Here is a 56,173-nt window from a genome sequence, read left to right as displayed (position 1 = left end):
TCGCCGAAGCCGGCGAGCCCTTCGAGGTCGACGCCCTGCAGGAGGGAGCCGCCCACGCTGCTGAGCACGGCGCCGCCGGCGACCGCGGCCAGCAGTCCGCCCGCGGCTCCGAGGCCCACGCCCGCCGCGGCTCCGACACCGGCGCCCGCGAGGGCCCCGCGCGTGCCGGGCTTCGAGAACATCCTCTTCAGGAATCCGGGGTTCTGCGCTTCGCCGCGGGTGGCGGCCCGGGCGAGGTCGTCCGGAGCGGAGGAGCGCGGCTGCTCGTTCGCGGGCAGCTCGTCGCGCAGGCGCGCCTCGACCTGAGCGCGCTGCTCGGGCGTCAGCTTCGCGAACGCGTCGCGGTGCACCTGCTCGAGCTGCTCGGGGTCGGCCGTGCGGAGGAGGTAGTCGTAGCGGGCGATGGCGGCGCGGTCCTCCGCCGTGACCGCAGGCCGACCGGGGCGCGCGTCCTGCGGGCGCGCGGAGGGACGGTGCTCGGGAGCGCCGTACTGCGGCGCCGGACGGGAATCGCCGGTCACCTTGTCGGCGGCGGTGCGGACCAGATCGCGCCAGTCCGTCCCTCCGCTCGAGGCTGCGGGGCGCGCGGTGGAGCTCGAGGAGCTCGTCGAGTCGAGCGCCTTCGACGCCATGCTGAGGATGCGCTTGAGAGTGCTCACAGAAGACCTTCCGTCGGGTGTCAGCCTCGATCATCCCGGGGCCGCCTGGACGAAGGCCCATGGAACGCTCTCGACGAGCCCGGAATCGCACGCCCCGGCCGATCGGTCGGATCCCCCGGTGGTCCGGTCGGGCGCGGTCCACGCCAGCCCGCCATGCTTCCCTCATGACCTCGACCGCCTCCGTCCCCGTCGTCCGCGCCGAGCCGACGGCCCAGCGGCTCCCCGTCGTCCCCCTCGTCGTGCTGATGCTCCTCAGCTTCCTGCTCGTCACCGCCGAGTTCCTGCCGAACGGAGTGCTCACCGAGATGGCGGCCGGTCTCGGCGTCACCCCGGGTCAGGCCGGGCAGACGGTCACCGTGACGGCGTTCGTGGGCCTCCTGGTCGCTCCGACCATCGGCCTGATCGTCCCGGGGCTCGATCGCCGCACCCTCCTGGTCTGGACCGCCGTCGCCGCAGGAGCGTCGAGCGTGCTCGCCGCCCTCGCGCCGACCCTCCCCCTGGTCCTCCTCTCGCGGATCCTGCTCGGAGCCGCCATCAGCGCGTTCTGGTCGATGTCGATCACGGTCGTCGCCCGCGTCGCGGGACCGGAGCGGGTGGGCCGGGCGACCATGTTCACGAGCGCGGGGCTGTCGCTCGCGACCGTCGCCGGAGTGCCGTTGGGCGTGATCCTGAGCGAGCTGATCGACTGGCGCGCGGCGTTCGTCGTGATCGGCGTGCTCACCGCGCTGCTCGCTCTGCCGCTGCGACTCCTCCTGCCCCGCGTGCCCGCCGCCGCGTCCGCCGGGCTGGGCGTGCTGCTCGACACCGTGCGCCGCCCGGGGGTGCGCCAGGGCTTCGCGGGCCACGTCCTCGTCGTCCTCGGCCACTTCCTCGCGTACACCTACATCCGCCTCGCTCTCGAGCGCACCGACGCCGACGCGGCGACCGTCGTCGGCCTGCTGGCGCTCTTCGGGGTCGGCGGGCTGCTCGGGAACATCGTGATCGGCTCCGTCATCGACCGCACCTTCGCGGTCTTCGGGATCGTGGCGCCCGTGGCCATCGCGATCGCCGTCGGAGGCGTGCTGCTGCTCCCCGGATCCGTCGTCGCGATCGCGGTGGCGGTCGGCGTCTGGGGCTTCTTCTTCGCCTCGTGGCTGATCATCGTCAACGCGTGGGTCGGCCACCGGATGACCGACCGGCTCGAGGCCGGCGGGAGCCTGGTGGTCGTCGGGTTCCAGGCCGCGATCGTCGTCGCGGCGGGACTCGGCGGGGTCCTCGTGGACTCGGTCGGGATCGAGGCCGACTACGCGATCGGCGCGGTGCTGCTCCTCGTGGGAGCGGCGCTCTTCGGCTCGGCGGCCCGGCGCCGCGTCAGAGCGCCTCAGGCCTCCTGACGGGTCGCCCGCCACAGCGACGGCACGACGCCGGCGTGACGGCGGAAGGCCCGGCTGAACCCGTCGTCCGAGGAGTAGCCCAGCGCGCGGGCGGCCTCGGACACGGTCCGTCCCTGCTCCAGCAGCTCCTTCGCCCGCCGCATGCGCACGTCGGCGACGTAGTCGGCCGGAGTCCGCCCGAACGCCGCTCGGAACCGCTCGGTCAGCACGGTGCGCGACATCGCTCCGGCGCTCGCCAGCCGATCGACGGTCCACTCCCGCCCGGGGTCGTCGGCAACGGCCGCAGCCACCCGGTCCAGGTGGACGTCGCCGGTGAGCGGACGCGGTCCGCCGTCCTCGCCGGACGCCCAGGCCCGCACCACCGAGAGCAGCACCGTGCGCACCATCAGCCGGCAGATCACCGGGTCGCCCGAGCGCGCCGATCCGCCCCGGGGCGGGCCCAGTTGCGCCGCCAGGGCGGCCGCGGCGGGCTCGAGCCGGGCGAATCCGGGGGCGAGCACCAGCCCGGGCAGCGGCCGGAGGCACGCCGCGGGCTCGAGCCGCAGCTCGACGACCATCAGTCCGGCGCCCGAGGTCGATGCGAGCGCTGCCGCCCGCCGCCCGAAGCTCAGCAGTGCGTCGCCCGCCAGCAGAGTGCGCGGCAGCGGGGCCGCCACCGCGTCGCCCGCCGCGAGGTCGAGCTCGCAGGCGGCTCCGGCCGGGGCGAGGGCCGTCAGCTCGCCGTCGACGACGTAGACGAGCACGACGACGCCCTCGGCGAGCACGAGCCTCTCCCCTGGCGCGAGCGTCCGCCGCCGGAGCTCGCCGAGCGTCACGTCCAGTGAGGAGAGGACGTCCTCGAGCACTGCGGGTTCGATCGTCATTCCCGGAGCAACGCGCGGAGCTGCGGCGCCATTCCTGCGGCGCCGGGCATCGGTTCGCACGCGCGCCGCGACCGCCTTCTGGCGCCGCAGGTTAGGTAAGGCTAAGCTGTGCTGCGCTCCTGCTCCCCGTCCTCCGGAGGCTCCGTGTCCTGTGACCGCGCTCGGGCGCTCGCGGACGTCCGACCCGCCCTGATCAGCACCCGCGGGCTCTCCATCACGCACGAGGGTGCCGAGCGCCCGTCCCCCTGCGCCGTCGATCTCGACGTCCGCCCCGGCGAGGTGCTGCTCACCCTCGGCCCGTCCGGTTCGGGCAAGTCGACCCTGACGCTCGCGCTGAACGGGCTCGTGCCGCACTCGATCCCGGCAGAACTCCGAGGCACCGTCTCCATCGGAGGCCGCTCGAGCGTCGATCTCCCGGTCGCCGAGGCCGGCCGCACCGTGGCGATGGTGTTCCAGGATCCCGACGCGCAGATCGTCACCGGCTCCGTCCTCGACGAGGTCGCGTTCGGACCCGAGAACCTGCTCGTGCCCGCCGCCGAGGTCCTCGAGCGGGCCGAGCGGGCGCTGCGACGGGTCGGGCTGTGGGAGCGGCGCTCGGAGGACCCGGACCGCCTCTCCGGCGGCGGACGGCAGCGGCTCGCGATCGCGTGCGCCCTGGCGCTCGGCTCCCCCGTCCTGGTGCTCGACGAGCCGACCGCCAACCTCGATCCGGTGGGCACGGAGGAGGTCTACGCGATCCTCGCGGAGCTGGTGCGGGAGGGGGCGGTGGCGGTCGTGCTGGTGGAGCACGATCTCGATGCGGCGGTGGGCCTCGTCGACCGGGTGCTCGTCCTCGACCGCGACGGGCGACCGGCTCTGGAGGGCACGGTCGACGAGGTCCTCCGCGACGGCGCCGACACGCTCGCCGCCCTCGGGGTCTGGCTCCCGACGGCCGCGCTCGCCGCGCTCCGGCTGCGGTCGGCCGGAGTGCGCCTCGCCCCGCTGCCGCTGACCGTTCGCGAGCTCGCCGCGGCGCTCGACGCGGTGGAGTCGCTGCCCGCGCCGCCCCCCGCCGCGCCGCCCCGCGCGGCCGCCGAGCCGCTCCTCCGGGTCCGCGGCCTGTCCGTGGTGAAGCGCGGAGCGACGCTGGTGCGCGAGGTCGACCTCGACGTGGCCGCCGGTGATCTGCTGGCGATCGTCGGAACGAACGGCGCCGGCAAGACCACGCTCCTGCAGGCGATCGCGGGCGTCGTCCCGCCGCCCCGCCGGACGGTCGAGATCGCCGGGCTCGACCCGTCCCGCGCCGACCCGCGCACGCTGGCCGCGACCGTCGGCTTCGTCTTCCAGAACCCCGAGCACCAGTTCGTCCGGCCCACCGTCGCCCTGGAGCTCGCGCACGGCCTGCGGATCAGGGGCGTCGATGTCGACGAGACCCGCGAGCGCGTCGACGGGATGCTCCGCCGCTTCGGGCTCCTCGCCCTGCGCGACCAGCACCCCTTCCTGCTGTCGGGCGGCCAGAAGCGCCGGCTCTCGGTCGGCACGGCGCTCATCACCGGAGCCCCCGTCCTCGCGCTCGACGAGCCGACGTTCGGCCAGGACAGGGCGCACGCCGGCGAGCTGCTGGACGTGCTCGAGCAGCTGCGCGACGAGGGCACCACCGTGCTGGTCGTGACCCACGACCTCCAGCTCGTCGCCGACCGCGCGGATCGCCTCGCTGTCATGGGCGGCGGGCGGCTCCTCGGCGAGGGTCCCGCGGCGGACGTCCTCGCGAGCGGCCTGCTCGAGTCGGCCGGCCTCCTCCGCCCGCCCCTCGCCCGCGCGATGCGGAGTCTCGAGCGGCACCCGGCGTGGCGCGGGATCACCCGCTTCCGCGACCTGCCCGGGGTCCCCGGATGAGCGCCGCAGCGCTCGGCCCCTCCCTCGCGCTCCCGAGCCGGGCGCGCTTCCTGCACGGGCTGAACCCGCTGAGCAAGGCCGTGGCCCCGCTGCCCGCGATGGTGGCGCTCCTCATCGTGCGCGACGCCGCGACTCCGCTGGCGTTCCTCCTCGTCGCGATCGCGCTCCTGCTCGTCGGCGCCCGCATGAGCCGACGGACCGTCACCGCCGTGCTCCTCGGCTTCCCGATCGCCGTCGCCGTCCTCACCGTCAGCTTCACCGCCTGGGTCGATCCCGCACGCGTCGACGACTCCGCCGTGCTGCTCGAGGTGGGTGGACTGCAGGTGCGCGCGGGGGCACTGCAGATCGGGCTCGCCACGGCGCTGCGCCTCGCGAGCCTGTCCGGCCTCGCGCTCCTCGGCGGGCTGACGACCACCGGTCCGGACCTCGTGCGCGCACTCGTGCAGCAGCTGCACGTCCCGTACCGGATCGGCTGGACCGCGCTGGCCGCCTACCGCTTCGTGCCGCGCTTCGCCCACGAGCTCGCCGTCATCCGGGCCGCCCACCGCGTGCGAGGGACGGTCGCCGGACGCGGACCCGTCGCTCTGCTGCGCCGGTGGCTCGGGTACGTCGTCCCCCTGCTCGCGAGCGCGATCCGCCACGCCGAGCGGGTCGCCCTCTCGATGGACTCGCGCGCCTTCGGGGCGCATCCGACCAGGACCCAGCGGTACCCGGTGCCGTTCCGGGCTCGGGACATCGTCTTCGTCGTCGTCTTCTGGGCCGGCACCGCCGCGCTCCTGCTCACCCTCCCCTCCTCGGGGATCCTCACGATCGGAGTTCCATGACCGTCCGTCGCCGCGCGAGCACGCGCTACCTCCTCACCTGCGCCGTCCTCGGCGTCGCCGGCGGTCTGCTGACCGTCGGGATGAACTACGCGAGCCTGGCGCTGTCCGTCCTCGCCCCCGCGTTCGTCGCCGTCACGATCGGCGCGTGGATCCTGCCGTCGATGACCGGCCTCGCACTGCTGCAGCGCCCGGGGGCGGGGTTCCTGATCGCGCTGCTGGCGGGCCTCGTGAACGCTCCCTTGACTCCGTTCGGCTTCGCCCAGCTGCCGACGGTGGTCATGGCGGGCGTGCTGTCGGAGCTGCCGTTCCTCATCACCCTCTACCGGAACTGGAGCGCATCGGTGTTCTTCGTCGGCTACGGCGTGCTGATCACCGCGTTCTCGACGCTCTGGTTCGTCTACATCGACGCCGTGATGAGCGTTCCGTGGCTCCTCGTCGTGCTCTACGCGCTCACCGCCGTCGTCTCGCTCGGCTTCGTGCAGCTGGCGCTGGTCCTCGCGCGGAGGCTGCGCGCCGCCGGAGTGGGACGCTCGAGCGCCGCCCTGCAGCGCACGGCGGGAGCCGCCCGTGGCTAGGGGCACCGCGCGCCGCGTCGAGCCGTCCGAGAAGACGATGCTCCTCGCCCACGTCGCCTCGTCCGAGAAGGTCAGTGCCTCCTTCCAGCGGGTGACGATCACCGGGGAGTCGCTCGAGCACTTCACGCCGCTCGGCTTCGACCAGTGGTTCCGCCTCTTCCTCCCGCAGCCCGGCCACGACGACATGCGCCTGCCGAAGAACATCGGGCTGCTGGGCTACGCGAGGTTCCTGACGATCCCCAAGGCCGAGCGCCCGGCGCTGCGCAACTACACCGTCAGCGCGTTCCGGCCCGCCTCCGCCGGGTCCGCGGCCGAGCTCGACATCGACTTCGCGCTCCACGGCGACGACGGATTCGCGTCCCGCTGGGCGGCGCACGCGCGCGTCGGCGACCGGGTCGCGATCCTCGACGAGGGGATCCTCTACGTGCCGCCCGCCGGCGCCCGCCGCCACCTGATCGTCACCGACGAGACGGGTCTTCCCGCGCTCGCGGGCATCGGCCGCTCGCTGCCGCCGGACGCGGTCGGCGACGCGGTACTCGAGGTGGTCGACGCCTCCGATGCGGCAGCGCTGACCCTGCCTCCCGGGCTCGTGCTGCACCTGCTGATCCGCGCCCCCGGAGTCGCGCCGGGAACGCTCGCGCTGGCGCATCTCGAGGCGATGACCCTCGAGACCGACGGCCTGTACGCCTTCGCCATCGGCGAGTCCGCGCTCGCGACGGGCGCGCGCCGCCACCTCGTCGGCGAGCGCCGAGTGCCCAAGGGGCACGTCACGTTCTGCGGGTACTGGAAGTCGGGGCACTGAGGCGGGGCGGACCCGCGGATGCAGAACCTCGGCCGAGGAGGGTCCTCGGCCACGACGGTCGCCGTGGTCGGGATCCGGCCCACGTTCTGCACGATGACGTCACGACCCGACGTCGCCCGGCGACCGATCGGCCCGCGGCTTCGCCGACCTCCGCGTCGACGCGCCCTTGCCGCCGGAGTCGCGCAGCGGGATGATGACCGCGACGAAGGAGTCGGTCTCATGACGCAGCGGATTCGTGCCCGGGTACTCAGCGCAGCGCTGGTCGGTGTCGTGGCGATGGGAGCGGCCCTCGTGCCGAGCGGCGCGGCGGTCGCGCTGACACCGCCTCCCTCGGCCTCCGGCAGCGGGACGACCGGTTCGGTCCAGTTGACTCCCGTGCTGTCCGCGGGCGAGACCGCCACTCCGATCAGCCTCGGCCTGGGACGTCCGACGGTGGTCCTCCAGGGCTTCCCGGCCGGGAACGGCGGTCGTTCGGGCATCACGAGTGGAGACGGGATCGTCGTCGTCCAGGGCCAGGTCGAGATCGCCGGGGACACGCTCCTCCGCGTCGACGTCGAGGCCGGTGACGACTCGGTCCAGCTCCGCACCGAGCTGACCTGGATCGAACCGCGCGATCTCGACCCCTACGACTTCGCGACCGTCCAAGGCCCCGGCACGAGCGACCGCTACGACCTCGCGCGGCCGTTCGACGGCCTGTGGCTGATCGACGTGTACCAGGTGTCCGGCCCCGCCGGCGTGCCCGTCGACGTCCGGACGACGACCGCGAAGCCCGAGGCGCCGCTCACCCTCTCCCCCGCGACCGTGTCCGCGGCGAGCCCGACCGTCACGGCGAGCTGGTCGGGCCTCGCGCCGAACCAGACGTACCTCGCCGGTGTGCTCTGGGCGGGCGCGAGCACCTCGTCCGTTGTCGAGGTGACCACCGGTCCCGGTCGGCCGGTCGCGACCACCACCACGGCCCGGCTCTCCACGCCCCTCCAGCTCCCGACGAACTCGACGACGCTCCTCACGTCCGTCCGAGCGGCCGACGGCAGTGCCGGTCCCGGCGTGCTGTCGCTGAAGATCGACGGAGTCGTCCGCTGGAGCGGCACGGTGGTCACGGGCGCCCCCGCCGTCCGGCTCACGGTGCCGAAGCTCCCCCTCGGCCTCCACTCCGTCCAGACCGAGTTCCGACCGTCCGCACCCTCGCTGACGCCGTCGAAGAGCACCGCACTGCGCCTGGTCTCGCTGGCGAAGTAGGGCGTGCCGGGCGGTCGATCAGCGCCGGATCGAGACGGCTGCGCTGCGCCCCTGGTTGCCCGCCGCGTCCGAGGCGCGGGCGGTGATGCTGTGCGTGCCCGCCGGATACCCGGACGTCGCGACCGTCAGACGCCACGTCCCGTCCGCCGCCTTCGCGGCGTCGCCCAGCTTCGTCGTCCCGCTCCAGAAGCTCACGCGGGTCGTCGCGACGTCGTCCGCGGCCGAGGCGACGAACGTGACGCTCGCTCCGACCGTCGTCCCGCCGGCCGGAGCGGTGATCCGGACCGACGGCGCGGTCGTGTCAGCGGCAGGAGTGGGAGCAGCGGTCGGGGTGGGCGTCGGGGTCGGAGTCGGAGTCGGAGTCGGAGTCGGCGCGGGAGTCGGCGCCGCGGTCGCGGTCGGCGCGGCCGTGGCGGTCGCACTCGGAGCCGGCACTCCCCCCAGCGGCAGCCCCCACGCCGCCCACAGGGCCGCCGCGATCCCGGCCTGTCCCGAGACGTTCGGGTGGAAGTAGTCCACCGTCGAGACATCGCTCAACGGGATCGGCATCCGCGTCACCGCACCGCCGTCCCAGAGGCACCGGTTCGCCGCCGCCGCGCACGCGGACGCCAGAGCGGAGTTGTACGCGGTCGTCCGCGCGGCCGCCGCGGCGACCGAGGCCGTGAACGCGTCCCCGGTCAACGGAGTGCCGTCGACGGCGACGCCCCTGGTCGTCCGGCAGAGCCCGACGCTCGCCCAGCGCGCGGCCCCCGGGCTCGACTGCACGGTGCTCCACTCCGCGGCGACGTCGGGGACGGAGCCCACGAGGATCGTCGCACCCGGCCACGCCGTGGCGATCCTCCGCATGATCCCCTTCGCGGAGGCGGCGAAGGCGCTCGCGGTCGTCATGGTGTAGCCGTCGCTCTGAGCGGTGTTCCGCGGGAAGCACAGGTCGTTCCCGCCGATGAGGAGGGTGACGGTGTCGGGCTTCGCGCCCGCCGCGACCGCCTGGTCGATGCGGGCGCCCACTCCCGAGATGAGGCTGCCCGACTTCGCCCAGTTCGCGACCGTCAGAGGAGTCGCCGGGTCGGCGGCCCGGAGGCGCGAGGCGATCGAGAGGACCCCGGCTGCCTCTCCGGTCGCCCAGTTGTTCTTCGTGCAGTCCGAGCTCGTCCCGCAGGTCGCCGCACCCCGCGAGATCGAGTCGCCGAGGGCGAGCAGCGACGTCGGGCTCGCGGCCTGGGCCGGCCCCGCGGTCAGCAGGCTCCCGAGCAGCGCCAGTGCCCCCAGAAGAGCGCCCGCGGCGCCCCACCGCGACCTGATGCTCGTCTTCGCCGTCATGTGCGCGGGTCTCCAGCATCTCGTTCGCGTCGCACCACTCGGGGCGACGGGAGCGACGCTCCTGACGACAGACAACCGCATCGACCCGCGCCGTGCCGAGGCGAGCCGCGGAGTCGACCCCATTCGGGGGGATCCCAGTGACGGAGGCGCCTCCGCACAGGAAGCGCCTCCGTCACTCGCGACGGCGTGACGTCAGAGTCCCGCGGGCTTCTCCGGAGTGACGAGCCACGCCTCGAAGAAGGCCGACAGATCCTGTCCCGAGACCTCCTCCGCGAGCTCCTGCAGATCGGCGGTGCTGACCGTCGAGTAGCGGTTCTCCGACGCCCAGCGCTTGAGCAGCACGGCGAACGCCTCCGCGCCGATCTCCTCGCGCAGCTCCACGAGCGTCAGCCCTCCGCGGGCGTAGACCGGGCCGTCGAACAGTCCGGTCGCCCCCGGGTCCGCCACCGCGGTCGACCAGAACGGGTCGTCCGCCGGGATCGCGGCGACCTGCGCCGCGGAGTCCGCGACACTCGTGCCGCCGGAGTGCTCCTCCCAGAGCCACTCCGCGTAGGTCGCGAAGCCCTCGTTCAGCCAGATATCCGACCACACGCCCGGAGTGGCGCTGTTCCCGTACCACTGGTGCGCGATCTCGTGCGCCACCGTCGACTCGTCCGCCCCGCCGGAGTAGAACGAGCGCCCCTGGGTCTCGAGCGCGTAGCCGATCTCCTCGTCGTCGACCACCGCGCCGCCCGATCGGAAGGGGTACGGGCCGAACACGGTCGAGAAGTAGTCGATGATGTCGCCCTGCTTCGCCAGCGCGGCCTCGGTCCCCGCCCGGACGTCGCCCGTGATGTCGCGATCGATCGCGTCGACGGTCACGACGCCGCCGCGGGTGGAGCGGACCAGGTCGTAGTCGCCGATGTTCACCATGGCGAGGTAGCTCGCCATGGGGCTCGTCTCGACCCAGCTCGACGTGGTCCAGCCCTTCGAGGTGGTGGGCGACCCCACCGGGACGCCGTTCGCGACCACGGTCCGCCCCTCCGGGACCGTGATGGTGAAGGTGTAGCGGGCCTTGTCGGCCGGGGAGTCGTTGACGGGATACCAGGTGGACGCGCCGTTCGGCTCGCTCGCGACGAGCGCGCCGTCGCTGGTCGACCACCAGCCGAACGGAGCACCCGTGTCGTCCACAGGATTACCGGTCGTCCCCGCGTACTCGATGTTCACCAGAGTCGGCGCGCCCTTCTTCAGCGAGCGGGCCGGAGTGACGATCAGCTCCGCTCCCCGCTGAACGAAGGCCGCCGAGCGCGTGTTCACCGTGACCTTCGACACCGTCAGCCCTGTCAGGTCGAACGACAGCGACCGCAGATCCTGGGTCGGAGCGAGCGTGACGAGCGCGCGCCCGCCGAGGGCGCGGGTGGCCGGGTCGTACTTCAGCACGAGGCTGTAGCTCAGGGCGTCGAACCCCGTGCTACCGAGGCCGGGGAAGTACGGATCCCCCGCGCTGGTGCCGCCGTCGACGGCGCGGGCCGTCGACGAGGGCGCCGCAACGGCTGCGGGAGCGAGGAGGAGCGAGGACACGACCAGCGCGCCGAGCGCGTGGGCTGCACGGAGTCTCATGCGCCGACGATACCCGCCGCAGGTTTCCTGCCTGTTTCTCCGCAGCGCCGACCGGAGTCACCCCGAGAAGGGATCGCGACGAGATGCAGCGACCCGCCACACGTACCCCCCTAGTAGGGCTCCAGCGCGCCGCCGCACTGCTCCGCGCACCGCCGGGCTCCTACCGTGGATCGACCGCGGGTATCGGCTCTCGGCGTCAGCCCGCCGGGAGCATCAGCGAATGCGTCAGTCCATCCTCCGTTCACTCGTCGCCGCCGCGGTCCTCGTCGCGGGCGCCGGGCTCACCGTCGTGACGGCCACTCCCGCCGCGGCCGCACCGGCGTTCTCCACCCCCTGCTTCAGCTCGTCGACGATCGTGCAGCAGTCGGAGTACACGGTGCCGGCGGGAGTCGGCACCGTCCGGGCGGTCCTGAGCGGGCAGAACGGCCAGAGCACCGCCCCCAACCGCATCAACGCGCCGATCGCCGCACCCGGCTCCTCCGGTGGACGCGGCTCCACCCTGACCGTCGAGGTCGCCGTGACCCCCGGCCAGGTGCTGCAGCTCGGTCGCCTCGTCGGCGCCCCCGCCGGAGGTGGTCCGACCGACTTCTTCCTCCCGGGAGGCGCCGGCGGCGACGCTCAGTACCTGTCGACCGTGGGCGCCGACGGCTGCCAGCACGCGCTCGCCGTCGCGGGGGGCGGCGGCGGCGGCGGAGGCACCACCGCCCGCGGCGGCGACGCCGACGCGGGGTCGGGAGCGACGGGCGGCGAGAACGGAGGATCGAACCGTGCGGTCGACGGCGCGGGCGGCGGCGGGGCCTCGGCGAACTCCGGTGGCGGTGCGGGAGCAGCGGGCTACGACCGCTTCGGCTCGTGCGCCGACGGCTCGTCCGGCCGGTCGGGAGCGTTCCTGAACGACGGCGACGGCGGCACGGTGGGCGAACTGCGCCCGAGGACGAACCCCTCCTGCGACACCTTCAACTTCTCCGGTGGCGGCGGCGGCGCCGGCTGGTTCTACGGAGGCGGCGGCGGCTCCTCCTACACCGGCGGCAGCGGGGCCACCCGTCAGGCCGTCAACCACCCGGGCGCCGGCGGCGGCGGTTCCAGCTACGTCGACGGCGCCGCGACCCGGATCTCGCAGACCGCGGGCCCCGCATCCGGCAGCCCGGTGGTCGCTCCGGTGTACGACACCGCCGTGACCGTCAGCAAGACCCCGGACTACTCGACGGCGGGTCAGGAGGTCGTCATCACCGCCCGCGTCACCGTCCCCGCCCTCGGCCGCCCCGCGCCCGCCGGCGGGATCGTCGAGGTCCTGACCGCTCTGGGAACGACGAGGCTCACGATCGACGCGAACGGCGAGGCCGTCCTGCGGACCAGGGACCTCCCCACGGGGTGGAACGACGTGCGCGCGCACTACCCGAGCACCATCACCTCGGTCGAGGCGGGTCGCGAGAGCTGGTCTCCGCTCCCGGCGCTCCGGCACGAGGTCCGGGTCTGCGCGCCGGCACCGGTGATCACTCGGCAGCCCGCGGACATCAGGGGGACGACCAAGTTCCCGTACATGGTCACGCTCGGAGTGAGCGTCTCCCCGGTCTTCGGAGGGATGCCGACGGTCACCTGGCAGTCCTCACGCGACGACGGACGCACCTGGACCGACGTCGCGAGCCGGGCCGGCGTCTTCGACGACGGGACCGCGTTCGTCGAGTCCGGCTCCGACACCCCGGGGTCCGTCAAGTACCGCGCGACCCTCACCACCTGCGGAGGAAGCGTGGTCAGCCAGCCGGCGACCGTCTCCGTCATGGGCGCCCGGTTCGACCTCTCGACGCTCCCGCCGAAGATCTACGGCGACTCGTTCGACATCAGCGGCTACGCCCAGGCGGTCTCCGTGCCGCAGCGCTCGGTCGTCTTCGTCAGCCGGACGGCCGGCACCTGCTCCGTGACCGGCTCGACGGTGACGGTCCTCCATGCCGGTGTCTGCACGATCGCCGCGGACCTCGACCAGATGACGTCCGAGGGCTACGCCCGCGAGGTGCTGCAGAGCTTCACGGCGGGCCGGCGCCCTCTGACGGTGACCGCGAACTCGGTCGACCACCCGCGCGGCTCCCCGGCGCCCGCCTTCACCTGCCGGGCGCCGTTCATCGGCTCGGACACCTGGATCACCCCACCCTCGGTGACCGTGTTCCGGGCGCTCGTCTCGGGCGACGGCGACGTCACCTACCGCGCGGTCGCCAACTGGCAGAGCCTGTCGTTCACCTCCTACGTCCTGCGCTGCAGCGGCGGGACCGTGAGCAGCGACTACACGATCGACGGGTACCGGAGCGGCACGCTCACCATCGTCGCTCCGCTCCCGGTGGTCCCGAAGGTCACCGCGGACTCGCCGACCACGACCTACGGGCAGACACCCCCGACGATCTCCGGAACCGCCTCCGCCGGTCTCTCCGGCTCCCTCTCCTGCGGCGCGTACGCCACCGGCGACACGTCCTTCACCTCGCCCCTCACCCTCACCGCGTCGACGCCGGCGGGGCGCTACACCACCCACTGCAGCGGGCTGAGCAACCCCGGCGGAGCCCTGACCGTCGTCGACGGTGTTCTCACCGTGGCGAAGGCGAGCGTCACGGTCACCGCGAGCAGTCCCGGGATCCAGGCGTACGGCACTCCGACCGCCCCGCGGGTCGACTGCGCCACGTCGGGCCTCGTCGGCTCCGACCGCCTCCTGACCGAGCCCACCGGCGTCGTCCTGTCGGGAGTGCAGAAGATCACCGTCGGGGCCTCCACCCCCGTCGGTTCCTACGTCACGCAGTGCGAGGGAGGCGCCGCGGGCGCCGACTACGTCCTCACGACCGTTCCGGGCTCCTTCTCGATCGGCGACCGCACGGCCCCCGTCCTCACGGTGCCCGGTTCCGTCGTGGCCGACGCGACCGGCGTCTCGGGGGCCGTGGTCACCTTCGCCTCCTCCGCACAGGACGCGACGGACGGCGCGGTCGCCTCGACCTGCGCGCCCGCCTCGGGCAGCACCTTCGCCATCGGGGACACGGCCGTCGACTGCTCCGCCGTCGATGCCGCCGGCAACGTGCAGCGGAGCCGCTTCACCGTCACGGTGACCAGGCTCGCGCAGTCGGTCGCGTTCACGTCCGAACCGCCCGCAGCCGCCGTCGCGCTCGGGACCGTCACGCCGACGGCGACCGGTGGCGCGTCCGGCAACCCCGTGGTGCTCGGCGCATCGGGTTCGTGCGCGGTCGACGGTGCGGTCGTGGTCCTCCTCCGCGGCGGCGACTGCACGATCACGGCCGACCAGGCGGGCGACGGCACCTACGCCCCTGCACAGGCGTCCCAGACGTTCACCGTCGCCAAGGCTCCCCAGGCGCTCGTCGCCGACCTGCCCACGACCGCGGAGCCGGGCAGCACCCTCGCGCTGACCGCGACGGCGACGTCGGGACTGCCGGTCGCGTACTCGGCGTTCGCCGACTGCACCGTCGACTCCCACCCGGGCAGCGCCCCGACCATCACCTTCGCGCCGAACTCCCGGTGCGGACTGCGACTCTCGCAGCCCGGTGACGAGGTCTACGCCGCCGCCGAGGACGTGATCCGGACGATCTCCGTCGGGCGTTCCGCGCAGACGATCACCTTCACCTCCACGCCGCCCGAGCGGGCCTTCGAGGGTCAGACCTACACGGTCTCGGCCACCGGCGGCGGCTCGAGCGCTCCGGTGACGTTCTCGGTCGACGAGAACGGCGACTGCACCCTCGCCGACGACGTCGTGTCGTTCTCGGGCGACGGGTCCTGCACGATCACGGCCGACCAGCAGGGGGACGAGCGCCACAGCGACGCTCCCCCGGTCCGCCAGACCATCATCGTCGGCACCCCCGAGGGCAACCTCGCGTTCGGGAGCGACGCGCCCCGGGGCGCGTCCGCCTTCGAGACCTACCGGCCCGTGATCGTGCCGGGCCCCTCGACGGGCGTCCCGACGCTGACGGCGTCCGGCGCCTGCTCGGTGACGAGCGACGGCTCGGTGCGCAACGACGAGGCCGGACTCTGCCGTCTCCGGCTCGAGCAGCCGGGCGACGGCTACTGGCCGGCCCGGGTGGCGTTCCAGAGCTACTCCGTCGCCCTCCTCCCGCAGACGCTGACCTTCACCTCAGCGGCACCGGCGGCTCCGGTGGTCGGCAGCACCTACACGCCGATCGTGACCGGAGGAACCGGCCCGGCGCCGTTCCTGCGAGCAGCGGACGCGTGCGAGGTCGCCGACGGCGTCGTCACCTTCACGCGGACGGGGCTCTGCACCGTCACCGCGCACCAGGACGGAGACGCGGCGCACGAGAGCGCGCCTGCGCAGATCCAGACCATCGAGGTCCGCAGCCGGACCGCGCAGGAGCTCGCCTTCACCTCCGCCGCGCCGGCGGGCGTCGTGGGCGGCGCGACGTACACGCCGACGATCCGCGCCGGAGGCTCCAGCGCCCCCGTCCGTCTGGACACGACGAGCCCTGCGGTGTGCTCGGTGTCGAGCGGCACAGTGGCCTTCCTCGCAGCGGGCACGTGCGAGCTCACCGCCGACCAGGCGGGCGACGCGACCCACGATCCCGCACCGCAGGTCACGCAGCAGGTGCGCGTGTCCGCCGCGGCGACGCCTCCGAAGAAGGCGCAGACCCTCGCGTTCACGACCACCGTGCCGAGCTCACCCGAGCGCGGCATCGCCTACCCCGTCGCGGCCGCTGCGACCTCCGCGCTCCCGGTCAGGTTCCTCGTGAGCGGCAGCTGCACCCTGACGTCGACCGGTACCGGTACCGCCACGGTGCGACTCACGGGGTCGGCGGCCTGCACCGTCCGCGCGACGCAGGCCGGTGACGCCACCTGGCGCGCGGCGCCCTCCGTCGCGCAGACCCTGCAACTGCGAGCAGGCACGCGCGCGGACCTGACCGTCGCCCTCGCGCCGAGACCGGGCCTGCCCGCGACCGCACCGCTCGCCGGCACGATCACCGTGCGCAACGTCGGCACGCGGGATGCGGCGACCACGACGACGCGGGTCGTCGTCACGGGCACCGTCGCCAGCGCCCCCGGAGCCGTGCGGAGACCGGGCGCGACCAAGGGCACGACCGTCCTGACCTGGACCGCACCCCGCGTGTCCGCCGGGCAGAGCATCACCTACACGGTGACCCTCGCCGACCGCCCGAGCTCGACCACGATCGAGGCGAGGACGTCCACCGCGCTCAGCGACCCGACTCCGGCGAACAACACGGTGAAGCGGACGATCAAGTAGCGGCTCCAGGAGCGAAGGATCCGGTCGACCCGGGCGGACGCTGCGGTGCAGCGTTCGACCCGGGTCGGCGCGCACGAGGCCTGCACCGTCGACACGAACGAGCCGTTCGCCGCGTTCGCCGTTCAGCTCGCCGCACACGAGAGAAGCACCACTCGAAGCAGCGATTCTCGGACCGTCGCCCACCTCTAGGAGGCCAGCGACCACTGAACAGCGCTGACATTCTCTGGCGAGGGTTTCAGCGAAAACTCCCTGGTGCCCCGATCTGCAACTAATCAAAAAAGATGGGAGCGCGCCCTGGTAGCCGCCAGGACGGGAATCAACAGGGGTGAGGAGCCGGATGCACCTACTCCCCCAGTTGGCGTGCAGGCCCTCCGTCAGCGCCAGGTGCGGCTGTCCGACGAGCAGAAGGTCAAGCTGGCCGCTGAGTACGTCGCTGGCGGGAACATCCGGCAGCTCGCAGTGTCGTGGGGCGTGAGCCGAGAAGCAGTGCGGTCAGCACTCAGGCAGCAGCACGTTCCGGTGCGTCAGGTTGTGCTGACCGATCGGCAGCTGGAGGACGCTGTTTCACTGAAGACGCGAGGTTGGTCGCTGAACCAGCTTGATGCGCTCTACGGCGTCGATCTGAAGACGATGAGGGCGAGGCTCCAGTCGCGGGCTCAAGAATCGGAGTAGAGACGACCGACGCCTTTGTGTCGTCCCGTACGTAGTCCGGGTTCTCCATCTGCCACCGCACGAGGGCGAGGATCGCGCGGACGAGCTTCTTCTTGTCAGTGCGCTGCGCGATGGGCACGATGCTGGACGCTCCCCCGCCGCGATTCGAGTCGTGGTGCTTGGCTTCAGAGACAGAGCCGTGAGCCAGCGGTGGACTGCGGTGCCGGCGAACGATCTCCTCGCGCTGCTCGTCCGTGACGTCGTGGCTCGGGAGGCAGTGATGAAGGCGCCCTCGATCAGCTTGAAGCTCTTGCCTACTTCGTTGCGCATCAAGGGGTGCTTCACGTCGAGCTCCTTGCAGTGCTCGACGAACTCCTCCTCTCCGTAGTCACGGTCCGCGGCGTAGTACTCACGGAGATCGAACTGCTTTGTCAGGTTGAGCAGAGCAAAGAAGATCTGCAGACTATGGTCTTGGAAGACCAGCCGAAGGAATTGATGGCAGCGGAAGTGCTCAGCTGAATCGACTCGCGGCACCTACTTGAACTCGGCCAACGCGGTGGCAGCGTCCTTCAACAGTTGAGGCAAGTCTGCCAAATCTGCATCTATAACTGCATTGCGATAGGCGTAGAGATCCTTCTTCGAACGTGAAACGACGTCTCCACCGTTGGCTGTGAGTTCTGTGACAAACGAGGGCCATGCAGCCAATTCGCCCTCCAGGTCATCGTGCCAGAAGATGTATTTGTCTGACACCGTTGTTGGAGCGCCGAACACATGAGGAGTTGCTCCTGCCCGAGAAGTAGCTGCAGGCAGCCACGCGATTATGTCTTCCGTGGATTTCTTGTGGGAACCATGCGCATCAGCTTGCTTCGCAGTATCCGTCGGGTGTTTACGTGCCGCGCCCTCAAAGTCTCCATCGGCTACCACAAATACGGGAATCCCCAGAGCAGTAAGAATCTCTCGGGGAATCCGAATCGCTTCCTTACTTGATACCTCCAGGACCGAGAGGCCTCGAGCATCTAGGTCTAAGTCGAGTCGCGCGCAAATTGCCTCCAGCACTGCGCGGTCCGTCTCGCCCTCAACTAGCGCAACAGCATCAGCAAAGAAGCCTTCTGAGAATTCAGTCGGCACTCGTTTCTCAACAACCTTGCTTATTTTTGTGGAAGCAAGACCTGTTGCGGCCGCAATAGCCGAAGCGCTCGTGCTAGCGATTGCACTGACACCTGCGGAAATAGTGAATCGCCGGAGTGACTCGAAATAGTCTGGGCGCACAAAGTAGGGACTATGGGTCGCAATAACCACCTGGACATTAACCTGTTTGCTGAGCTCAGTCAAAGTGCGCGCGAAGGCACGTGCACGAATCGGGTGCTGATAAATCTCAGGTTCCTCGATACAGACGATCAGTACAGGTAGGTTCGCGAGCTCCTCGACCAAACGTTGCGCAGTATCCGCTTCATCCTCTCCGTCTAGCGGCTCGTGATTCCTCCTCGTGAGTTCGTCGTCCGGAACCAGAGCCTGAAACATCGAGATCATTACTGCTCGCTGCACTCCGTGACCCTGTCGCCCAATATCATTAGTTACACCGTCAATGGTCACATCTGTGCTGACAACAGCTTCAGACTTCGGCGTCCAATCGGGGACCTTCGGAGTGAGATCGATTTTCGCATTTGGTATCAATGCATTGAGGCGCTGGTTTACCCGCTCCGCTTGGGTACGGGTCGAACCTTCAACGCTGGACGTGATCTTTTTCTTCAATTCCTTGATGGCGTCTTCGTTCTCCACGAACCACTCCGCTTGAGCTCGCGCTCCGGCTTCCGCCATTAAGGCTCCGATCAACTCGTTCAATGTTGATCCTTTTCCTGCCGACCCTACGTCCGATGAGATATTAGTTGCGGCCGGAACCAGTACAAGACGAACACATTCGCGCATCACATTTGCGCCATTAATACCGAACATGTGATTGGCGTCATTGTCAGCCACAGCCTCGAGTTGGTCGGAATTGGTGAGATTAGACTCCCATCGCGAAAGCTCCTCGGTAATCTGGACTTTCGTCGGAGAGGAGCCAAGGTCAACGAGATCGGTCAAGGTGTCCCGCGCTTTTGCGTAGGCAGGACGTAGATCCGTGACTTTCGTCATCGCACGAATCTCCGCAAACCCTGGACCTTGCATAGCATTGCCTACGATCTTTTCTTTCTCACCTACTCGCCACGTTCGCCTGAAGGTGGCCGACCTGCCTCGACCGTATTCCTTTAGTCGCTTGCGGTCAGCATCCGTTAGACCAGTGAATGTCACGGCCACTTCTACGAAGCAATCTTCGGGTGCCATCTGCCCTTCGACATAGCCGCTTACATCTGAAGCCGAGATGGTGCCGCCGTTGAAGAACCAGTCGAGGGCGTACAACACCGAAGACTTGCCCGACCCATTTGCGCCAACAAGCGCAATGTAGTCATCGAAGTCGATCGACACATCTTTAAGACTCCGATAATTCTTGATTTGTACTTTGCTGATCTGCATACGACCCGTCCCCCATTGAATGCATTGATTATGACACACTACTAGCAATTTCGATCTGTGGATAAATTTTCAGAGGTAGTGGTTCCGCGAAAAGCGCACAGAACACGTACCGGGAGCCTTGCAGCACCGGCCAATGCAAAATGGTCGACAGAAGTGACGTCGCTTGCAAATGCATTAGGTAATTCTACCTTCGTACCGGTTTCAACAAAAAAGACCGCTCGCTAGTGCGTACGGCCTCTTTTACGGCGCACATGATAATGATAACCATGATAGTTCTGGTGCACCTATCTGCAACAAATCAAAAAAGATGGGAGCGCGCGCTGGGGGCGGACGGCCGCCTGGCCGTTTTGGTCGCCAGTCCGGCTTCACCCAGGAATCGAATTACTCAGTGCCGGGCATTACCGGAAATCCACTCAAATGGAAATTTCTACGGGCTCGTAGATCGGGACATTCCTACAAACTGTGCAGATGACTCGTTCGAAGTCGGGCGAGATCTACCTCTACTTCTACTGCTCAGCGCGTCAGGCGAAGTGGAACGATTGCACACAGAAGGCCGTCCTCATCCACGTCGTGGAGGAGAAGGTCGTCGAGGTATACAAGAAGAGTCTCCGGCTCGACCGCATAGCTCGCGCCGACCTCGAGCGCCTGTTCGACGACGAGCTCGTGGCCACTCGAGGCGACGCCGAGCGCCGACGAGCACAGATCAAGACGGACTTAGAGCGTCTCGAACGCGAGCAGCTGCGGCTCCTTCAGGCTCACTACGCAGACGCGATCTCGCTCGACCTGTTCAAGAAGGAGCAGGACCGCATCCGCGCTGAGCGGACAATCGCCGAGCGAGACGAAGCGAGGCTCACCCAGGACGTGGCCGATGTCGAGCACGCGATCCGGCTCGCCCTCGAGGTGACCGCGGAGTGTGCCAGCGCTTACGGCTGGGCACCCGACCACGTGAAGAGGCTCTTCAATCAAGTCTTCCTCGCGCGTGTTCTCGTTCACGCGGACGAGACCATCACCGTCGAGTTGAACGAGCCGTTCGCCACGATCGCCTCGTCCGCCGTTCAGCTCTCCGCACACGAAAAAAGCACCACTCGAAAGAGTGGTGCTCGGACCCTCACCAGCTTCCTGGAGGCCGAGATCGGCGCCGATCCGGCGTTTTTCTCTAGCAAGGGTTTTAGTAACGACCTGTGGGTGCCCCTGGAGGGACTCGAACCCCCAACCTGCTCCTTAGGACGGAGTCGCTCTTCCATTGAGCTACAGAGGCTGGCCGAGCCAGTGTACCCGTCGGCCGGGCCGAGCTCGCAGCCCGCGGTTGACAGCACCGGACAGACCTGCTTGGTTAGTTACTGCACCAACTAACCACCGAACCACCGCCCAGCAGGAAGGAGCACCCATGGACGACTCCCGGCCGATCTTCCTGCAGATCGCCGAGCAGATCGAGAACGACATCATCGCGGGGGCGCTCCCCGAAGAGACCCAGGTCCCCTCGACCAACGAGTTCGCCGCGTTCCACCGCATCAACCCGGCCACGGCCGGCAAGGGCGTGAACCTGCTCGTCGACGACGGGGTCCTCTACAAGAGGAGAGGCATCGGGATGTTCGTGGCCGAGGGCGCCCGCGACCGGCTGGTCGAGAAGCGCCGCACCCAGTTCCGCGACCAGTTCGTCGCACCGCTGCTCGCCGAGGCCGCCAAGCTCGGCCTCACCCGCGAGGAGCTCGCCACCATGATCAGCGAAGGGGGATCGCGATGAGCGCGGTCATCGAGGTCGCCGGCCTCAGCAAGCACTACGGCAGCATGCACGCCGTCAGCGACGTGAGCTTCACGCTCGAGGAGAACCGGATCCACGGCCTCCTCGGCCGCAATGGAGCCGGCAAGACGACGCTGATGTCGCTCCTCACCGGTCAGGAGTTCGCCAGTTCCGGCGACATCCGCGTCTTCGGCTCGTCTCCTGTCGAGAACGCCGCCGTGCTCTCGCGCACCTGCTTCATCAAGGAGAGCCAGAAGTACCCCGAGGACTTCAAGGTGAAGCACGTCCTGCGCAGCGCCCGCTGGTTCTTCGAGGGCTGGGACGACGACTTCGCGCACCAGCTCGTCGAGGAGTTCCGCCTGCCGCTCGACCGCCGCGTCAAGAAGGTCAGCCGTGGGCAGCTCTCGGCGATCGGCGTGATCGTCGGGCTCGCCTCCCGTGCACCCCTGACCTTCTTCGACGAGCCCTACCTCGGACTCGACGCGGTCGCCCGCCAGCTCTTCTACGACCGCCTGCTCGCCGACTTCGCCGAGCACCCGCGCACCGTCATCCTCTCCACTCACCTGATCGACGAGGTGAGCAACCTGCTCGAGCACGTCCTCGTCATCGACGACGGCCGGCTCGTCGTCGACAGCGATGCGGAGGAGCTGCGCGGCTCGGCCGCGACCGTCGTCGGCACCCGCAGCGCGGTCGACTCCTTCACCGCCGGCCGCGAGGTGCTCTCCCGCAGCGGAGTCGGCGGCCTCGCCTCCGCCACGCTCCCCCGCCTCGACGCCCCCGAGCGCGCACAGGCGGCCGCCCTCGGGCTCGAGCTCGAGCCCGTCTCCCTCCAGCAACTCGTCGTGCAGCTCACGAGCACCACCCCCTCCGGGAAGGACGCATCATGACCACCACCGCCCCTGTGCGGAGCCTCGGCAGCTCCGACCGCCTGCTCCGCATAGTCCGCCTGCACTTCGCCAACCCGGCGACGCTGCTCTACACGCCGCTCGGGATCCTCGCCGCGATCTTCCTCGGCAGCCTCGCGATCTTCTGGGTCGTGCTCCGCACGATCGGCGTCGACCGCGCCGGCGGCGAGTCCGGCGTGCAGGTGTCCGGACCCGGCGCCTTCATCTTCATCTACATGCTCGTCGTCGCGATCCAGGCGGTGAACATCACCTTCGGCCTGGCGCTGGGCTACGGATCCACGCGGCGCGACTTCTACTGGGGCAGCGCTCTCACCTTCCTCCTCCTCTCCGCCGGCTGGACCGCGCTCTACACCGTCATGGCCGCGATCGAGTCGGCGACGAACGGCTGGGGCATGGGCGGGATCCTGTTCCGGGTCGTCGGCTTCGGCGACATCTCGTGGATCGAGCGGGCGTTCGGCGTCTTCGTCCTGTTCCTGTTCTTCTTCTTCGTCGGAGCCGCCGCCGCCTCCGTGTACGTGCGGTGGCGGGCCCTCGGCATGACGGTCCTCTGGATCGGCCTGGGCGCCCTGGCCGTCGCCGCGATCGCCCTGATCAGCCTCACCGGTTCTTGGGACGTCGTCTGGCGCACCGTCGACGCCGTCGGCCCCACCGGCGGATTCGCGCTGCTCCTCGTGCCCACCGCGATCGCCGCGCTCAGCGGCTGGCTGATCCTCCGCCGCGCCACACCCCGCGGCTGAAGCGATCGCATCCGACCGTCCCGAGCGCGAGCGCCGCAAGGCCCTACCGCGCGGGGCGGCCGGATGCGAGCGTGGCGTCATGGCCGCATCCTCGATCACCGCGCTCCCCTCCGCCTCCGAGCACACCTGGGCCGCCCGCGACGCGGACGCCCCGCTGACGCCGGAGACCCTCGAGACCGTCGACGCCTGGTGGCGCGCCGCCAACTACCTTGCCGTCGGCCAGATCTACCTGCTCGCGAACCCGCTGCTCACCGAGCCGCTCACCCGCGATCACATCAAGCCGCGCCTTCTCGGCCACTGGGGCACGACTCCCGGCCTCAACCTGATCTACGCGCACCTCAACCGCGCCATCCGCGAGCGCCACCAGTCGACCCTCTACATCACGGGCCCCGGCCACGGCGGCCCCGGCATGGTCGCGAACGCCTACCTCGACGGCACCTACAGCGAGATCTACTCGCACATCGACGAGTCCGAGGACGGGCTGCGCAAGCTCTTCCGCCAGTTCAGCTTCCCCGGCGGCATCCCCAGCCACGCCGCTCCCGAGACCCCGGGCAGCATCCACGAGGGCGGCGAGCTCGGCTACGCGCTGAGCCACGCCTACGGAGCCGCCTTCGACAACCCCGACCTGCTCGTCGCCGCGGTCGTCGGCGACGGCGAGGCCGAGACCGGCCCGCTCGCCACCAGCTGGCACTCGAACAAGTTCGTGAACCCCGCCACCGACGGAGTGGTCCTGCCGATCCTGCACCTGAACGGCTACAAGATCGCGAACCCCACGATCCTCGCGCGCATCCCGCACGAGGAGCTCGAGAGCCTCCTCCGCGGCTACGGGCACGAGCCCTTCCTCGTCGAGGGCGGCTTCGACGGCGAGGATCCCATGCGCGTGCACGAGCGCTTCGCCGAGGTGCTCGACACGGTGCTCGACCGCATCGCCGCGATCAAGCAGCGCGCCGCCGCCGGCGATCTGACGCGGCCCGCCTGGCCGATGATCGTCCTCAAGACCCCGAAGGGCTGGACCTGCCCCGCCGAGATCGACGGCGTGCAGGTCGAGGGCACCTACCGCGCCCACCAGGTGCCGCTCGCCAACGCCCGCGACACCGAGGAGCACACCCGTCTGCTCGAGGACTGGCTCCGCTCCTACCGCCCCGAGGAGCTCTTCACCGAGAGCGGAGAGATCGCCGAGCGCGTCCGCTCCCTCGCTCCCGAGGGCGAGCTGCGGATGAGCGCCACGCCGCACGCCAACGGCGGCCTCCTGCGGCAGACCCTGAACCTGCCCGATTTCCGCCGCTACGAGGTCGTCGTCGAGTCCCCCGGCGGCACGGTCGCCGAGGCGACGAAGGTGCTCGGCGAGTGGCTCGCCGACGTCATCCGCGCCAACCCCGTCAACTTCCGGATCTTCGGACCCGACGAGGTCGCGAGCAACCGCCTGCAGAGCGTCTACGCCGCCACCGACAAGCAGTGGGAGGGAGAGCTCAGCCCGCTCGACGACCACCTGGCCCGCGCGGGCCGGGTCATGGAGGTGCTCTCCGAGCACCAGTGCCAGGGCTGGCTGGAGGGGTACCTCCTCACCGGCCGCCACGGGCTCTTCACCTGCTACGAGGCCTTCATCCACATCATCGACTCGATGTTCAACCAGCACGCGAAGTGGCTGAACGGCACCCGCGAGATCGAGTGGCGCCGACCGATCGCGAGCCTCAACTACCTGCTCTCGAGCCACGTCTGGCGCCAGGACCACAACGGCTTCAGCCACCAGGACCCCGGCTTCATCGACCACGTCGTCAACAAGAAGCCGGAGGTGGTGCGCGTCTACCTGCCGTTCGACGCCAACACGCTGCTCTCGGTCTACGACCACTGCCTCCGCAGCGTCGACTACGTCAACGTGGTCGTCGCCGGCAAGCAGCCCGCCCCGGCCTGGCTGACGATGGACGAGGCCGTCGCCCACTGCACCCGCGGCCTCGGCATCCTCGAGTGGGCGAGCAACGAGCGGCAGGGCGAGTCCCCGGATGTCGTGCTCGCCTGCGCGGGCGACGTCCCGACCCTCGAGACCCTCGCCGCGGTGAGCATCCTGCGCGAGAAGCTCCCGGACCTCGCGATCCGCACGGTCAACGTCGTCGACCTCATGCGCCTGATGTCCGAGTCCGAGCACCCGCACGGCCTCTCGGACCGCGAGTTCGACGCGGTCTTCACCCCCGACCGCCCCGTCGTCTTCGCGTACCACGGCTACCCGTGGCTGATCCACCGCCTGACCTACAAGCGGACCGGCCACCAGAACCTGCACGTGCGCGGCTACAAGGAGAACGGCACCACCACCACTCCGTTCGACATGGTGATGCTGAACGACCTCGACCGCTACTCGCTGGTGATCGATGTCATCGACCGCACCCCCGGACTCGGCGCCCGCGCCGCCGGCCTCCGCCAGGAGATGCAGGACGCCCGCATCCGCGCCCGCGCCTACACCCGCGAGTTCGGCGAGGACCTCCCCGAGGTCGCGAACTGGACTTGGTCCGGCGAGCGCTCCGGCAACGCCAGCACGGCGACCGGAGGCGACAACGAATGACGCGGCGCGAGGGACGCCCTCCACGGCGTTGTCGTCGGGCGCGATACCGCCGGCATCGCTTCCTCCTCCGCCTTGCGGAGAACGCCCCTCGCACCGCGTCCGGTAGAACACTGCTCGCGTCCCATGGAGCCCCCGCGAGATGCCACTTCAGTACGCGGCACGCCGGCAGACTCGTACCGGAGTGGCATCTCGCAGCTCAGGCGGCCGGAGCTAGGTAGCCGTTCCACTCCGGTTCCATGCGCTCCGCTCCGCGCACGAGCCAGGAGCCGGCACGCGGCACGCGCGGTACCGTGCGCAGGTGCCAGCCCATCTCGGCGGGCGTGCGGTCGCTCTTGGTGTTGTTGCAGCGGTGGCAGCAGGCGACGAGGTTCTCCCAGGTGTCCCGTCCGCCCCGCGACTTCGGCTGGATGTGGTCGATGGTGTTCGCGTGCATCCCGCAGTAGCCGCAGCGGTGGTTGTCGCGCCGCAGCACCCCGCGCCGCGAGACGGGCACCGTCCGCGAGTTCGGGATCCGCACGTAGCGGGTCAGCAGGATCACGGACGGCCGCACGTAGTCGCCGGTCGCCCCGTGCACCGGATTGTCCTCGTCGGCCGCGATGACGGTCGCCTTCTCCGTCATCAGCAGGACGAGTGCCCGCTTGAACGAGACGACCGCGAGCGGCTCGTAGCCCGCGTTGAGAACCAGAGTGCGCATCAGTGACCTCCGAACAGGCGTCGTCCGTCGCACCGCGGCAGCACCCCGGACGCGAAGAAGGGCGCCGTCGCGTGGACGGCGCCCTTCTGGGCCGCGGCTGAGCACCGCGTCGAGTCGTGGTGGCGTATCCGAGTGTCGGAGGAGTGCACCGAGGCGGAGAGGATCCCCGCCCGGATCGAGTCGGTCCGCCGCACGCGCGAACGCAGCCCCACGCAGTGGTGCCCGTTCCGCTCGGTCATCCCGGCACTCCGTCCCTCGACGAACCGCTCCGCTGGTACGGCGGAGTGGGGTTCAGAGTATTCCTTCCGGCGCGAAACACCAGAGGTTCGCCCGAATTCGTCATCCGCATTTCACACCGCGTCCCCCGCGGACGCGAACGAGCCCGCCCCCGGAGAGGGAGCGGGCTCGTCGACGGGCGTCCGGGCTCAGCCCGGGATGCGCACGATGTAGTAGTCGGACGTCCAGATCGGCTGCACGCGGACGCTCGCTCCGGCGTAGGGCGCGTGCAGGATGTTGCCGTTGCCCGCGTAGAAGCCGTCGTGACCGGGCATGATCACCAGGTCGCCGGGCTGCGCCTCCGACACGGGGATCCGGGTGCCCATCGCGGCCTGTCCCGCTGCGGAGTGCGGCATCGAGATGCCGTACTGCGCGAAGACGTACATGACGAGACCGGAGCAGTCGAAGCCGCTCGGGTCCGCTCCGCCGAAGACGTAGGGCACGCCCTGGTACTGCAGGGCGGTGTTGTACACGGCCGAGAGGCTGTAGCCGGTGGTCGGCGCCGACGCGGCGAGCTCGGCGGCCGACGCGCCGTCGTACGAGTTGAACGTCTCGGCGGTCTCCGCGCGGGCGGTCTCGACGTCCGAGGTGTCGGCGACCGGCTCGACGACGGGCTCCGGCTCGGGGGGCGGCGGGGGCGGAGGAGCCGCCTCTGCCGAGAAGCCGTCGCGCGCGATCGCGGCCTGCACGACGCTGCCCGCGACGGCGACGGTCTGCGCCTCGCCCTGACGGAGGAGGTCGGCCTGCGACGCGGCGAACGGGCTGTCGACGTCGGTCCCCGGGGAGAACGCGTAGGCGGGGAGCGCCATGGTCGCGACGAGCGCGCCGGCGAACCCGACGATCGCGACCTTGCCGAGCTTCCGGCCGCGGTGCCGGCGCGGGGTGCCGGCGGGCGACGGGACGAAGTCGGTCACGTCGCGCTGGCGGGCCGGAGCGGTCGGGACCGCACGGCGGGCGACGGGAGCCTCGGAGTGGAACCGCGCGCGCACGACGGGCGGCTGGTTCTCGAAGGAGGCGGTGCTGCGGGGGCTGTTCGGGTGGGTGGAGCGGTACCGGTCGGGGCTGCCGGTGGTGTCGTTCTCGGCCAAAGGGGTGGACCTCCGCGTCCCGTCAGCCCAGGCGGCTGTCCCGTCTCATGCACGAAGCATCGATGTTCACGGTGGTCCGAGACGGGCAGGGGGACGTCGGATTCCGCGCCCTGGAACCGGGGTCCGGATGCAGGGCTCCCCAGAGCGTATGCGACCGTTACCGATTTGTCACCATTCGACGCGGCCCGATCACGACATCGGCGTGCGAGCTGTCCCGGGATGCGCTAGGAGCGCATCCAGCGCTCGCCCAGGCGCCGCTCGGGCACCCGTCGTCAGACGACGAGGAAGATGTGCGCCGCGACCTCGTTGGGGAGCTCGATGCCCGCTTCCGCGCCGTCGATGCGCACGAGGACGTAGCCGTTCAGGGCCGAGAACTCGCCCTCGGCTCCGGGCATGACGCCCGACTGCTTCAACTGGAGCAGCAGCTCGGGATCGACCTGCGCCGGCTCCCCGAGACGACGGACCACTCCGCGCTTGGGCTCGGTCGAACCGGCGACGAAGCGGGGCAGGCTGATGACGCCGTCCGCGAAGCGCGACGCCGGGGTGTCGCCGAGCTCGTCGAGACCCGGGATCGGGTTGCCGTAGGGCGACTCGGTCGGGTGGTCGAGCATCTCGAGGAGTCGGCGCTCGACCTGCTCGCTCATGACGTGCTCCCAGCGGCAGGCCTCCTCGTGCACGAACTCCCAGTCGAGCTTGATGACGTCGTGGAGGAGCCGCTCGGCGAGGCGGTGCTTGCGCATGACGTGGATCGCCTTGCGGCGCCCGTCGGTGGTGAGCTCGAGGTGGCGGTCTCCGGAGACGACCACGAGACCGTCGCGCTCCATGCGTCCGACGGTCTGCGAGACGGTCGGTCCCGAGTGGCTCAGACGCTCCGAGATGCGCGCACGGAGGGGGATGATGTTCTCCTCCTCGAGCTCCAGAATGGTGCGCAGGTACATCTCGGTGGTGTCGATCAGATCCGTCATCTCAGCCTTCCCGTCTCGGCGCGCTCAACCTTACTGGGCACCGTGTCGCAACATCCGCGAAGCCGCACGGCGCCAGGCCTTCGTCACTCGAAGGAGGGGGCGAGCCGGGAACCCTAGTATTAACGCATGCCGGACGTCACCATTCCTCGCGAGCTCCTCCCCCACGACGGACGATTCGGCTGCGGCCCGTCCAAGGTGCGGCACGACCAGCTCGCGCACCTCGCGACCGAGGGCGCGCACCTCCTCGGCACGTCGCACCGGCAGGCGCCGGTCAAGAACCTGGTCGGCCGAGTGCGCGAGCACCTCGCGACGCTGTTCGACGTCCCCGAGGGCTACGAGGTCCTGCTCGGCAACGGCGGCTCGACCGCGTTCTGGGATTCGGCCGCCTTCTCGCTCATCGAGCGCCGCGCCGAGAACCTGACCTTCGGCGAGTTCGGCCAGAAGTTCGCGAAGGCCGCGTCCGCGCCGTTCCTCGAGCCGGCGCACGTGATCTCGGCCCCGGCCGGCTCGCGGAGCGAGGTCGAGGTCCTCGAGGGCGTCGACGTCTACGCCTGGCCGCACAACGAGACCTCGACCGGAGTGATGGCGCCCGTCACGCGCGTCCACGGCGACGAGGGCGCGCTCACCGTGATCGACGCGACGAGCGCCGCCGGCGGCATCGACTTCGACGCCTCGCAGGCCGACGTGTACTACTTCGCGCCGCAGAAGAACTTCGCCAGCGACGGCGGCCTCTGGTTCGGCCTCTTCTCCCCCGCCGCCGTCGAGCGCGTCGAGCGCATCGCGGCGAGCGGGCGGTACATCCCCGAGTTCCTGAGCCTCAAGAACGCCGTCGACAACTCGCGCCTGAACCAGACGCTCAATACGCCCGCGCTCGCGACGCTCCTGCTGATGGAGTCGCAGCTCGACTGGATGAACGGCAACGGCGGCCTCGCCTGGGCGTCGGCGCGGACCGCCGAGTCCTCGTCCGCGATCTACGACTGGGCCGAGGCCTCGTCCGTCGCGACCCCCTTCGTCGAGGTGCCCGAGCACCGCTCGCAGGTCGTCGCCACCGTCGACTTCGACGCGTCGATCGACGCCGCGCTGATCGCGAAGATCCTCCGCGCCAACGGCATCGTCGATACCGAGCCGTACCGCAAGCTCGGGCGCAACCAGCTGCGCATCGCCACCTTCACGGCGATCGAGCCCGACGACGTCCGGTCGCTGCTGAACTGCATCGACCACGTCATCGAGCGCCTGGCCGACTGAGGGGCGGGCGGAGGATGAGGCTGTGGCTCCGCGAGGAGGAGCGTCGACCGAGTCCTCCGCCCTACCCGAGCGACGACGCGCGAGCGCTCCTCGTGGGCTGCCTCGTCTGGGTCGCGGCGCTGATCGGCGTCCTCGTGGCGGCCTCGGTCGGCGTCGACGTGCCTCCGCTCGTGCTGTCGACCGCCGTCATCGGCGTCGTGCTCGGCACCATCGGCCTCTTCTACAGCCGCAACCGCCGCTGAGGGCTCAGGAGGCGTCCGTCTCCATCGTGAGCGTCGCCGCGACCGGATCGACGGACAGCTCCACCGAGACGGCGCCGAGCTGCGCGAGGCTCCCGACGTGCGTTCCTCCGCACGGGATCGACGCTTCGCCGGCTGCGAGCAGGCACCGCCAGGTCCGGCGGGTGCCGAGCAGCTCGTCCTCGCGCTCGATGGCGACGGAGGCGTCCTCCGCCGTCCACTCCGCCAGCAGGGCGTCGATCCGCTCCTCGATCTCCGGCAGAGCCTCCTGCAGCCGGGCGGTGTCGAAACCGCTGCGCCGGAGGCTCTTCCCGAGCCGGTAGACGTCGGTCGACCCCGACGAGCGGATCAGGGAGGACTGGATCGCGGCCTGATCGAAGTCGGGGCTGCCGAGGGAGTCGGTCCGCACGGGCTTGCTCCAGAAGTCGGCGAGCGCCGCATTCAGGGCGAGCGAGGCGAGGTGGCAGGCCGTGTGCCCGCGCGACAGCTCATCGCGGCGGGCCCTGTCGACCTCGACGCGCATCCGCTGCCCCTCGGCGAGCGCGGACGCGTCGGCCACGACGTGCGCGACGACGAAGACCCAGCCCTCGGTGCCGAGGCGGACCGGGAGCCGGTCGCCGAGATGCAGGGTGCGCCCGTCCCACGCCGCGATGCGGCAGTCGAGCAGGCGGTAGCGGACGCCGTCCGCCACGAGGACGCCCTCGTCGGGTCCCTGGTCCGGCCAGGTCGGGTCGACGGGATGAGCGGCCGTCGCGTCGAGGACGACCGCCCAGCGGCCCTCCTCCACCACCTCGAGGTGCACGATCTCCCCCTCGGAGGAGGTGGCGCCGTCGGGGTAGGAGACGAGCGTGTCGATGCCGATCACGCCGCCCCCTCCCCCGCTGTCACCACGGGAGTCGCCGACTCAGCGGTCGTCGTCATCCCGGTCGTCGTCGGAGTCGTCGTCGTCATCGTCGTGGTCATCGTCGTCGTCGTCGTCGGAGTCGTCATCGTCGGACTCGTCATCGTCATCGGAGTCGTCATCGTCGTCCGAGTCGTCGTCGTCCGAGTCGTCGTCGTCGTCGTCATCCGAGTCGTCGTCGTCGTCGAGCACGACCTGGTCGTCGAACTCGTCCTCCGAGTCGGGAGCGTCCTCGTCCGCCTCGTCGTCGTCCTCGTCCGAGTCGTCCTCGTCCGAGTCGTCCGACTCCTCGCCGGCCGCGTCCTGCGCCGCGCGGTAGTCCGCCAGGCGATCCGTCCACGGCACCCAGTCCGGAGCGAGCACCGCTCCCTCGCCGGGCAGCAGCTCGACCTCGAGCACGTTGACGTCCTCGGTCTCGTCGATGCGCGACAGCGTCGCCGTCCAGAGCCATCCCGGGTAGCCCCGCATGAGGTTCGCGAACTGGAGCGAGACCACGTGCTCGCCCTGCGCCAGCGTCGCCACCAGCGGCCCGATGGTTCCGAGCGGAGCGACGTCGGCGAGCGCTTCGCGGGCACGGTCCTCGGAGTCGGCGAGCACGGCGTCGAGCTCGTGGACGGGCTCGACGGGCTCGTCCTCGACGACGTCCTCGTTCCCCGGCTCGGAGCCGTCGACCACGAGGTCGGCCTCCGACTCGGATCCTCCCGTCGCGCTCTCGACGGCCGACTCGTCCACGGCGGCCGGGAGCCCGGACTCCGCATCGGACTCGGCCCGAGGCTCGTAGAGCTCGGCGGAGGCCTCCGGAGTCGTCCCCTCTCCCTCGGTGGAGACGTCGGCGCTCACGATCGACGAAGCCGCCTCGACGGTCGACGCATCGGCGCCCTCGGGCTCGGTCGCGTCATCCGCGGCAGCACCGGCGGTGCCGGTCGGCAGGAGGGACTCCTCCCCCTCGGACGACGCGAGGTCGCCGGTCGTGCCGTCGACGTCAGGCATCCAGCTCGTCCGCCACCCGGCGCAGCAGCGCCGCGATCTTGCGGCCGTGCGCCTTGTCGGGGTACCGACCGCGCTTGAGGCCCGTGCCGATGCCGTCGAGCAGCTTGACGGTGTCCTCGACGATCACCGACATGTCGTCGGCCGACTTGCGGTTCATCTTCACCATGCTGGGGGGCGCCTCGATGACCCGGGCGGTCAGGGCCTGAGCCCCGCGCTTGCCGTCGGCGATGCCGAACTCGAGGCGTGTGCCGGGCTTCACCGCGGTCCCCGAGGGCAGCGCGGAAGCGTGCAGGAAGACCTCCTGGCCGTCATCAGTGCTGATGAAGCCGAAGCCCTTCTCCTCGTCGTAGAACTTGACCTTGCCGGTAGGCATGCAGAACCCCTCCTGGAATCGAAGCAACCACCAGTTTAGAGGCTCTCCGGTGCGGCCTATCCTTGGGGGGTGAAGCCACAGCAGCCGGCGGGCATCGGACGCGCCGAGCGCACCCTCGCCTACATGTTCATCGCGATCATCGCCGTCACGGTGCTCGCGTTCCTCGCGATCCTCCTCGCGCCCCTCCTCGGAGTCGAGCGGTACGAGGGTCCGCTGTGGCAGTTCGTCTTCGCCGTCCCCCTCGTGGGCCTGCCCATCGCCTTCCTGATGATGATCGCGATGCTGGTCGTCGGAGTGCGTCGACGCCGCGCGTCCTGATCGCACCGACGGCACCGGGGCGGTGTCGAGCCGCCCACCACTCGGCTCCCAGATTCCGTTCAGGCAACGCGCAGAAGATGTCCTCATGGACGGACCCCGCATTCTCATCGTCGACGACGAGCCCAACATCAGAGACCTGCTCACCACGAGCCTCCGCTTCGCCGGCTTCGCCGTGCGTGCGGTGGGCAACGGCGCGCAGGCCATCTCGGCCGTCCTCGAGGAGGAGCCCGACCTGATCATCCTCGACGTCATGCTGCCCGACATGAACGGGTTCGGCGTCACGAAGCGCCTGCGGTCGGCGGGCTACACCTCCCCCATCCTCTTCCTCACGGCGAAGGACGACACGGAGGACAAGATCACCGGTCTCACCGTGGGCGGTGACGACTACGTCACCAAGCCGTTCAGCCTCGACGAGATCGTCGCGCGCATCAAGGCGATCCTCCGCCGCACGATGCACGCCGAGGAGGACGCGGTCATCCGCGCCGGCGAGCTGACGATGGACCAGGACACCCACGAGGTCCTGGTCGGCGACGAGCCGGTCGAGCTCAGCCCCACCGAGTTCAAGCTGCTCCGCTACCTGATGCTCAACCCCAACCGCGTGCTCAGCAAGGCGCAGATCCTCGACCACGTGTGGGAGTACGACTTCAACGGCGATGCGGGCATCGTCGAGTCCTACATCTCGTACCTCCGACGTAAGCTCGACACGCATTCGGAGGAATCGCTCATCCAGACCAAGCGAGGATTCGGATACATGCTGAAGGTCGCGAAGGCCTAGCCTCCGAGTCCTGATCGACGTCGCGGAGCCCGGAGCCCCGCACCCCGGCGGTCGCCCCCTCGCGGGGCGGCCGCCGTTCCGCCATCGAGGGAGTCCCACCGCCATGCACCAGACCCTGGCCGAGCGGTGGAACTCCATCTCCCTGCGGACCAAGATCACCGCGGTGACGGTCCTGCTGCTCACCCTCGGCCTCCTCGTCTCCGGCATCGGGACCATGACGATGCTGAAGCCGCAGCTCATCTCGCAGCTCGACCGCGATCTCGCGGTGAAGGCGCAGCTGGTCGCCAACACGTTGAGCGCCAAGGGCGAGGCGGGTCTGAGCGACGACGACAACCTCTACGTCGGCGCGGTCTACGACTCCGAGGGCGTGCAGGGCGACTCGACGGCGATCGGCCCGAACGACCCCGCCTTCCCCACGAGGTTCACGCTCGACGAGGCCCTCGATCTCGGAGACGATCGCGCCACGATCGAGAGCGTCAACGGCAAGATCGAGTACCACTTCGTCGCGACGACCTACTCGCAGGGCAACCAGGTCCAGACGCTGCTGCTGGCCACGTCCACGCGCGGCGTGGACAACATCATGACCATCTACCTCACGATCTTCCTGGGGTTCGGAGTCGCGATCGTCGTGATCGGCGCCATGCTCACGCGCCTGCTCGTCACCACCACCTTCGCCCCGTTGCGCGAGGTCGAGCGCACCGCCGCCGCCATCGCCGACGGCGACTTCAGCCAGCGGCTCGACGGCACCACGCCCAACACCGAGGTCGGGCGGCTGAACCGGTCCCTCAACGCGATGCTCGGCCGGATCGACACCGCGTTCCGCGACCGTGCGCGCACGATCGATCAGATGCGCCGCTTCGTCGGCGACGCCAGCCACGAGCTGCGCACGCCCCTGGTCTCGGTCCGCGGCTACGCCGAGCTGTACCGGATGGGCGCTCTCCAGACGCCCGAGGCCGTCGGCCAGGCGATGGAGCGCATCGAGAAGGAGGCGATCCGCATGGGCGGCCTCGTCGAGGACCTGCTCGAGCTCGCCCGCCTCGACGAGACGAAGCCGCTCGCTCTCGCCCCCGTCGACCTGATGCCCCTCGCGCGCGACGCAGCCATGGACGCGATGGCCTCCTGGCCCGACCGTGACTTCGGCGTCGAGACCCGTGACGACACCCCCCTCGAGACGCCGGCGCTCGACGACGACGAGCTCCCCGGAGCCGAGACGCAGCCGCTGCAGACGGCGGCCGCCGGGCTGACCGGTCCCATCGCCGCCGCCGGCGCCCGCCTCGCCCGACTCCGCCGACGCCCCAGCCGCGTGAAGGCCGAGGAGATCGCCGCAGGGACGGCCGAGCCCGCTCCCGAAGAGGCGGGACTCCCCGCACTGGTCATGGCCGAGGAGAACAAGATCCGTCAGGTGCTGACGAACCTGATCGGCAACGCGGTGCGGTACACCCCCGAGGACACCCCGATCGAGATCGGAGTCGCGGTCGACCGCGCGCGCCGCCTCGCGTTCCTCGAGGTCATCGACCACGGCGAGGGCATCCCGCCGCAGATCCGCGAGAAGATCTTCCAGCGCTTCTGGCGCGCGGACACGTCCCGCACCCGTGAGACCGGCGGCAGCGGTCTGGGGCTGGCGATCGTCTCCTCCATCGTGGCCGCGCACAAGGGCCGGGTCGACGTCGTCGAGACCCCGGGCGGCGGAGCGACCTTCCGCGTCGCCCTGCCCCTCCTCACCGTGGGCCCGAACGGCGAATCCTCCCCAGCCTCGGTCTGAGCGCCACCGGCGGAGACGCCGGGAGTCCTACCGTTCTCGCACGCGCCGATCGGCGCTCACCGGAACGAGAGGACTCCCCCCATGACCCGCTACCAGACCGATATCGATGCGATGACCACGATGACCGGCACCGCGCACGGCTACATGGACCGCATCCAGACCGAGGTGTCGGGGCTGCTCGCGCAGCTGACCGGGCTCGAGGCGGTCTGGCAGGGCCAGGCCTCGAACGCCTTCCAGGGCGTCGTCGGAGTCTGGCGGTCGACGCAGGCGCAGGTCGACGAGGGCCTCGCCACGATCACGCTCGCACTCGGCACGGCCGCGCAGCAGTACGCCGACACCGAGCAGGCGAACGCGCGCCTCTTCGGCTCCTGAGCGTCGAGCACGACGGAGCCGCCGTCCGCGCGCGGCCGGGAGCACCCGGAACGCACGGAAGGCGGCTCCCCCGGAGGGGAACCGCCTTCAGCGCGTGGTGCGGGCCGGACTAGAAGTCCATGCCGCCCGTGGGGTCGCCGGCCGGAACCGGGTTCTTCTCGGGCTTGTCGGCGACGACGACCTCGGTGGTGAGGAAGAGGCCGGCGATCGACGCCGCGTTCTGCAGCGCCGAGCGGGTGACCTTGACCGGGTCGATGATGCCGGCGGCGATCAGGTCGACGTACTCGCCGGTCGCGGCATTGAGGCCGTGTCCGGTGGGCAGCTCGCGGACCTTGGCGGCGACGACACCGGGCTCGAGACCGGCGTTCAGCGCGATCTGCTTGAGCGGCGCCTCGATGGCGACCTTGACGATGTTCGCACCGGTCGCCTCGTCTCCGACGAGCTCGAGCTTGTCGAACGCGAGCTTGCCGGCCTGGATGAGGGCGACGCCACCACCGGCGACGATGCCCTCCTCGACGGCGGCCTTCGCGTTGCGGACGGCGTCCTCGATGCGGTGCTTGCGCTCCTTGAGCTCGACCTCGGTCGCCGCTCCGGCCTTGATGACCGCGACGCCACCGGCGAGCTTCGCGAGGCGCTCCTGGAGCTTCTCGCGGTCGTAGTCGCTGTCGGTGTTCTCGATCTCGGCGCGGATCTGCGCGACGCGACCGGCGATGGCCTCGGCGTCGCCGGAGCCCTCGACGATGGTGGTCTCGTCCTTGGTGATGACGACCTTGCGGGCCGAGCCGAGGAGGTCGAGGGTGACGTTCTCGAGCTTGAGGCCGACCTCCTCCGAGATGACCTGGCCGCCGGTCAGGATCGCGATGTCCTGGAGCTGGGCCTTGCGGCGGTCGCCGAAGCCCGGGGCCTTGACGGCGACGGACTTGAAGATGCCGCGGATCTTGTTGACGACCAGGGTCGCCAGCGCCTCACCGTCGACGTCCTCGGCGATGATCAGCAGCTGCTTGCCCGCCTGGATCACCTTGTCGACGACGGGGAGGAGGTCCTTGATGTTCGAGACCTTCGAGTTGACGATGAGGATGTAGGGGTCCTCGAACACCGCCTCCTGGCGGTCGGGGTCGGTCACGAAGTACTGCGACAGGTAGCCCTTGTCGAAGCGCATGCCCTCGGTGAGCTCGAGCTCGGTGCCGAAGGTGTTCGACTCCTCGACAGTGACGACGCCCTCCTTGCCGACCTTGTCGATCGCCTCGGCGATGATCGCGCCGATCTCGGGATCCGCGGCCGAGATGGAGGCGGTCGCCGCGATCTCGTCCTTGGTCTCGATCGCCTTGGCGCCGGCGATGAGCTCGGCGGTGACGGCCTTGACGGCCTTCTCGATGCCCTTCTTCAGGGTGATCGGGTCGGCGCCGGCCGCGACGTTGCGCAGGCCTTCGCGGACCAGGGCCTGGGCGAGGACGGTCGCCGTGGTGGTTCCGTCGCCGGCGACGTCGTCGGTCTTCTTGGCGACCTCCTTGACGAGCTCCGCGCCGATCTTCTCGTAGGGCTCGTCGAGCTCGATCTCCTTGGCGATCGAGACGCCGTCGTTCGTGATGGTGGGAGCGCCCCACTTCTTCTCGAGCACGACGTTGCGGCCGCGCGGGCCGAGGGTCACCTTGACCGCGTCGGCCAGAGTGTTGAGTCCACGCTCGAGGCCGCGGCGGGCTTCTTCGTCAAAAGCAATGATCTTGGCCATGTGTGTTTCTCGTCCCTCCCGGACGTCAAGAAAGTTTCATTCCTGGCACTCGGATGAACCGAGTGCCAAGAGCGATTCTGGCACTCGCGGGTGACGAGTGCAAGCGACGCGACACGGGGAGGAACGACAGGAGCCGCCGTCCGCACGGGGCGGGCGACGGCTCCTGGATCGAGCGCCGGGTCAGACCAGGCGCACCGCTTCCGCCTGGGGTCCCTTCGATCCGGTGCCGACCTCGAAGGCGACGTGCTGGCCCTCCTCGAGGACCTTGTATCCCGACATGTCGATCGCGGAGTAGTGGACGAACACGTCCTGCCCGCCGCCGTCGACCGTGATGAAGCCGTAGCCCTTCTCAGCGTTGAACCACTTGACGGTTCCGTTCGCCATTTCCACTCCCAAGTACTGTGCTGCCCTCGACACGAGCGATGCGCGCGTGCCTCCGAGTCGAGATACTAATCCGCGGTACAGGCCCGGAAACGGCGTGATCGCGCGTTCGGGAAAGAGTTGTCCGCGATTCAACACGGATTAAACGTGCCGGAAACAGAAGACCCGGTGACGGCGGGGTTCGCCCGCGTCGGAGCGAGGTCCCGAGGCTCAGCCGACGGGGTAGTCGGTGCCCAGGACCACGACGAGATCGCCGGTCTCGATGAACTCGTCCCCCTGCACCAGAGCCCCGACTCCGAGGGACTCGACCAGGCCGAGCGCGGCTCCCTGCAGCGCGGGGTCGGAGTAGTAGACGGTCGTCGCCGCCTGGTCCTCGGAGCTGGCGTTCGCGACCGTCGGCACCGTCCAGCCGTCCGTCGTCAGCACGTCGCCGGCGCTGGCAGCGAGCCCGGCGGTCGGGGTGCCGTTGAGCACGGCGATCTGGAGGGACGGGTCCACCGTCGGAGCGACCTCCGGCGTCGCGTCGGCGATGCCGGTGGGAGCGGTGAAGACGTCGTCGAACTGCACCCGGTTGTCGATCACGAGGAGGCCGATGAAGCCGAGGAGGACGATCACTCCGGTGGCCAGCGCCGCCCAGGCGAGGGCGATGAGGCGGGCGTGCGGGGCGGGCGGCCGGCGGTGCGCGCCGACGCGTCCCTCCGTCGCGGGGATCTCGTCGAAGCGGTCCTTCGGGTGCGTGTTCGACATCGAGGTCGGAGCCGGCCTTCCGTTGCGGTCTGCGCGAGCAGCGGGTCTACTCGGGGCGCCCGAGGCGCCGCGCGGCGCGGGCGCCGGAGCGCCCGTCGCGGATGCGCAGGAGGCGCTTCACGAGCATCGGGTCGTGGGCGAGGGCCGCGGGAGAGGCGAGGACCGCGCCGAGGACCTGATAGTAGCGGGCGACCGAGAGCCCGAACCTGGATCGGATCGCGTCCTCCTTGTCACCGGAGCGCGAGGTCCAGTCGCGCTCGAAGTCGAGCACCTCCCGGTCGCGCTCGGAGAGCGGAGCGCTCGACGCGCTCGTGCTCCGCGCCGTTCCCGTCGTCCCGCTCATCCGTCCAGGGTAGGCACGCCCGCCGCCGACTCCGCGGAGGCGCTCCGGTACATGCTCACGTGCATGATCCCCGCCTCCTGGTACTCGTCGCCGAACGCGATGAAGCCCGAGCGGGCGTACAGGCCGGCGACCTGCGACTGGGCGTGCAGGAGGATCGCCTCGTCGCCGTGGCGCCGGATCACCGCCTGCACGAGCGCGTGCGCGAGCCCCTCGCCCCTCCTGTCGGCACGGGTGACGACCCGGCCGATGACGCGGTGCGCGTCGGCGTGCTCCGGCTCGGCGTCGACGAGCGTGCGGAGGTAGGCGGCGGTCCCGCGCCCGTCGGCGATCCACCAGTGCCGCGCGGTCGGCTCGAGATCGCGGCCGTCCAGCTCGTCGTCGTCGACGCGCTGCTCCCGGAGGAACACGTCGGTCCGCAGCCGCGCGAAGGCGTACACCTCCTCGGTCGAGAGTTCGCTCCACGCTTTCGAGATCACGGAATTCGCCTGCACGGCTGGGAGTTTACGAGAGAGGAGGGGAGCGACCTCCCCCGTAAACTGGCGAGCAATCCTAGGGAGACCCATGTCGTCGTATTCCGTGAACAAGACCGACGCCGAGTGGCGCGAGGAGCTCGACCGCGAGCAGTACGCCGTCCTGCGCGAAGCCGCCACCGAACGTCCGTGGACCGGCGAGCTGCTCGACGAGCACCGCTCCGGCCTCTACACCTGTGCCGCCTGCCACGCGGAGCTCTTCCAGAGCGGCACCAAGTTCGACTCCGGCTGCGGATGGCCGAGCTTCTACGAGTCGGTGAACCCCGATGCCGTTCAGCTGATCGAGGACAGCACACTCGGCATGGTGCGCACCGAGGTGCGCTGCGCGAACTGCGGCTCGCACCTCGGCCACGTGTTCCCCGACGGCTTCGGCACCCCGACCGGCGACCGGTACTGCATGAACTCGATCGCCCTCGAGTTCCAGGCCGAGAGCGAGTGACCGTGTCCACCCCGGTGCTCGACGCCGTCCTCGCGCGACGATCGCGCTCCAAGGTGACGGCGGAGGCACCGGGCCACGACGAGATCGCGACGTACGTCTCGGCGGCGTCGCGTCTCGCCGACCACAGCTCGCTGCGCCCCTGGCGGGTCATCGAGATCCGGGGCGCGGCCCGCGACCGTATCGGGCGCAGCTTCGCCGCGGCGTCGGGGGCCAAGAAGGACCCGCGGAAGTACATCGAGAAGACGCACCGCGCCTCCCTCCTTCTGGCCGTCGTGGTGAGCACGAAGAAGTCGAGCGTGCCGGACTGGGAGCAGGAGGCGGTCGCCTCGGGCGTCGCGCACCTGCTGAGCCTGCTGCTCGACGAGGCGGGCTGGGGCGTCTTCTGGCGCACCGGCTCCTACACCCGGGCGAAGGCGGTCCGGAAGGCGCACCGCCTCGAGAAGGGCGAGGAGCTGCTCGGCTGGCTCTACGTCGGGCGGCCCGACGGCAAGATCGGCGGGCCCAAGCGCCCCACCCCGGCCGAGAAGCACCTCAGCGTCCTGCAGCCATGACGCCCGCGGGCGCCGCCCCGATCGCGGTGCGGCGCCCGCGATAGTCTGTCCCGGTGCCTCCGGGCGCACCTGCCGACGTGGCGCAATTGGTAGCGCACCCGACTTGTAATCGGGCGGTTACGGGTTCGAGTCCCGTCGTCGGCTCCACGTCTCGCCTCCCGTGCAGCCCTCCGGCTCGTCTGTTGCCGCGCGCCCGCGCGCTGTCACCGGGGCGAACGAGAGAAGGGCACGTCCGGTCGAACCGGACGTGCCCTTCTCTTGTCTGCGCCTCTGGTCAGCCCGCGGCAGGAGTCGGCGTCGGCGTCGCGGAGGAGTACGTGTCGGCCGCCGCGGCGAGCACGAACGAGCTGAACGCCTCGGGGTCGGTGAGCGAGCCGGAGTACGCCTCGCCGTTCACGAGGACGGTCGGCGTGCCCGACACCTTCTCGACCTCGGAGCCCGGCAGGGGTCCGGAGGTGGCGCGCTCGGTCGCCGCCTGCACCCAGCTCGTGAAGGAGCCGTCGTCGATGCAGGAGTCGACCGCGGCGGTGTCCTCGACTCCGGCGTCGGCGGCGTAGCCCTTGAGCTCGTCGTCGGACAGGCCGTCGGTCCCCTCGGCGGGCTGGTTCTCGAACAGGAGGGAGTTGAAGTCGAAGAAGGAGTCGGGCGAGGAGTCGGCGACGCAGGCGGCGGCGTTCGCGGCGCGCTCCGAGTACTTGGTGCCGTTGGAGCGCGGAGTCAGGATCGCGATCGGGTGGATCTCGACGGTGGCGGCGCCGCTGTCGACCCACTCCTTGATCTGCTCGCCGTTCGTCGTCTCGAACTCGCCGCAGTAGGGGCAGAGGTAGTCGACGTAGACGCGGATGTCGACGGTGCCAGTGGAGGTGTCGAGAGCACTCGGGCTGGGAGTGCCGCTCGCCGGGACGGGGTCGGAGGTCTGAGCGATCAGCCCCTCTCCCACGACCAGACCGTCGCTGGCCATGTTCGCCGGGCCCGGGCCGACGTCGGCGGGACGGAGGTTCGGGACGAGGACCAGGGCGACGACCGCGACGACGGCGATCACGACGACGGCGAGGCCTCCCTGCAGCAGCAGGCGGCCCGCGCGGTCGCGGCGCTTCTGCTGCTCACGGAGCCGTCGGGCCTTCTCCCTCGCTGCCTCTCGACGCTGGTTCTTCGAGAGACGGTCGTTGGCTCCGCCGTTGGTCATGACAAGGACACTCCGAGAAAGAGAGGGGGAAGTCGTCGCCGGGTCGCGACTCGCCGGAATCCTACGCGCGAGCCCTGGGAATCCCCCAAACGGCGGATATGCGACGGTCTCGGGGAGGCGACCGGGCCCGCGGTGGCGGGTTCCCGACGCGTGGCATACTGTGACGGTTGGCCGACGTCGTCCACACGACGATGACCATCATCAATTCCATTCACTCGGATCGTCCGGCACGTACCTGCCGGTGAAGGAGCAAGAACAATGGCGTCCGTAACTTTCGACCACGCGTCCCGCGTCTACCCCGGGGCCACGCGTGCCTCCGTCGACAAGCTCAACCTCGAGGTGGGCGACGGCGAGTTCCTCGTCCTCGTCGGCCCCTCCGGCTGCGGCAAGTCGACCTCCCTGCGCATGCTCGCCGGCCTCGAAGAGGTCAACGAGGGCCGCATCCTGATCGGCGACCGCAACGTCACGGACGTGCCGCCGAAGGACCGCGACATCGCGATGGTCTTCCAGAACTACGCGCTGTACCCGCACATGTCCGTCGCCGAGAACATGGGCTTCGCGCTCAAGATCGCCGGGATCAACAAGGACGAGCGCGCCGCGCGGGTCCTCGAGGCCGCGAAGATGCTCGACCTCGAGCCCTACCTGAACCGCAAGCCCAAGGCCCTCTCCGGTGGTCAGCGCCAGCGCGTCGCGATGGGCCGCGCCATCGTCCGCAAGCCCCAGGTCTTCCTCATGGACGAGCCGCTGTCGAACCTCGACGCCAAGCTCCGCGTCTCGACCCGCACCCAGATCGGCACCCTCCAGCGCCGCCTCGGCATCACCACGGTCTACGTCACCCACGACCAGACCGAGGCGCTCACCATGGGCGACCGCATCGCGGTCCTGAAGGACGGCCTCCTCCAGCAGGTCGGCAGCCCGCGCGACCTGTACGAGAACCCGAACAACGTGTTCGTGGCCGGCTTCATCGGCTCGCCCGCGATGAACCTGTTCCACGCGGACGTCACCGACGGCGGCGTCAAGTTCGGCGACACCGTCCTCCCGATCGCCCGCGAAGCGCTCGCGAAGACGAGCCAGAAGGTCGTCACCCTCGGCGTGCGTCCCGAGGACGTCACCGTCTCGACCCAGCCCGGCGGCCTCCCCATCGAGGTCGACCTGATCGAGGAGCTCGGCTCGGACGGCTACCTCTACGGCCACACCGAGGTCGAGGGACGCCGCACCGACATCGTCGCGCGCGTCGACGGCCGCGTGCACCCCACCGCGGGCGACCGCGTCTACGTGACCGCGAACCACCGCGTGCACATCTTCGACGCGGAGTCGGGCGAGCGCCTCTCCTGAGGCTCCCCCTCCGCGCACACGCTGCCGCCGTCTCCTCCGGGACGGCGGCAGCGTTCGTTAGCGCTCCTCCCCCGCCCGACTCCGACACGAACGGCGCTCCATGTCCGGATCCCTGAACATCACCTCCGCCACCGTCGACCCGGCCCTCCTCGACCTCCCGTGGAACCTGCGCCTGAACGACTGGCCCGACGAGTACATCGCCGCGCTGCCCAAGGGCATCTCCCGTCACACGGTGCGCTTCGCCCACCTCTCGGGCCATGTGGTCGCCGTCAAGGAGACCACTGCCGAGATGGCGCGCCGCGAGTACGAGATGCTGAAGACGCTGCAGCGCCTCGACGTCCCCTGCGTCGTGCCCGGCGCCGTCATCGCGAACCGCACCGACGACGAGGGCGGCGAGCTGCCCGCCGTGCTGGTGACTCGCCACCTCAAGTTCTCGCTGCCCTACCGCGCCCTCTTCTCGCAGACGCTGCGGCCCGACACGGCGACCCGCCTCGTCGACGCCCTCGCGCTCCTGCTCGTCCGGCTGCACGTGATCGGCTTCTTCTGGGGCGACGTGTCCCTCTCGAACACGCTCTTCCGCCGCGACGCCGGCGCGTTCGCCGCATACCTGGTCGACGCCGAGACCGGTCAGCTCTACTCGGGCGGGCTGTCGAACGGCCAGCGCGAGAACGACCTCGAGATCGCCCGCGTCAACATCGCCGGTGAGCTCCTCGACCTCGAGGCCGGCGGGCGCGTCGACGAGGACCTCGATCCGATCACGGTGTCGGACGGGATCGTCGCGGCGTACCGCAGCCTCTGGAAGGAGCTGACCGGCGTCGAATCGTTCGCCACCTCCGAGCGCTGGCGCATCAACGACCGGGTGAACCGCCTGAACGACCTCGGCTTCGACATCGAGGAGCTGGCGATCAAGACCGACGACGCCGGGTCGACGGTGCGGATCCAGCCGAAGGTCGTCGACGCCGGTCACCACCAGCGCCGCCTCCTCCGCCTGACCGGGCTCGACGCCCAGGAGAACCAGGCGCGGCGGCTGCTGAACGACCTCGACTCGTACACCGCGACCTACGGCAAGCAGGGCCTGGACGAGGAGATGGTCGCGCACGAGTGGCTGGCGCAGGTGTTCGAGCCGGTCATCCGCTCGATCCCGCGCGACCTCAAGGGGCGCCTGGAGCCGGCCGAGATGTTCCACCAGCTGCTCGAGCACCGCTGGTTCATGTCGCAGCAGCAGGCGCGCGACGTGCCCCTCGCGGAGGCGGTCACGGCGTACGTGAACGACATCCTCCGCCACCGCCGCGACGAGGCCACGATCATCGCCCCGCCGACCGAGGCGCTGACGCTGCCGAACCTCGTCATCGACGAGGCGGGCGACGCCGAGCTCACCGACGAGGACGCCGAGGTCGACTGGACCAAGAACGTCTGACCCGATCGACGAAGGGCCCGTGCGGAGCGATCCGCACGGGCCCTTCGGTGTTCGTATCGACCCCGCGAGGGGTCCGGCGCGGTGAGCTGCAAGGCGGAGGAGGAAGCGATACCGGCGGTATCGCGCCCGACGACAACGCCGCAGATCGCTGTGCCGGGCCCCTCGCGGTGAGCTGCAAGGCGGAGGAGGAAGCGATACCGGCGGTATCGCGCCCGAGGACAACGCCGCAGATCGCCGTGCCGGGGCCTTCGCTACTCGGTCGAGGCCCGGAGTTTGGTGATCTCGTAGAGCGCGACGGACGCCGCGATGCCCGCGTTCAGCGACTCGGCCGCCGAGCTGATCGGGATCGAGACGATCGCGTCGCACTGCTCGGTGACGAGGCGGGACAGCCCCTTGCCCTCGCTGCCGACGAGCACGAGGAGCGGCCGGTCGGCGAGCTCGAGGCCCGGCAGCATCGTGTCGCCGCCGCCGTCGAGGCCGATGACGAAGACGCCGTCGCGCTTGAAGTCCTTGATCATCGCGGTCAGGTTCGACGCCATCGCGACGGGCACGCGCGCGGCGGCTCCCGCCGAGGTCTTCCATGCGGCCGAGTTGAGCCCGACCGAGCGGCGCTGCGGCACGATGACCCCCTGGCCGCCGAACGCGGCGACGGAGCGGATGATCGCGCCGAGGTTGCGCGGGTCGGTGATGCCGTCGAGGGCGACGAAGAGCGGCGTCTGCGCGCGCGAGAAGCTGCGCTGCAGCAGGTCGCTCGGGTGCGCGTACTCGTACGGCGGCACCTTGAGGACGAGGCCCTGGTGCACCGAGTCGGGGCCGGCGAGGCGGTCGAGCTCGGGACGCATGATCTCGAGGACGGGCAGGCCGCGCGCGGTGGCGAGCTTCAGCGCCTCCTTGACCCGCTCGTCCATCTCGATGCGCGTCGCCACGTAGAGGGTCGTCGCGGGGATCTTGGCCCGCAGCGCCTCGAGGACGGAGTTGCGCCCCGTGACCATCTCGGACTCGTCCGCGCTCTTGGGCTTGCGCGACGGACCGGGCCGACCCGATCCTCCGCGCGCGGCCGCCGACAGCGTGCTGCCGGGGCGCCCCTTCCCGCCGGCGGCGACGAAGCGCTCGCGCGCCGCCTTCGCCTTGCCTGCGGGGTGGTACGGCCGATCCTCGGCCTTCGGCGTGGGCTTCTTGCCCTCGAGGGCTTGACGGCCCTGACCGCCGGAACCGACGGCCTTGCCCTTGCTCTTCTTGCGGACCGCTCCTGGGCGGCCGGGCTTATTCGCCATCGAGACTCCAATGCGCACCCGTCTGGGTGTCTTCGATCGTGATTCCCGCCGCGGCGAGATCGGTTCGGATGCGGTCGGCGGCCGCCCAGTCGCGCTGCTCCCGCGCGGACTGGCGCTCGAGGACCAGACGGTCGACGAGGACGCTGAGGGCCCGGTAGGAGGGCTCGTCGTCGGAACGCGCCCACTCGGGCGCCTCCGGGTCGATGCCGAGCACCGACGCCATGGCGAGGACCTGCGTGCGCAGCGCCGCGACGGTGCCCAGATCCTCGGCGTCGAGGGCGGCGTTGCCGGCCCGGACGGTCTCGTGCAGCACGCCGACGGCCTGCGGGACGGAGAGGTCGTCGTCCATCGCCTCGGCGAACTCGTCCGGGACGAGGGGCTCGCCGACGGAGGCGAAGCGGGTGCCCTCGAGGCGACGGCGCGACCGGTCGAGGAAGCCCTCGATCCGCTCGAGCGCGGCCTCGGCCTCGTCGAGCGCACCGTCGTGGAACTCGAGAGTGGAGCGGTAGTGCGCGGAGCCGAGGTAGTAGCGGACGACGAGCGGCCGAGCCGCATCCAGCAGCTCGGACGCGAAGACGGAGTTGCCGAGCGACTTGCTCATCTTCTGCCCCGTCACCGAGACCAGTCCGTTGTGCAGCCAGTAGGAGGCGAAGGCGTGCCCGGCGGCGCTGGACTGCGCGAGCTCGTTCTCGTGGTGCGGGAACCGGAGATCGAGACCTCCGCCGTGGATGTCGAACTGCGTGCCGAGGTACTTCGTCGACATCGCCGAGCACTCGATGTGCCATCCCGGACGGCCCGGGCCCCACGGGGACGCCCAGGACGCCGACTCCGGCTCCTCGGGCTTGACGCCCTTCCACAGGGCGAAGTCGTGCGGATCGCGCTTGCCGCGCGGATCGGCGTCGGTCGCCGCCTCCATGCTCTCGAGGCGCTGGTGCGTGAGGGCGCCGTAGTCGGGCCAGGAGCGGGTGTCGAAGTAGACGTCGCCGGACTCGTCGGGCGCGGGGTAGGCGTGACCGAGCTCGATCAGGCGCTCCACCAGAGCGATCATCTCGGCGATGCTCGCCGTCGCGCGCGGCTCGTAGGTGGGCGGCAGGATGCCGAGGGCGTTGTAGGCCGCGGTGAACTCGAGCTCGACGCGGTACGCCAGCGCCCACCACTGCTCGGACGGCTCGCCCTCGGGGGCCGCTCGTCGAGACTCCTCGGCGATCGCGAGGATCTTGTCGTCGATGTCGGTGACGTTGCGCACGAGCGTGACGTGGAACCCGCGGTAGCGGAGCCAGCGCCGCAGCTGGTCGTAGACGAGGGCGGAGCGCAGGTGCCCGATGTGCGGGGAGGACTGCACGGTGGGTCCGCAGACGTACATCCCGACCTCGTTCGCGCGGAGGGGGACGAAATCGACGAGGGCCTGGGCCTTCGAGTCATGCAGTCGCAGAGTCACGGGGCGAGTTTACCGGGCGAGTCGCCCGCGGCCGGGCGGCGGGATCAGCGCGAGGACGCGGTCGGGAGCACGAGCGCGGTCGCCGTCGCCGCCACTCCCTCGCCCCGACCCGTGAAGCCGAGGGCGTCGGAGGTCGTCGCGGCGACGCTCACGGGCGCGCCGAGGATCGCCGACAGCAGCTCCTGCGCCTCGTCGCGGCGCGGCGAGAACTTCGGCCGGTTGCCGATCAGCTGGACCGAGACGTTGCCGATCGTGAAGCCCGCCGACTCGACGAGCTCGCGGGTGGCCCGCAGGAACACCTCGCCGTGCGCGTTCGCGAAGCGCGGGTCGGCGGTCCCGAAGCGCGACCCGATGTCGCCCAGCCCGGCCGCGGCGAGGAGGGCGTCGCAGATCGCATGGGCGACGGGATCGCCGTCGCTGTGACCCGAGAGCCCCCGCTCCCCGGGCCAGTGCAGTCCGGCGAGCCAGAGGGGCGACTCGTCGTCGAAGGCGTGCACGTCGGTGCCGATGCCGATCCGCGGAGCGGCGGTGGGCGCGGGCGGCGCGAGCAGCTGCTCAGCCCGCGACAGATCCCACGGCGTGGTGATCTTGAAGGCGAGGGGGTCGCCGGCGACGACGACGGAGCCGCGGCCGTGCGCCGCGAGGAGCGCCGCGTCGTCGGTGTGCTCGTCGCCCGCGGCGGCGTAGGCGGTGTCGAGCAGAGCGCGGGGGAAGCCCTGCGGCGTCTGCACGGCCGCGAGCTGCGCGCGGTCGACCGTCTCGAGGATCGCGCCCTCGGCTCCGATCCGCTTGATCGTGTCCGTGACCGGGAGGCCCGGCACCACTCCCCCGCCGGTCGACCGGACCGCCGCGATGACGCGCTCGAACTGGTCGACCGGAGTGAGAGCGCGCGCGGCGTCGTGGACGAGCACCGTCTCGACGGAGGGAGCGAGGAGCGCGAGACCGCGGCCGACCGACTCCTGCCGGGTCGCTCCTCCGGCCGTGACCGCCACGTCGTCGGAACCGGAGGCGGTGCGGCAGAGTGCGACCGTCTCGTCGACGAGCTCGGCGGGGGCGACGACGACGACCTGCACGGGCTCGGCGATCGTGAGGACCGTGCGGAGGCTGCGCTCCAGGATCGTCCGTCCGGCGCAGTCCACATAGGCCTTGGGCCTCTCGCGGCCGAGCCGGGTGCCGCTGCCCGCGGCGACGATGACGACGGCGACGGTGGGGGGCTCCGAGGAGAGGGGGATCATCGGGCACGTCCTTCCACCGGCGGTCGCCGGCGGTCAGAGTACCAAAGGGGTCGAGAGGTGAGGACCCCCTCGGTCGGACCGGCGGCGGGGGGTCGCTACGCTAATCTGGTGTCCGGCTCGTGCACCGTGAAGTCGCCCTGTCCGGGGCGAGCAGGGCCGACGATCTGGAGGAACCTGTGAAGGCGCGTATCGCTGCATCCGTCGTTCTCGCGGTCGGCGTCGCCCTCGCTACCGCCGGCTGCAACCTCGTCGCTCCCCAGGCGACGCGCAACATCTACGACCCGAGCGACGGAGTCGGTGCGACGGTCGGCGATCTCTCGATCCGCAACGCGTTCATCGTGTCGACCGACGGCGAGGAGGGGACCCTCGTGGTCACCGTGATCAACGACTCCGCCGAGACCGAGACGCTCGAGGTGCAGTACGAGTCGGCCGACGGCCGCACGGACGGCGAGGCGACGGTCGTCCCCGGTTCGAACCGGATCGGCCCGACCGAGGACCAGTCCGTGACGATGCCCGGCATCGACACCGTCCCCGGCAGCCTCTTCCCGGTCTACTTCCAGTACGGCGACGAGGAGGGCAAGGAGCTCCTCGTCCCGGTCCTGACGAACGCCCTCGAGTCCTACGCGACCCTCACCCCGGCCCCGTCGGTCACCCCGACGTCGACCCCCACGCCGGACCCCGCCTTCACGGCGATCCCCACCCCCACCACCGAGCCCGGCAACTCGATCGAGCCCTCCGCCGGCGAGTAGCGCCACACCCTCTCGACGGGCCGTCCACTCCGGTGGGCGGCCCGTCGTCGTTCCGATCCGGCCCCGCCGACGGGTGAGCCTCCCTCGGCGACGTGGGTCTCGATCCGCCGCTCTGCTGCGACGCGACCAGCAAGGGGCGCACCCCCTCTGAAGCAGCTCGTCGCGCAGCGACGGCCCCTCCCCGAGCAGCTCGTCGCGCAGCGACGGCCCTCACCGCGGTTCGTCGCACAGCGACGGCCCCGACCCCGGCTCGTCGCGTAGCGACGGCCCTACTTCGGGAGTTCTCCGCGGGGCCTGGTGGGGTCAGCTGCAAGGCGGAGGAGGGAGCGATACCGGCGGTATCGCGACCGACGACAACGCCGCAGATGGCCCCGCCAGGCCCCGCTTCACGAGTCGAAGCGGTAGCCGAGGCCGCGGACGGTGACGAGCAGCGTCGGCTCCTTCGGTGTCTTCTCGATCTTGGAGCGGATGCGTTTCACGTGGACGTCGAGGGTCTTGGTGTCGCCGAAGTAGTCGCTGCCCCAGACACGGTCGATGAGCTGGCCGCGGGTGAGGACGCGTCCGGCGTTGCGGAGGAGCATCTCGAGGAGTTCGAACTCCTTGAGGGGCATGGGGGTCTCGACTCCGTCGACTTCGACGGTGTGCCGTTCGATGTCCATGCGGACGGGGCCGGCGGTGACGATGCGCTCCTCTCCCGGGTCCTCGGTGCGGCGGCGGAGGACGGCGCGGATCCGGGCGAGCAGTTCGCGGGTGGAGTAGGGCTTGGTGACGTAGTCGTCGGCGCCGAGCTCGAGTCCGACGACGATGTCGACCTCGGAGTCCTTCGCGGTCACCATGATGATCGGGATCTGCGAGCGGGTGCGGATCTCGCGGCAGACCTCGGTCCCGGGCATCCCGGGGAGCATGAGGTCGAGGAGGATCAGGTCGTAGTCGCCCTCGTCGAAGGCGGTGACGGCGCGCAGCCCGTCCTCGGCGACGGTGACGTCGTAGCCCTCGCGTTCGAGCAGGTAGCTGAGGGGTTCGCTGAGGGCGCTCTCGTCCTCGACGAGCAGGATGCTGGTCACGCGGTGTCTCCTATCGGGGCGCTGGACGCGAACGGCGTCCTCGCCGGGTCTGCTTCGGGGAGTCGGATGGTGAAGGTGGAGCCGCGTCCGGGCTTGGACCAGACGCGGACGTCGCCGCCGTGGTTCTGCACGGCGTGCTTGACGATGCTGAGCCCGAGGCCGGTGCCGCCGGTGTGGCGGGAACGGGCCTGATCGACGCGGTAGAAGCGCTCGAAGACCCGGTCGAGGTCCTCTTCCGGGATCCCGATGCCCTGGTCGGTGACGGCGATCTCGACGACGCCCCCGGTGGAGCGCACGCCGATGCCGACGCGCGAGCCCGGCGGTGAGTACTGGATGGCGTTGGCGAGCAGGTTGTGCAGCGCCGAGACGAGCATCTTCTCCTGCCCGGCGACGTAGGCCTTCTTCATGCCGCCCTTCACCAGGGTGACGTCGTGCGACTCGGCCAGCACGTGGGTCGTCTCGAGGGCGGAGGTGACGATGTCGTCGACGCGGACCAGCTCGGCGGACGCGCCGACATCGGCGGACTGCAGGCGCGAGAGCTCGATGATCTCGCGGGTGATCTTCGCGAGCCGATGCGACTCCTGGGTCAGGCGCCGGGCGAAGCGCCGCACCTGCGTCGGGTCGTCGGCGGCGGAGTCGAGCGCCTCCGCGAGCAGGCCCACCGCTCCGATCGGGGTCTTCAGCTCGTGCGAGATGTTGGCGACGAAGTCGCGGCGCACGGCCTCGAGCCGACGCGCCTCCGTGTGGTCCTCAGCGAGCACGAGCACGTAGCGGGAGCCCAGGCGGGTCGCGTGCACGACGAGGGTGACGGCCTGGTCCGAGAGCGGGCTCGTGGCCAGCTCGAGGTCCTGCTCGATGTCGTCGCCGAAGCGGCGCACCCGGTCGACGATCGCGACCAGGTCGGGGTGGAGGAGCGTGTCCTGCGACACGAGGCCCAGTGCGATCGCGCGGGTCGACGCCTTGAGGACGTTGTGCGACGGATCCGTCACGAACGCGGGCGCGCCGACGGCGTCGATGATCGCGTCGATCCCCTCCGGGAGGGTGACGGAGACGACCTCGGCCGCGATGCGCCCCTGCCGTGCCGCGAGGGTGAAGACGGTCGTCAGAAGCACGCCGATCGCCACGCCGAGGACGAGCGCCAGAATCACGAACACACCCGAATCCACGGACCCAGGCTAACCATCCACCGGCCGTCTCCCTACCGGATGCCGGACGACGGACAGCAGGTCGAGTACTGTTCAAACCCGCGGCACCGTTCGTTAACCTGCCGTGGTCATCATTGCTGCGCCTGCGCCGTTGAGGAACAGGTGCTGCGTCGCGCGTGGTGCGCGACGCATACCCGGCACCGTTCGCCGTGCGTGCCGCAGAGAGGGTCGATCACAAGATGCGCGAAGTATTCCAGCAGGAGCTGGCCGAGGTCCAGGATCGCCTCGTCGAGATCTCCGGACTCGTCGAGATCGCGATCGAGAAGGCGACTCAGGCGTTCAACCACTCCGATGTCACGCTCGCCGAGGAGGTGATCGCGAGCGATGCCCGCATCGACGAGCTGGCCATCAGCCTCGACGAGCTCGCGATCGACATCCTCGCCCGCCAGAACCCGGTCGCCCGCGACCTGCGGATCGTGGTGTCCGCCCTGCGGATCAGCGCCTCGCTCGAGCGGATGGGCGACATCGCCGAGCACATCGCGCAGCTGTCGCGGTACCGCTTCCCCGACAAGGTCGTGCCCAAGAGCCTGCGCCCGACCTTCGTCGAGATGGGCCGGCTGGACGTCGTCGTCGCCCACAAGCTGACGGAGCTGCTGCGCTCGCAGGACCCCCGCATCGCCGAGGAGATCCGCGACGAGGACGACAAGATCGACGAGCTGCACGTCAGCGTCTTCGACAAGGTGCTCAGCGAGGCGTGGAAGGGGCAGGCCGCCGACACCGTCGACGCCACTCTCGCCAGCCGGTACCACGAGCGCTTCGCCGACCACGCGGTCTCGATCGCCAAGAAGGTGCAGTATTTGATCTCAGGCGATTACGCCTGAGTGCTGTGATCGCGCTCTGCGCGATCACAGCCGCGGTCGGCTTTCCGGAACGGTTGCGTTCCTGAGAGCGTCCCGCGTTCGGCTAGCCCGATTCGCTCGCACGCGAATCGGGCGTTCGCCTTTAACGGGGTCGGCCGGTCTGCACCGTTGAACCCGGATTCCGTCCAAGCCGATTCGGGGGACGGATACTCGCCCCTTCTCTGCGGATCGAGTGGCGCGCGTCCGCTTTCGTCCTCTCTGCTGGTCGAGTAGCGCGCGGGGCGCGCGTATCGAGATCCGCGTGATCCGAGCGCGGGTGCGGAGCGCAGGTCTCGGACGAACTCCGGCTCGTGGGAACCGGTTCAGCGAGCCGGAGGTGTCTCCGGAGACGCGGAAGGCCCGCGCGGATCGGGATCCGGCGGGCCTTCCGTGAGGGTGGACCTACTTCTTGGCGCCCTGGGCGGCGACGGCCGCGGCACCGGCGGCGGCGGCCTCCGGGTCGAGGTACTCGGCGGGGCCGATCGGCTCGAAGTTCTCATCGAGCTTGTAGACCAGCGGGATGCCGGTCGGGATGTTGAGCTCCGCGATGTCCGAGTCCGAGATGCCGTCGAGCGTCTTGACGAGGGCGCGGAGCGAGTTGCCGTGAGCGGTGATCATGACGGTCTTGCCCGAGGCGAGATCCGGCTTGATGTCCGACTCCCAGTACGGGAGCATCCGCTCGATCACGAGCTTCAGCGACTCGGTGCGCGGCAGGGCGTCGCCGAGGTCGGCGTAGCGCTCGTCGTGCGCCTGCGAGTACTGGTCGTCGTCGTCGAGCGGGGGCGGCGGCACGTCGAAGGAGCGACGCCAGGTCTGGAACTGCTCGGGGCCGTACTCCGCGAGGGTCTGCGCCTTGTCCTTGCCCTGCAGCGCCCCGTAGTGGCGCTCGTTCAGGCGCCAGGAGCGCTTGACGTCGATCCACAGGCGGTCGGCCACCTCGAGCGCGATGTTCGCGGTCTGAATCGCGCGGGTCTGGCGCGACGTGTAGACGACGTCGGGGTGGAGCCCCGCCTCGGTCAGCAGCTCGCCGGCGCGGGTCGCCTCCGCGACGCCCTGCTCGGTGAGCCGCACGTCGACCCAGCCGGTGAACAGGTTCTTCTGGTTCCACTCGCTGTTGCCGTGGCGCACGAGGATGAGAGTGTAGGTCTCGGACATGCGTCCAGCTTAGAGGCGGCCCCCGGGCCCGCGGATACGCTGATCCCCATGCCGATCGGAGCCGTCACCCGCGGGACGACGGGCACGAACCGCCTGCGCCGCGTCGACCGGTACCTGTCCGAGCTGCCGGTCCTGCACTCCTCCGCCCGGCCCCTCGTGGTCGACCTCGGGTTCGGAGCGAGCGCGGTCACCACGCTCGAGCTGCACCGGCGGCTGGTACGGAGCGTCCCCGGCGTCGAGGTCGTCGGATTCGAGATCGAGCCGGCCCGTGTCGCCACGGCGCGGCAGCAGCTCGAGGTGGTCCGGGGAGGCGGGACCGCCTTCCCCGCGGATGCGCGGGTGCGCTTCGAGCGCGGCGGGTTCGAGATCCCCCTCCCCCGCGGTCGGCGCGCGAGCGTGATCCGGGCGTTCAACGTGCTGCGCCAGTACGACGAGGACGCGGTCGCCGGAGCCTGGCGGATCATGACCGATCGACTGGAGCCGGACGGGGTCCTCATCGAGGGCACCTGCGACGAGATCGGCAGGATCTGCACGTGGATCGAGATCGGAACGGAGGGGCCGCGCTCGCTGACCCTCTCCCTCCGGCTCGGCGCGATCCCGTCGCCGATGATCGCGGCGGAGCGACTGCCCAAGTCCCTGATCCACCGCAACGTCCCCGGTGAGCGCGTCCACGCGTTCCTCCTCGCACTCGAGCGCGCGTGGACGGTGAACGCGCCGCTGGCCGTCCACGGTCCCGGTCAGCGCTGGATCGCCTCGGTCCGGGCGCTGCAGGAGGACTGGCCGATCCTCGGCGGGCCGCGGCGCTGGCGGCTCGGGGAGGTGACCGTCGCGTGGGAGGCGGTGGCGCCCGCGGACGCGACCCCGTCACTCCGCTGATCGGGAGCGCAGGTCGAGGCGCGCGCACCGCGGCCCTGTGAGCATTCTCAGATCTGCGGACGGTACCGTACCTCCCCATGGACGACCCTCCCTCAGACGCGCCCGCACACGAACCGGTGCGCGCCACCGCCCCCGCCCCTCTGATCGGCGGTGACGCGCGTGCCTGAGTGGCTCGGCATCGTCATCGGCCTCCTCCTGACCGTCGGCACCGGCCTCTTCGTCGCCTCGGAGTTCGCGCTGGTCAACCTCGACCGCAACGAGCTCGAAGAACGCCGCGCCCGCGGCGAGAAGCGCCTCGATCCCACGATCTCCGCCCTGCGGATCACCTCCACCCACCTCTCCGGCGCGCAGCTGGGCATCACGCTCACCACGCTGCTCACCGGCTACACGTTCGAGCCCGCCATCTCGTCGCTGCTCGCCGAGCCGCTGCGCTCGGTCGGCGTCCCCGAGGGGATCGTCCCCGGCATCGGCGCCGTCATCGGCGTGTTGCTCGCCACCGTCTTCTCGATGGTGATCGGCGAGCTCGTGCCCAAGAACTTCGCCCTGGCGCTCCCGCTGGCCACCGCGCGTGTGGTCGTGCCGTTCCAGGTGGCGTTCACGACGGTCTTCAAGCCGGTCATCCTCCTCTTCAACAACACGGCGAACGCGCTGATCCGCGCCATGGGGATCGAGCCCAAGGAGGAGCTGTCGGGCGCCCGGAGCGCCGACGAGCTCGGCTCGCTCGTGCGCCGCTCCGCTCTCGAGGGCACCCTCGACCGCGACCACGCCGACCTGCTGCACCGCACCCTGCTCTTCTCGAGCCGGAGCGTCGCCGACGTGATGACCCCGCGCGTGCGGATGGCCTCGGTCACTCTGCAGAGCAGCGCGGAGGACGTCGTGCAGCTGGCCAACCGGACCGGCTTCTCCCGCTTCCCGGTGCTCGGCCGCGACTCCGACGACATCCGCGGAGTGCTGCACGTGAAGCACGCCTTCGCCCTCGAGCCGGAGCGCCGGCGGAGGGTGAGCGCCGAGGAGCTCATGGTCGCGCCGATGCGAGTCCCCGAGACCGCCCGGGCCGACGCACTGCTGGCTCCGCTGCGCGGCAGCGGACTCGCGATCGCGGTGGTCGTCGACGAGTACGGCGGAACCGCCGGCGTCGTGACGCTCGAGGACCTCGTCGAGGAGATCGTCGGCGAGCTGGAGGACGAGCACGACCGCACCCGCGCGGGAGTGATCCGCACCGGCCGCTCCGCCACCTTCGGCGGTGAGCTGCGCCCCGACGAGGTCGCGGCGCGGCTCGGAGTGCTGGTGCCGGAGGGCGAGGACTACGACACCGTCGCCGGCTTCCTCTCGTCGCGGCTGGGCCGCCTGCCCGAGCTGGGCGACGAGGTCGCACTGGAGTCCGGCGTGCTGCGCGTCGACCGCGTCGCCGCCAACCGGGTGGACCGCGTCCGCTTCACCCCCGAGACCGAGGGCGGCACCGCCACCGGAGTCGCCGCCCTGCGCGCCGAAGGAGCCGTCCATGAGTGAGTACCTGCCCGGGATCGCCTGGCTGGTCGTCCTCCTCGTCGTCAACGCGTTCTTCGTCGGCGCCGAGTTCGCGGTCATCTCAGCCCGACGCTCGCAGATCGAGCCGATGGCCGACGCCGGGAGCCGCGCCGCGAAGACGACGCTCTACGCGATGGAGCACGCGACGCTGATGCTGGCGACGAGCCAGCTCGGCATCACCGTCTGCTCCCTCGTGATCCTCAACGTCTCGGAGCCGGCGATCCACCACCTGCTCGAGATCCCGCTCGGGCTGACCTCGCTCTCGGCCGAGGCGATCGGCGTGATCGCGTTCGTGGCCGCGCTGCTGCTGGTGACGTTCCTGCACGTGGTGTTCGGCGAGATGGTGCCGAAGAACCTCGCGTTCTCGGTCCCGACGCGCGCGGCGCTGCTGCTGGCACCTCCGCTCGTGCTCGTGTCGCGCCTGGTGAAGCCGGTGATCTGGTCGCTGAACTCGGTCGCCAACGGCATCCTCCGCCTCGTCCGCGTCGAGCCGAAGGACGAGGCGACCAGCGCGTTCACCCTCGACGAGGTCGCCGCGATCGTGCGGCAGTCCACGCGCGAGGGGATGCTGGTCGACGCCTCCGGGACCGTCACGGCCGCGTTCGAGTTCACGACCAAGACGGTGTCGGACGTCGCCGTGCCGCTCGCCGAGATGGTGCTCCTGCCCTGGGAGTCGACGCCCGCCGACGTCCGCCGC

The 56,173-nt window shown here is 70.4% G+C and carries 52 protein-coding genes and 2 tRNA genes (1 of these 54 only partly in view); 29 read left to right on the top strand and 25 right to left on the bottom strand.

Features of this window, described 5'->3' with window-relative positions:
- Nucleotides 1–659: the 5' portion of a hypothetical protein gene (locus ASF46_RS04950; RefSeq protein ID WP_056866623.1), read on the bottom strand. Its footprint begins 142 nt before the window's first position; the window shows 659 of its 801 coding nt (coding positions 1–659); it begins with the start codon at nt 657–659; its stop codon lies beyond the left edge, outside the window.
- Nucleotides 660–823: 164 nt separating this feature from the next.
- Here ASF46_RS04950 and ASF46_RS04945 point away from each other — a divergent pair, with 164 nt between their 5' ends.
- Nucleotides 824–2,032 carry an MFS transporter gene (locus tag ASF46_RS04945; protein WP_056866622.1) on the top strand — a complete coding sequence of 403 codons (1,209 nt, stop codon included), beginning with the start codon at nt 824–826 and terminating at the stop codon, nt 2,030–2,032.
- Here ASF46_RS04945 and ASF46_RS04940 read toward each other — a convergent pair.
- The gene (locus tag ASF46_RS04940) at nt 2,020–2,895 is read right to left on the bottom strand and encodes a helix-turn-helix transcriptional regulator (protein WP_056866621.1); all 876 of its coding nucleotides are present in this window, start codon (nt 2,893–2,895) and stop codon (nt 2,020–2,022) included. The two genes, ASF46_RS04945 and ASF46_RS04940, sit on opposite strands and share 13 nt — an antisense overlap.
- 144 nt (nt 2,896–3,039) lie before the next feature.
- Here ASF46_RS04940 and ASF46_RS04935 point away from each other — a divergent pair, with 144 nt between their 5' ends.
- From ASF46_RS04935 to ASF46_RS04915, 5 genes are all read left to right on the top strand, one after another.
- Nucleotides 3,040–4,770: an ABC transporter ATP-binding protein gene (locus ASF46_RS04935; RefSeq protein WP_056866620.1), complete on the top strand. Its 1,731-nt coding sequence runs from the start codon at nt 3,040–3,042 to the stop codon at nt 4,768–4,770.
- A complete protein-coding gene (locus tag ASF46_RS04930) occupies nt 4,767–5,594 on the top strand; it encodes an energy-coupling factor transporter transmembrane component T family protein (protein ID WP_056866619.1) in 828 nt (275 codons plus the stop codon). The genes ASF46_RS04935 and ASF46_RS04930 overlap by 4 nt, the downstream gene beginning before the upstream one ends.
- Nucleotides 5,591–6,169, top strand: a complete 579-nt coding sequence (locus ASF46_RS04925; RefSeq protein WP_056866618.1) for an ECF transporter S component — start codon at nt 5,591–5,593, stop codon at nt 6,167–6,169. Before ASF46_RS04930 ends, ASF46_RS04925 begins: the two co-directional genes overlap by 4 nt.
- Entirely contained in the window at nt 6,162–6,971 is an 810-nt protein-coding gene (locus tag ASF46_RS04920) for a siderophore-interacting protein (RefSeq protein ID WP_056866617.1), read from the top strand. Before ASF46_RS04925 ends, ASF46_RS04920 begins: the two co-directional genes overlap by 8 nt.
- A gap of 219 nt (nt 6,972–7,190) precedes the next feature.
- Nucleotides 7,191–8,207, top strand: a complete 1,017-nt coding sequence (locus ASF46_RS04915; RefSeq protein WP_056866616.1) for a hypothetical protein — start codon at nt 7,191–7,193, stop codon at nt 8,205–8,207.
- Between the two features lie 18 nt (nt 8,208–8,225).
- Here ASF46_RS04915 and ASF46_RS19565 read toward each other — a convergent pair whose 3' ends face one another.
- Both ASF46_RS19565 and ASF46_RS04905 read right to left on the bottom strand, forming a co-directional pair.
- A complete protein-coding gene (locus tag ASF46_RS19565; protein WP_056866615.1) occupies nt 8,226–9,527 on the bottom strand; it encodes a GDSL-type esterase/lipase family protein in 1,302 nt (433 codons plus the stop codon).
- A gap of 192 nt (nt 9,528–9,719) precedes the next feature.
- Nucleotides 9,720–11,126, bottom strand: coding sequence for a M1 family metallopeptidase (locus ASF46_RS04905; RefSeq protein WP_056866614.1), 1,407 nt, complete (start codon nt 11,124–11,126; stop codon nt 9,720–9,722).
- 220 nt (nt 11,127–11,346) lie between these two features.
- Here ASF46_RS04905 and ASF46_RS04900 point away from each other — a divergent pair, with 220 nt between their 5' ends.
- From ASF46_RS04900 to ASF46_RS19105, 3 genes are all read left to right on the top strand, one after another.
- Entirely contained in the window at nt 11,347–16,359 is a 5,013-nt protein-coding gene (locus tag ASF46_RS04900; protein ID WP_056866613.1) for an HYR domain-containing protein, read from the top strand.
- Nucleotides 16,360–16,719: 360 nt separating this feature from the next.
- Complete coding sequence (locus tag ASF46_RS04895) at nt 16,720–17,031, top strand: hypothetical protein (RefSeq protein WP_056866612.1); 312 nt, start codon at nt 16,720–16,722, stop codon at nt 17,029–17,031.
- 315 nt (nt 17,032–17,346) lie between these two features.
- Nucleotides 17,347–17,529 carry a hypothetical protein gene (locus ASF46_RS19105; protein ID WP_157602212.1) on the top strand — a complete coding sequence of 61 codons (183 nt, stop codon included), beginning with the start codon at nt 17,347–17,349 and terminating at the stop codon, nt 17,527–17,529.
- Nucleotides 17,530–17,544: 15 nt separating this feature from the next.
- Here ASF46_RS19105 and ASF46_RS18755 read toward each other — a convergent pair whose 3' ends face one another.
- The 3 genes from ASF46_RS18755 to ASF46_RS04885 form a co-directional block, all read right to left on the bottom strand.
- On the bottom strand, nt 17,545–19,521 hold the full coding sequence (locus ASF46_RS18755) for an AAA family ATPase (RefSeq protein WP_082485252.1): 1,977 nt from the start codon (nt 19,519–19,521) through the stop codon (nt 17,545–17,547).
- Between the two features lie 714 nt (nt 19,522–20,235).
- On the bottom strand, nt 20,236–20,514 hold the full coding sequence (locus ASF46_RS19560) for a hypothetical protein (RefSeq protein ID WP_056866611.1): 279 nt from the start codon (nt 20,512–20,514) through the stop codon (nt 20,236–20,238).
- 193 nt (nt 20,515–20,707) lie between these two features.
- Nucleotides 20,708–20,779: transfer RNA gene (locus tag ASF46_RS04885), tRNA-Arg, on the bottom strand.
- 129 nt (nt 20,780–20,908) lie between these two features.
- On the opposite strand from ASF46_RS04885, the gene ASF46_RS04880 reads away from it, so the two are divergent.
- The 4 genes from ASF46_RS04880 (at nt 20,909) to ASF46_RS04865 (ending at nt 25,458) form a co-directional block, all read left to right on the top strand.
- Complete coding sequence (locus ASF46_RS04880; protein WP_055787762.1) at nt 20,909–21,265, top strand: GntR family transcriptional regulator; 357 nt, start codon at nt 20,909–20,911, stop codon at nt 21,263–21,265.
- Nucleotides 21,262–22,149: an ABC transporter ATP-binding protein gene (locus ASF46_RS04875; protein WP_056866610.1), complete on the top strand. Its 888-nt coding sequence runs from the start codon at nt 21,262–21,264 to the stop codon at nt 22,147–22,149. The genes ASF46_RS04880 and ASF46_RS04875 overlap by 4 nt, the downstream gene beginning before the upstream one ends.
- Nucleotides 22,146–22,904, top strand: coding sequence for a hypothetical protein (locus ASF46_RS04870; RefSeq protein WP_056866609.1), 759 nt, complete (start codon nt 22,146–22,148; stop codon nt 22,902–22,904). Before ASF46_RS04875 ends, ASF46_RS04870 begins: the two co-directional genes overlap by 4 nt.
- Nucleotides 22,905–22,983: 79 nt before the next feature.
- The gene (locus tag ASF46_RS04865; protein WP_157602210.1) at nt 22,984–25,458 is read left to right on the top strand and encodes a phosphoketolase; all 2,475 of its coding nucleotides are present in this window, start codon (nt 22,984–22,986) and stop codon (nt 25,456–25,458) included.
- A 196-nt stretch (nt 25,459–25,654) separates the two neighbouring features.
- On the opposite strand, the gene ASF46_RS04860 is transcribed toward ASF46_RS04865, so the two are convergent.
- The 3 genes from ASF46_RS04860 to ASF46_RS04845 form a co-directional block, all read right to left on the bottom strand.
- Nucleotides 25,655–26,152, bottom strand: coding sequence for an HNH endonuclease (locus ASF46_RS04860; protein ID WP_056866608.1), 498 nt, complete (start codon nt 26,150–26,152; stop codon nt 25,655–25,657).
- Between the two features lie 425 nt (nt 26,153–26,577).
- Nucleotides 26,578–27,516 (bottom strand): C40 family peptidase, encoded by a 939-nt coding sequence (locus ASF46_RS04850; protein WP_056866606.1) that lies wholly within the window; start codon nt 27,514–27,516, stop codon nt 26,578–26,580.
- Nucleotides 27,517–27,788: 272 nt separating this feature from the next.
- Nucleotides 27,789–28,481 (bottom strand): metal-dependent transcriptional regulator, encoded by a 693-nt coding sequence (locus ASF46_RS04845; RefSeq protein ID WP_055787743.1) that lies wholly within the window; start codon nt 28,479–28,481, stop codon nt 27,789–27,791.
- A 126-nt stretch (nt 28,482–28,607) separates the two neighbouring features.
- Between ASF46_RS04845 and serC the strand changes: the two genes are divergently transcribed.
- Both serC and ASF46_RS04835 read left to right on the top strand, forming a co-directional pair.
- A complete protein-coding gene (gene serC / locus ASF46_RS04840; protein ID WP_056866605.1) occupies nt 28,608–29,726 on the top strand; it encodes a phosphoserine transaminase in 1,119 nt (372 codons plus the stop codon).
- A 14-nt stretch (nt 29,727–29,740) separates the two neighbouring features.
- Nucleotides 29,741–29,968 (top strand): DUF2530 domain-containing protein, encoded by a 228-nt coding sequence (locus tag ASF46_RS04835; protein WP_056866604.1) that lies wholly within the window; start codon nt 29,741–29,743, stop codon nt 29,966–29,968.
- A gap of 4 nt (nt 29,969–29,972) precedes the next feature.
- On the opposite strand, the gene ASF46_RS04830 is transcribed toward ASF46_RS04835, so the two are convergent.
- The 3 genes from ASF46_RS04830 to ASF46_RS04820 are packed head-to-tail and all read right to left on the bottom strand — an operon-like array spanning nt 29,973 to nt 32,229.
- Nucleotides 29,973–30,830 carry a hypothetical protein gene (locus ASF46_RS04830; protein ID WP_056866603.1) on the bottom strand — a complete coding sequence of 286 codons (858 nt, stop codon included), beginning with the start codon at nt 30,828–30,830 and terminating at the stop codon, nt 29,973–29,975.
- 39 nt (nt 30,831–30,869) lie between these two features.
- Nucleotides 30,870–31,856, bottom strand: a complete 987-nt coding sequence (locus ASF46_RS18750; protein WP_082485251.1) for a DUF3027 domain-containing protein — start codon at nt 31,854–31,856, stop codon at nt 30,870–30,872.
- Nucleotides 31,849–32,229, bottom strand: coding sequence for a cold-shock protein (locus tag ASF46_RS04820; RefSeq protein ID WP_055787734.1), 381 nt, complete (start codon nt 32,227–32,229; stop codon nt 31,849–31,851). The genes ASF46_RS18750 and ASF46_RS04820 overlap by 8 nt, the downstream gene beginning before the upstream one ends.
- Nucleotides 32,230–32,298: 69 nt before the next feature.
- Between ASF46_RS04820 and ASF46_RS04815 the strand changes: the two genes are divergently transcribed.
- The 4 genes from ASF46_RS04815 to ASF46_RS04800 all read left to right on the top strand — a co-directional run bounded on the left by ASF46_RS04815 (nt 32,299) and on the right by ASF46_RS04800 (nt 35,456).
- Nucleotides 32,299–32,547: a hypothetical protein gene (locus ASF46_RS04815; RefSeq protein WP_230671768.1), complete on the top strand. Its 249-nt coding sequence runs from the start codon at nt 32,299–32,301 to the stop codon at nt 32,545–32,547.
- An 85-nt stretch (nt 32,548–32,632) separates the two neighbouring features.
- On the top strand, nt 32,633–33,322 hold the full coding sequence (locus tag ASF46_RS04810) for a response regulator transcription factor (protein ID WP_055787731.1): 690 nt from the start codon (nt 32,633–32,635) through the stop codon (nt 33,320–33,322).
- Nucleotides 33,323–33,425: 103 nt separating this feature from the next.
- Nucleotides 33,426–35,084, top strand: a complete 1,659-nt coding sequence (locus ASF46_RS04805; protein WP_056866602.1) for a sensor histidine kinase — start codon at nt 33,426–33,428, stop codon at nt 35,082–35,084.
- A gap of 81 nt (nt 35,085–35,165) precedes the next feature.
- Nucleotides 35,166–35,456: a WXG100 family type VII secretion target gene (locus ASF46_RS04800; protein ID WP_056866601.1), complete on the top strand. Its 291-nt coding sequence runs from the start codon at nt 35,166–35,168 to the stop codon at nt 35,454–35,456.
- 109 nt (nt 35,457–35,565) lie between these two features.
- On the opposite strand, the gene groL is transcribed toward ASF46_RS04800, so the two are convergent.
- The 5 genes from groL to ASF46_RS04775 form a co-directional block, all read right to left on the bottom strand.
- Nucleotides 35,566–37,185 carry a chaperonin GroEL gene (gene groL / locus ASF46_RS04795; protein ID WP_055787720.1) on the bottom strand — a complete coding sequence of 540 codons (1,620 nt, stop codon included), beginning with the start codon at nt 37,183–37,185 and terminating at the stop codon, nt 35,566–35,568.
- 180 nt (nt 37,186–37,365) lie between these two features.
- The gene (locus tag ASF46_RS04790; RefSeq protein ID WP_055787717.1) at nt 37,366–37,569 is read right to left on the bottom strand and encodes a cold-shock protein; all 204 of its coding nucleotides are present in this window, start codon (nt 37,567–37,569) and stop codon (nt 37,366–37,368) included.
- Between the two features lie 207 nt (nt 37,570–37,776).
- A complete protein-coding gene (locus tag ASF46_RS04785) occupies nt 37,777–38,313 on the bottom strand; it encodes a LytR C-terminal domain-containing protein (RefSeq protein ID WP_056866600.1) in 537 nt (178 codons plus the stop codon).
- 46 nt (nt 38,314–38,359) lie between these two features.
- Nucleotides 38,360–38,656, bottom strand: coding sequence for a DUF3263 domain-containing protein (locus ASF46_RS04780; protein WP_056866599.1), 297 nt, complete (start codon nt 38,654–38,656; stop codon nt 38,360–38,362).
- Nucleotides 38,653–39,147 carry a GNAT family N-acetyltransferase gene (locus ASF46_RS04775; RefSeq protein WP_235576853.1) on the bottom strand — a complete coding sequence of 165 codons (495 nt, stop codon included), beginning with the start codon at nt 39,145–39,147 and terminating at the stop codon, nt 38,653–38,655. The genes ASF46_RS04780 and ASF46_RS04775 overlap by 4 nt, the downstream gene beginning before the upstream one ends.
- A gap of 70 nt (nt 39,148–39,217) precedes the next feature.
- Between ASF46_RS04775 and msrB the strand changes: the two genes are divergently transcribed.
- The 3 genes from msrB (at nt 39,218) to ASF46_RS04760 (ending at nt 40,323) form a co-directional block, all read left to right on the top strand.
- Nucleotides 39,218–39,625 (top strand): peptide-methionine (R)-S-oxide reductase MsrB, encoded by a 408-nt coding sequence (msrB, locus tag ASF46_RS04770; RefSeq protein WP_055787708.1) that lies wholly within the window; start codon nt 39,218–39,220, stop codon nt 39,623–39,625.
- Complete coding sequence (locus tag ASF46_RS04765; RefSeq protein ID WP_082485250.1) at nt 39,622–40,176, top strand: nitroreductase family protein; 555 nt, start codon at nt 39,622–39,624, stop codon at nt 40,174–40,176. The genes msrB and ASF46_RS04765 overlap by 4 nt, the downstream gene beginning before the upstream one ends.
- Before the next feature lie 71 nt (nt 40,177–40,247).
- Nucleotides 40,248–40,323: transfer RNA gene (locus tag ASF46_RS04760), tRNA-Thr, on the top strand.
- 127 nt (nt 40,324–40,450) lie between these two features.
- Here ASF46_RS04760 and ASF46_RS04755 read toward each other — a convergent pair.
- Nucleotides 40,451–41,362: a DsbA family protein gene (locus tag ASF46_RS04755; RefSeq protein WP_056866598.1), complete on the bottom strand. Its 912-nt coding sequence runs from the start codon at nt 41,360–41,362 to the stop codon at nt 40,451–40,453.
- A gap of 258 nt (nt 41,363–41,620) precedes the next feature.
- Here ASF46_RS04755 and ASF46_RS04750 point away from each other — a divergent pair, with 258 nt between their 5' ends.
- Together ASF46_RS04750 and ASF46_RS04745 are read left to right on the top strand one after the other, a co-directional pair.
- Complete coding sequence (locus ASF46_RS04750) at nt 41,621–42,697, top strand: ABC transporter ATP-binding protein (protein ID WP_055787700.1); 1,077 nt, start codon at nt 41,621–41,623, stop codon at nt 42,695–42,697.
- A gap of 100 nt (nt 42,698–42,797) precedes the next feature.
- Complete coding sequence (locus ASF46_RS04745; protein ID WP_056866597.1) at nt 42,798–44,114, top strand: DUF4032 domain-containing protein; 1,317 nt, start codon at nt 42,798–42,800, stop codon at nt 44,112–44,114.
- Nucleotides 44,115–44,365: 251 nt separating this feature from the next.
- Here ASF46_RS04745 and rlmB read toward each other — a convergent pair whose 3' ends face one another.
- Genes rlmB through ispD form a run of 3 tightly spaced genes read right to left on the bottom strand, consistent with a single transcriptional unit; the run spans nt 44,366 to nt 48,061 of the window.
- Nucleotides 44,366–45,388 (bottom strand): 23S rRNA (guanosine(2251)-2'-O)-methyltransferase RlmB, encoded by a 1,023-nt coding sequence (gene rlmB / locus ASF46_RS04740; RefSeq protein ID WP_056866596.1) that lies wholly within the window; start codon nt 45,386–45,388, stop codon nt 44,366–44,368.
- Nucleotides 45,378–46,826 (bottom strand): cysteine--tRNA ligase, encoded by a 1,449-nt coding sequence (cysS, locus tag ASF46_RS04735; RefSeq protein WP_055787693.1) that lies wholly within the window; start codon nt 46,824–46,826, stop codon nt 45,378–45,380. The genes rlmB and cysS overlap by 11 nt, the downstream gene beginning before the upstream one ends.
- Before the next feature lie 44 nt (nt 46,827–46,870).
- On the bottom strand, nt 46,871–48,061 hold the full coding sequence (ispD, locus tag ASF46_RS04730) for a 2-C-methyl-D-erythritol 4-phosphate cytidylyltransferase (RefSeq protein ID WP_056866595.1): 1,191 nt from the start codon (nt 48,059–48,061) through the stop codon (nt 46,871–46,873).
- 176 nt (nt 48,062–48,237) lie between these two features.
- On the opposite strand from ispD, the gene ASF46_RS04725 reads away from it, so the two are divergent.
- Nucleotides 48,238–48,810: a hypothetical protein gene (locus ASF46_RS04725; RefSeq protein WP_056866594.1), complete on the top strand. Its 573-nt coding sequence runs from the start codon at nt 48,238–48,240 to the stop codon at nt 48,808–48,810.
- Between the two features lie 386 nt (nt 48,811–49,196).
- Here the strand turns inward: ASF46_RS04725 and ASF46_RS04720 are convergent, their stop codons facing one another.
- Both ASF46_RS04720 and ASF46_RS04715 read right to left on the bottom strand, forming a co-directional pair.
- Nucleotides 49,197–49,874, bottom strand: a complete 678-nt coding sequence (locus ASF46_RS04720; RefSeq protein ID WP_055787684.1) for a response regulator transcription factor — start codon at nt 49,872–49,874, stop codon at nt 49,197–49,199.
- The gene (locus ASF46_RS04715) at nt 49,871–51,040 is read right to left on the bottom strand and encodes a sensor histidine kinase (protein ID WP_056866593.1); all 1,170 of its coding nucleotides are present in this window, start codon (nt 51,038–51,040) and stop codon (nt 49,871–49,873) included. Before ASF46_RS04715 ends, ASF46_RS04720 begins: the two co-directional genes overlap by 4 nt.
- A gap of 218 nt (nt 51,041–51,258) precedes the next feature.
- On the opposite strand from ASF46_RS04715, the gene phoU reads away from it, so the two are divergent.
- The gene (phoU, locus tag ASF46_RS04710) at nt 51,259–51,900 is read left to right on the top strand and encodes a phosphate signaling complex protein PhoU (RefSeq protein ID WP_055787678.1); all 642 of its coding nucleotides are present in this window, start codon (nt 51,259–51,261) and stop codon (nt 51,898–51,900) included.
- A gap of 420 nt (nt 51,901–52,320) precedes the next feature.
- On the opposite strand, the gene ASF46_RS04705 is transcribed toward phoU, so the two are convergent.
- A complete protein-coding gene (locus ASF46_RS04705; protein ID WP_056866592.1) occupies nt 52,321–53,073 on the bottom strand; it encodes a phosphoglyceromutase in 753 nt (250 codons plus the stop codon).
- A 48-nt stretch (nt 53,074–53,121) separates the two neighbouring features.
- Here ASF46_RS04705 and ASF46_RS04700 point away from each other — a divergent pair, with 48 nt between their 5' ends.
- The 3 genes from ASF46_RS04700 to ASF46_RS04690 form a co-directional block, all read left to right on the top strand.
- Nucleotides 53,122–53,949, top strand: coding sequence for a class I SAM-dependent methyltransferase (locus tag ASF46_RS04700; protein WP_056866591.1), 828 nt, complete (start codon nt 53,122–53,124; stop codon nt 53,947–53,949).
- Nucleotides 53,950–54,108: 159 nt separating this feature from the next.
- Nucleotides 54,109–55,458 (top strand): hemolysin family protein, encoded by a 1,350-nt coding sequence (locus ASF46_RS04695; RefSeq protein WP_082485386.1) that lies wholly within the window; start codon nt 54,109–54,111, stop codon nt 55,456–55,458.
- On the top strand, nt 55,451–56,173 hold a 723-nt coding region (locus tag ASF46_RS04690), incomplete at its 3' end, for a CNNM domain-containing protein (protein WP_235576852.1). The genes ASF46_RS04695 and ASF46_RS04690, both read left to right, overlap by 8 nt.

The organism is Rathayibacter sp. Leaf296, from assembly GCF_001423045.1.
Taxonomy (GTDB): Bacteria; Actinomycetota; Actinomycetes; order Actinomycetales; family Microbacteriaceae; genus Rathayibacter; species Rathayibacter caricis.
Note: the sequence above shows the minus strand (reverse complement) of the source record. Positions and strands in the feature narration are given on the sequence as shown.

Bases quoted from the DNA above. Each gene is read 5' to 3' on its own strand.
- ASF46_RS04945 (WP_056866622.1), top strand. From the start codon at position 824: ATGACCTCGACCGCCTCCGTCCCCGTCGTCCGCGCCGAGCCGACGGCC.
- ASF46_RS04940 (WP_056866621.1), bottom strand. From the start codon at position 2,895: ATGACGATCGAACCCGCAGTGCTCGAGGACGTCCTCTCCTCACTGGAC.
- ASF46_RS04930 (WP_056866619.1), top strand. From the start codon at position 4,767: ATGAGCGCCGCAGCGCTCGGCCCCTCCCTCGCGCTCCCGAGCCGGGCG.
- ASF46_RS04925 (WP_056866618.1), top strand. From the start codon at position 5,591: ATGACCGTCCGTCGCCGCGCGAGCACGCGCTACCTCCTCACCTGCGCC.
- ASF46_RS04915 (WP_056866616.1), top strand. From the start codon at position 7,191: ATGACGCAGCGGATTCGTGCCCGGGTACTCAGCGCAGCGCTGGTCGGT.
- ASF46_RS19565 (WP_056866615.1), bottom strand. From the start codon at position 9,527: ATGACGGCGAAGACGAGCATCAGGTCGCGGTGGGGCGCCGCGGGCGCT.
- ASF46_RS04905 (WP_056866614.1), bottom strand. From the start codon at position 11,126: ATGAGACTCCGTGCAGCCCACGCGCTCGGCGCGCTGGTCGTGTCCTCG.
- ASF46_RS04900 (WP_056866613.1), top strand. From the start codon at position 11,347: ATGCGTCAGTCCATCCTCCGTTCACTCGTCGCCGCCGCGGTCCTCGTC.
- ASF46_RS18755 (WP_082485252.1), bottom strand. From the start codon at position 19,521: ATGCAGATCAGCAAAGTACAAATCAAGAATTATCGGAGTCTTAAAGAT.
- ASF46_RS04880 (WP_055787762.1), top strand. From the start codon at position 20,909: ATGGACGACTCCCGGCCGATCTTCCTGCAGATCGCCGAGCAGATCGAG.
- ASF46_RS04875 (WP_056866610.1), top strand. From the start codon at position 21,262: ATGAGCGCGGTCATCGAGGTCGCCGGCCTCAGCAAGCACTACGGCAGC.
- ASF46_RS04870 (WP_056866609.1), top strand. From the start codon at position 22,146: ATGACCACCACCGCCCCTGTGCGGAGCCTCGGCAGCTCCGACCGCCTG.
- ASF46_RS04865 (WP_157602210.1), top strand. From the start codon at position 22,984: ATGGCCGCATCCTCGATCACCGCGCTCCCCTCCGCCTCCGAGCACACC.
- ASF46_RS04860 (WP_056866608.1), bottom strand. From the start codon at position 26,152: ATGCGCACTCTGGTTCTCAACGCGGGCTACGAGCCGCTCGCGGTCGTC.
- ASF46_RS04845 (WP_055787743.1), bottom strand. From the start codon at position 28,481: ATGACGGATCTGATCGACACCACCGAGATGTACCTGCGCACCATTCTG.
- serC (WP_056866605.1), top strand. From the start codon at position 28,608: ATGCCGGACGTCACCATTCCTCGCGAGCTCCTCCCCCACGACGGACGA.
- ASF46_RS04835 (WP_056866604.1), top strand. From the start codon at position 29,741: ATGAGGCTGTGGCTCCGCGAGGAGGAGCGTCGACCGAGTCCTCCGCCC.
- ASF46_RS18750 (WP_082485251.1), bottom strand. From the start codon at position 31,856: ATGCCTGACGTCGACGGCACGACCGGCGACCTCGCGTCGTCCGAGGGG.
- ASF46_RS04820 (WP_055787734.1), bottom strand. From the start codon at position 32,229: ATGCCTACCGGCAAGGTCAAGTTCTACGACGAGGAGAAGGGCTTCGGC.
- ASF46_RS04810 (WP_055787731.1), top strand. From the start codon at position 32,633: ATGGACGGACCCCGCATTCTCATCGTCGACGACGAGCCCAACATCAGA.
- ASF46_RS04805 (WP_056866602.1), top strand. From the start codon at position 33,426: ATGCACCAGACCCTGGCCGAGCGGTGGAACTCCATCTCCCTGCGGACC.
- ASF46_RS04800 (WP_056866601.1), top strand. From the start codon at position 35,166: ATGACCCGCTACCAGACCGATATCGATGCGATGACCACGATGACCGGC.
- groL (WP_055787720.1), bottom strand. From the start codon at position 37,185: ATGGCCAAGATCATTGCTTTTGACGAAGAAGCCCGCCGCGGCCTCGAG.
- ASF46_RS04790 (WP_055787717.1), bottom strand. From the start codon at position 37,569: ATGGCGAACGGAACCGTCAAGTGGTTCAACGCTGAGAAGGGCTACGGC.
- ASF46_RS04785 (WP_056866600.1), bottom strand. From the start codon at position 38,313: ATGTCGAACACGCACCCGAAGGACCGCTTCGACGAGATCCCCGCGACG.
- ASF46_RS04780 (WP_056866599.1), bottom strand. From the start codon at position 38,656: ATGAGCGGGACGACGGGAACGGCGCGGAGCACGAGCGCGTCGAGCGCT.
- msrB (WP_055787708.1), top strand. From the start codon at position 39,218: ATGTCGTCGTATTCCGTGAACAAGACCGACGCCGAGTGGCGCGAGGAG.
- ASF46_RS04755 (WP_056866598.1), bottom strand. From the start codon at position 41,362: ATGACCAACGGCGGAGCCAACGACCGTCTCTCGAAGAACCAGCGTCGA.
- ASF46_RS04750 (WP_055787700.1), top strand. From the start codon at position 41,621: ATGGCGTCCGTAACTTTCGACCACGCGTCCCGCGTCTACCCCGGGGCC.
- ASF46_RS04745 (WP_056866597.1), top strand. From the start codon at position 42,798: ATGTCCGGATCCCTGAACATCACCTCCGCCACCGTCGACCCGGCCCTC.
- rlmB (WP_056866596.1), bottom strand. From the start codon at position 45,388: ATGGCGAATAAGCCCGGCCGCCCAGGAGCGGTCCGCAAGAAGAGCAAG.
- ispD (WP_056866595.1), bottom strand. From the start codon at position 48,061: ATGATCCCCCTCTCCTCGGAGCCCCCCACCGTCGCCGTCGTCATCGTC.
- phoU (WP_055787678.1), top strand. From the start codon at position 51,259: ATGCGCGAAGTATTCCAGCAGGAGCTGGCCGAGGTCCAGGATCGCCTC.
- ASF46_RS04705 (WP_056866592.1), bottom strand. From the start codon at position 53,073: ATGTCCGAGACCTACACTCTCATCCTCGTGCGCCACGGCAACAGCGAG.
- ASF46_RS04700 (WP_056866591.1), top strand. From the start codon at position 53,122: ATGCCGATCGGAGCCGTCACCCGCGGGACGACGGGCACGAACCGCCTG.